The 57164-nt window shown below is 61.6% G+C and carries 57 protein-coding genes and 1 pseudogene (2 of these 58 cut by a window edge); 34 read left to right on the top strand and 24 right to left on the bottom strand.

The window, feature by feature from the left end:
- The 3 genes from NE851_RS04925 to NE851_RS04915 form a co-directional block, all read left to right on the top strand.
- On the top strand, positions 1–729 hold the 3' portion of the coding sequence (locus tag NE851_RS04925; protein WP_097622814.1) for an MFS transporter. 486 nt of this gene lie to the left of the window's left edge; the window shows 729 of its 1215 coding nt (coding positions 487–1215); the start codon falls outside the window, past its left edge; its stop codon occupies positions 727–729.
- A 330-nt stretch (positions 730–1059) separates the two neighbouring features.
- Positions 1060–1581, top strand: coding sequence for a DUF992 domain-containing protein (locus NE851_RS04920; protein ID WP_047613250.1), 522 nt, complete (start codon positions 1060–1062; stop codon positions 1579–1581).
- A 100-nt stretch (positions 1582–1681) separates the two neighbouring features.
- On the top strand, positions 1682–2149 hold the full coding sequence (locus NE851_RS04915) for a GNAT family N-acetyltransferase (protein ID WP_245434846.1): 468 nt from the start codon (positions 1682–1684) through the stop codon (positions 2147–2149).
- Positions 2150–2182: 33 nt separating this feature from the next.
- Here NE851_RS04915 and NE851_RS04910 read toward each other — a convergent pair whose 3' ends face one another.
- Entirely contained in the window at positions 2183–3112 is a 930-nt protein-coding gene (locus tag NE851_RS04910) for a LysR family transcriptional regulator (RefSeq protein ID WP_047613248.1), read from the bottom strand.
- Between the two features lie 73 nt (positions 3113–3185).
- Between NE851_RS04910 and NE851_RS04905 the strand changes: the two genes are divergently transcribed.
- The 10 genes from NE851_RS04905 to glpK all read left to right on the top strand — a co-directional run bounded on the left by NE851_RS04905 (position 3186) and on the right by glpK (position 14458).
- Positions 3186–4103: a DMT family transporter gene (locus NE851_RS04905; RefSeq protein WP_080759871.1), complete on the top strand. Its 918-nt coding sequence runs from the start codon at positions 3186–3188 to the stop codon at positions 4101–4103.
- A gap of 98 nt (positions 4104–4201) precedes the next feature.
- Positions 4202–4975: a DeoR/GlpR family DNA-binding transcription regulator gene (locus NE851_RS04900; RefSeq protein ID WP_254955491.1), complete on the top strand. Its 774-nt coding sequence runs from the start codon at positions 4202–4204 to the stop codon at positions 4973–4975.
- Between the two features lie 234 nt (positions 4976–5209).
- On the top strand, positions 5210–6721 hold the full coding sequence (gene glpD, locus NE851_RS04895) for a glycerol-3-phosphate dehydrogenase (RefSeq protein ID WP_047613502.1): 1512 nt from the start codon (positions 5210–5212) through the stop codon (positions 6719–6721).
- 41 nt (positions 6722–6762) lie between these two features.
- On the top strand, positions 6763–7842 hold the full coding sequence (locus NE851_RS04890) for an ABC transporter ATP-binding protein (protein ID WP_047613245.1): 1080 nt from the start codon (positions 6763–6765) through the stop codon (positions 7840–7842).
- 9 nt (positions 7843–7851) lie between these two features.
- Positions 7852–8922: an ABC transporter ATP-binding protein gene (locus NE851_RS04885; protein ID WP_047613243.1), complete on the top strand. Its 1071-nt coding sequence runs from the start codon at positions 7852–7854 to the stop codon at positions 8920–8922.
- A gap of 2 nt (positions 8923–8924) precedes the next feature.
- Complete coding sequence (locus NE851_RS04880) at positions 8925–9791, top strand: carbohydrate ABC transporter permease (RefSeq protein ID WP_047613241.1); 867 nt, start codon at positions 8925–8927, stop codon at positions 9789–9791.
- A 1-nt stretch (position 9792) separates the two neighbouring features.
- Complete coding sequence (locus NE851_RS04875; protein WP_003552208.1) at positions 9793–10704, top strand: carbohydrate ABC transporter permease; 912 nt, start codon at positions 9793–9795, stop codon at positions 10702–10704.
- Positions 10704–11000 (top strand): DUF2160 domain-containing protein, encoded by a 297-nt coding sequence (locus NE851_RS04870; RefSeq protein ID WP_018246653.1) that lies wholly within the window; start codon positions 10704–10706, stop codon positions 10998–11000. The genes NE851_RS04875 and NE851_RS04870 overlap by 1 nt, the downstream gene beginning before the upstream one ends.
- A gap of 81 nt (positions 11001–11081) precedes the next feature.
- Positions 11082–12806, top strand: a complete 1725-nt coding sequence (locus NE851_RS04865; protein WP_047613501.1) for an ABC transporter substrate-binding protein — start codon at positions 11082–11084, stop codon at positions 12804–12806.
- A gap of 149 nt (positions 12807–12955) precedes the next feature.
- Entirely contained in the window at positions 12956–14458 is a 1503-nt protein-coding gene (gene glpK / locus NE851_RS04860) for a glycerol kinase GlpK (RefSeq protein ID WP_254955490.1), read from the top strand.
- 15 nt (positions 14459–14473) lie between these two features.
- Here glpK and NE851_RS04855 read toward each other — a convergent pair whose 3' ends face one another.
- From NE851_RS04855 to NE851_RS04835, 5 genes are all read right to left on the bottom strand, one after another.
- The gene (locus NE851_RS04855; RefSeq protein WP_254955489.1) at positions 14474–15475 is read right to left on the bottom strand and encodes an ABC transporter permease; all 1002 of its coding nucleotides are present in this window, start codon (positions 15473–15475) and stop codon (positions 14474–14476) included.
- 2 nt (positions 15476–15477) lie between these two features.
- Positions 15478–16497, bottom strand: coding sequence for an ABC transporter permease (locus NE851_RS04850; RefSeq protein ID WP_254955488.1), 1020 nt, complete (start codon positions 16495–16497; stop codon positions 15478–15480).
- Positions 16487–18037, bottom strand: coding sequence for a sugar ABC transporter ATP-binding protein (locus tag NE851_RS04845; protein WP_254955487.1), 1551 nt, complete (start codon positions 18035–18037; stop codon positions 16487–16489). Before NE851_RS04845 ends, NE851_RS04850 begins: the two co-directional genes overlap by 11 nt.
- A 61-nt stretch (positions 18038–18098) precedes the next feature.
- Positions 18099–19109: a sugar ABC transporter substrate-binding protein gene (locus NE851_RS04840; RefSeq protein WP_254955486.1), complete on the bottom strand. Its 1011-nt coding sequence runs from the start codon at positions 19107–19109 to the stop codon at positions 18099–18101.
- A gap of 208 nt (positions 19110–19317) precedes the next feature.
- Positions 19318–19494, bottom strand: a complete 177-nt coding sequence (locus NE851_RS04835; protein WP_155295713.1) for a hypothetical protein — start codon at positions 19492–19494, stop codon at positions 19318–19320.
- A 44-nt stretch (positions 19495–19538) separates the two neighbouring features.
- Between NE851_RS04835 and NE851_RS04830 the strand changes: the two genes are divergently transcribed.
- The 7 genes from NE851_RS04830 (at position 19539) to NE851_RS04800 (ending at position 24684) form a co-directional block, all read left to right on the top strand.
- Complete coding sequence (locus tag NE851_RS04830) at positions 19539–20402, top strand: AraC family transcriptional regulator (protein ID WP_063476184.1); 864 nt, start codon at positions 19539–19541, stop codon at positions 20400–20402.
- Between the two features lie 107 nt (positions 20403–20509).
- The gene (locus NE851_RS04825; protein ID WP_254955485.1) at positions 20510–20947 is read left to right on the top strand and encodes a VOC family protein; all 438 of its coding nucleotides are present in this window, start codon (positions 20510–20512) and stop codon (positions 20945–20947) included.
- Positions 20948–21003: 56 nt separating this feature from the next.
- Positions 21004–22050: an ABC transporter substrate-binding protein gene (locus tag NE851_RS04820; protein WP_254955484.1), complete on the top strand. Its 1047-nt coding sequence runs from the start codon at positions 21004–21006 to the stop codon at positions 22048–22050.
- Positions 22051–22058: 8 nt separating this feature from the next.
- Positions 22059–22847: an ABC transporter ATP-binding protein gene (locus NE851_RS04815; protein WP_063476181.1), complete on the top strand. Its 789-nt coding sequence runs from the start codon at positions 22059–22061 to the stop codon at positions 22845–22847.
- Positions 22844–23614 carry an ABC transporter permease gene (locus tag NE851_RS04810; RefSeq protein WP_047613228.1) on the top strand — a complete coding sequence of 257 codons (771 nt, stop codon included), beginning with the start codon at positions 22844–22846 and terminating at the stop codon, positions 23612–23614. Before NE851_RS04815 ends, NE851_RS04810 begins: the two co-directional genes overlap by 4 nt.
- A gap of 159 nt (positions 23615–23773) precedes the next feature.
- Positions 23774–24205 (top strand): antitoxin Xre-like helix-turn-helix domain-containing protein, encoded by a 432-nt coding sequence (locus NE851_RS04805; RefSeq protein ID WP_047613499.1) that lies wholly within the window; start codon positions 23774–23776, stop codon positions 24203–24205.
- Positions 24202–24684, top strand: a complete 483-nt coding sequence (locus NE851_RS04800) for an RES family NAD+ phosphorylase (RefSeq protein WP_254955483.1) — start codon at positions 24202–24204, stop codon at positions 24682–24684. Before NE851_RS04805 ends, NE851_RS04800 begins: the two co-directional genes overlap by 4 nt.
- Positions 24685–24749: 65 nt before the next feature.
- Here NE851_RS04800 and pdxA read toward each other — a convergent pair whose 3' ends face one another.
- From pdxA to NE851_RS04780, 4 genes are all read right to left on the bottom strand, one after another.
- A complete protein-coding gene (gene pdxA / locus NE851_RS04795) occupies positions 24750–25736 on the bottom strand; it encodes a 4-hydroxythreonine-4-phosphate dehydrogenase PdxA (protein WP_254955482.1) in 987 nt (328 codons plus the stop codon).
- 30 nt (positions 25737–25766) lie between these two features.
- The gene (locus NE851_RS04790) at positions 25767–26900 is read right to left on the bottom strand and encodes an iron-containing alcohol dehydrogenase (RefSeq protein ID WP_254955481.1); all 1134 of its coding nucleotides are present in this window, start codon (positions 26898–26900) and stop codon (positions 25767–25769) included.
- Between the two features lie 344 nt (positions 26901–27244).
- A complete protein-coding gene (locus tag NE851_RS04785; RefSeq protein ID WP_254955480.1) occupies positions 27245–28429 on the bottom strand; it encodes a sialidase family protein in 1185 nt (394 codons plus the stop codon).
- Between the two features lie 11 nt (positions 28430–28440).
- Positions 28441–29346, bottom strand: a complete 906-nt coding sequence (locus NE851_RS04780; RefSeq protein WP_047613498.1) for a dihydrodipicolinate synthase family protein — start codon at positions 29344–29346, stop codon at positions 28441–28443.
- 321 nt (positions 29347–29667) lie between these two features.
- Between NE851_RS04780 and NE851_RS04775 the strand changes: the two genes are divergently transcribed.
- The 7 genes from NE851_RS04775 to NE851_RS04745 all read left to right on the top strand — a co-directional run bounded on the left by NE851_RS04775 (position 29668) and on the right by NE851_RS04745 (position 37260).
- Positions 29668–31305 carry an ABC transporter substrate-binding protein gene (locus NE851_RS04775; RefSeq protein ID WP_254955479.1) on the top strand — a complete coding sequence of 546 codons (1638 nt, stop codon included), beginning with the start codon at positions 29668–29670 and terminating at the stop codon, positions 31303–31305.
- A gap of 129 nt (positions 31306–31434) precedes the next feature.
- A complete protein-coding gene (locus NE851_RS04770) occupies positions 31435–32391 on the top strand; it encodes an ABC transporter permease (protein ID WP_047613496.1) in 957 nt (318 codons plus the stop codon).
- A gap of 2 nt (positions 32392–32393) precedes the next feature.
- Positions 32394–33353, top strand: a complete 960-nt coding sequence (locus NE851_RS04765) for an ABC transporter permease (protein ID WP_047613218.1) — start codon at positions 32394–32396, stop codon at positions 33351–33353.
- Positions 33350–34357, top strand: coding sequence for an ABC transporter ATP-binding protein (locus NE851_RS04760; RefSeq protein ID WP_047613216.1), 1008 nt, complete (start codon positions 33350–33352; stop codon positions 34355–34357). The genes NE851_RS04765 and NE851_RS04760 overlap by 4 nt, the downstream gene beginning before the upstream one ends.
- Positions 34357–35349, top strand: coding sequence for an ABC transporter ATP-binding protein (locus tag NE851_RS04755; RefSeq protein WP_063476174.1), 993 nt, complete (start codon positions 34357–34359; stop codon positions 35347–35349). The genes NE851_RS04760 and NE851_RS04755 overlap by 1 nt, the downstream gene beginning before the upstream one ends.
- Positions 35346–36410 carry a four-carbon acid sugar kinase family protein gene (locus tag NE851_RS04750; RefSeq protein WP_254955478.1) on the top strand — a complete coding sequence of 355 codons (1065 nt, stop codon included), beginning with the start codon at positions 35346–35348 and terminating at the stop codon, positions 36408–36410. The genes NE851_RS04755 and NE851_RS04750 overlap by 4 nt, the downstream gene beginning before the upstream one ends.
- A gap of 85 nt (positions 36411–36495) precedes the next feature.
- Positions 36496–37260 carry a FadR/GntR family transcriptional regulator gene (locus tag NE851_RS04745; RefSeq protein WP_047613211.1) on the top strand — a complete coding sequence of 255 codons (765 nt, stop codon included), beginning with the start codon at positions 36496–36498 and terminating at the stop codon, positions 37258–37260.
- 35 nt (positions 37261–37295) lie between these two features.
- Here the strand turns inward: NE851_RS04745 and NE851_RS35265 are convergent, their stop codons facing one another.
- Both NE851_RS35265 and NE851_RS04740 read right to left on the bottom strand, forming a co-directional pair.
- Positions 37296–37535 carry a YetF domain-containing protein gene (locus tag NE851_RS35265; protein WP_409527200.1) on the bottom strand — a complete coding sequence of 80 codons (240 nt, stop codon included), beginning with the start codon at positions 37533–37535 and terminating at the stop codon, positions 37296–37298.
- Positions 37536–37568: 33 nt separating this feature from the next.
- Positions 37569–38258, bottom strand: a pseudogene (locus NE851_RS04740) (protein-L-isoaspartate(D-aspartate) O-methyltransferase); the annotation flags it as partial.
- 403 nt (positions 38259–38661) lie between these two features.
- Here NE851_RS04740 and NE851_RS04735 point away from each other — a divergent pair.
- Both NE851_RS04735 and NE851_RS04730 read left to right on the top strand, forming a co-directional pair.
- Positions 38662–39279 (top strand): outer membrane protein, encoded by a 618-nt coding sequence (locus NE851_RS04735; protein WP_047613209.1) that lies wholly within the window; start codon positions 38662–38664, stop codon positions 39277–39279.
- Between the two features lie 161 nt (positions 39280–39440).
- Positions 39441–40349, top strand: a complete 909-nt coding sequence (locus NE851_RS04730) for an acetamidase/formamidase family protein (protein WP_254955476.1) — start codon at positions 39441–39443, stop codon at positions 40347–40349.
- A 16-nt stretch (positions 40350–40365) separates the two neighbouring features.
- Here NE851_RS04730 and NE851_RS04725 read toward each other — a convergent pair whose 3' ends face one another.
- The 4 genes from NE851_RS04725 to NE851_RS04710 form a co-directional block, all read right to left on the bottom strand.
- Complete coding sequence (locus tag NE851_RS04725) at positions 40366–41304, bottom strand: NAD(P)H-binding protein (protein ID WP_063476160.1); 939 nt, start codon at positions 41302–41304, stop codon at positions 40366–40368.
- 101 nt (positions 41305–41405) lie between these two features.
- Positions 41406–42263 (bottom strand): helix-turn-helix transcriptional regulator, encoded by an 858-nt coding sequence (locus tag NE851_RS04720; protein ID WP_097544071.1) that lies wholly within the window; start codon positions 42261–42263, stop codon positions 41406–41408.
- Positions 42264–42345: 82 nt separating this feature from the next.
- The gene (locus tag NE851_RS04715) at positions 42346–43248 is read right to left on the bottom strand and encodes a proline iminopeptidase-family hydrolase (protein ID WP_097544072.1); all 903 of its coding nucleotides are present in this window, start codon (positions 43246–43248) and stop codon (positions 42346–42348) included.
- A 64-nt stretch (positions 43249–43312) separates the two neighbouring features.
- Positions 43313–44110: a helix-turn-helix transcriptional regulator gene (locus NE851_RS04710; RefSeq protein ID WP_047613206.1), complete on the bottom strand. Its 798-nt coding sequence runs from the start codon at positions 44108–44110 to the stop codon at positions 43313–43315.
- Between the two features lie 128 nt (positions 44111–44238).
- On the opposite strand from NE851_RS04710, the gene NE851_RS04705 reads away from it, so the two are divergent.
- The 5 genes from NE851_RS04705 to NE851_RS04685 are packed head-to-tail and all read left to right on the top strand — an operon-like array spanning position 44239 to position 50207.
- Complete coding sequence (locus NE851_RS04705) at positions 44239–45129, top strand: proline iminopeptidase-family hydrolase (protein ID WP_097543971.1); 891 nt, start codon at positions 44239–44241, stop codon at positions 45127–45129.
- 51 nt (positions 45130–45180) lie between these two features.
- The gene (locus NE851_RS04700) at positions 45181–46119 is read left to right on the top strand and encodes an ABC transporter permease (RefSeq protein WP_047613202.1); all 939 of its coding nucleotides are present in this window, start codon (positions 45181–45183) and stop codon (positions 46117–46119) included.
- A complete protein-coding gene (locus NE851_RS04695; protein ID WP_047613200.1) occupies positions 46116–46967 on the top strand; it encodes an ABC transporter permease in 852 nt (283 codons plus the stop codon). Before NE851_RS04700 ends, NE851_RS04695 begins: the two co-directional genes overlap by 4 nt.
- The gene (locus tag NE851_RS04690) at positions 46964–48673 is read left to right on the top strand and encodes a dipeptide ABC transporter ATP-binding protein (RefSeq protein ID WP_097543972.1); all 1710 of its coding nucleotides are present in this window, start codon (positions 46964–46966) and stop codon (positions 48671–48673) included. The genes NE851_RS04695 and NE851_RS04690 overlap by 4 nt, the downstream gene beginning before the upstream one ends.
- Before the next feature lie 19 nt (positions 48674–48692).
- Positions 48693–50207: an ABC transporter substrate-binding protein gene (locus tag NE851_RS04685; RefSeq protein ID WP_047613196.1), complete on the top strand. Its 1515-nt coding sequence runs from the start codon at positions 48693–48695 to the stop codon at positions 50205–50207.
- A gap of 83 nt (positions 50208–50290) precedes the next feature.
- On the opposite strand, the gene yghU is transcribed toward NE851_RS04685, so the two are convergent.
- The 8 genes from yghU to NE851_RS04645 form a co-directional block, all read right to left on the bottom strand.
- Positions 50291–51166 carry a glutathione-dependent disulfide-bond oxidoreductase gene (gene yghU, locus NE851_RS04680; protein ID WP_063476155.1) on the bottom strand — a complete coding sequence of 292 codons (876 nt, stop codon included), beginning with the start codon at positions 51164–51166 and terminating at the stop codon, positions 50291–50293.
- 155 nt (positions 51167–51321) lie between these two features.
- Positions 51322–52416, bottom strand: coding sequence for an ABC transporter ATP-binding protein (locus NE851_RS04675; RefSeq protein WP_132573459.1), 1095 nt, complete (start codon positions 52414–52416; stop codon positions 51322–51324).
- Between the two features lie 32 nt (positions 52417–52448).
- Positions 52449–52829 carry a cupin domain-containing protein gene (locus NE851_RS04670; protein ID WP_097543975.1) on the bottom strand — a complete coding sequence of 127 codons (381 nt, stop codon included), beginning with the start codon at positions 52827–52829 and terminating at the stop codon, positions 52449–52451.
- A gap of 16 nt (positions 52830–52845) precedes the next feature.
- Positions 52846–53937 carry a Gfo/Idh/MocA family protein gene (locus tag NE851_RS04665; protein ID WP_097543976.1) on the bottom strand — a complete coding sequence of 364 codons (1092 nt, stop codon included), beginning with the start codon at positions 53935–53937 and terminating at the stop codon, positions 52846–52848.
- Between the two features lie 2 nt (positions 53938–53939).
- Positions 53940–54767 (bottom strand): carbohydrate ABC transporter permease, encoded by an 828-nt coding sequence (locus NE851_RS04660; protein WP_063476153.1) that lies wholly within the window; start codon positions 54765–54767, stop codon positions 53940–53942.
- On the bottom strand, positions 54764–55675 hold the full coding sequence (locus NE851_RS04655; RefSeq protein WP_206114570.1) for a carbohydrate ABC transporter permease: 912 nt from the start codon (positions 55673–55675) through the stop codon (positions 54764–54766). The genes NE851_RS04660 and NE851_RS04655 overlap by 4 nt, the downstream gene beginning before the upstream one ends.
- 92 nt (positions 55676–55767) lie before the next feature.
- Positions 55768–57021 (bottom strand): ABC transporter substrate-binding protein, encoded by a 1254-nt coding sequence (locus NE851_RS04650; RefSeq protein WP_097543977.1) that lies wholly within the window; start codon positions 57019–57021, stop codon positions 55768–55770.
- Between the two features lie 90 nt (positions 57022–57111).
- On the bottom strand, positions 57112–57164 hold the end of the coding sequence (locus NE851_RS04645; protein ID WP_063476151.1) for a GntR family transcriptional regulator. It continues 613 nt past the right edge of the window; only the last 53 of its 666 coding nucleotides appear in the window; its start codon lies beyond the right edge, outside the window; the stop codon is at positions 57112–57114.

Here is a 57164-nt window from a genome sequence, read left to right as displayed (position 1 = left end):
CTGCCGTTTACGACCGGCCGGCTTGTCTCCGGGCTTGGTTGGCGTGGATGTTTCATCGCTTTGGCGGTTGTCATAGCCGCAATCGGTCTGCCGGCGGCAATGCTCGTGCGTAGACGCCAAGACAACAGCATTCCTTCAGAACTGCGATCCAGCGACCGGCCCAGCCCTTTCACCGTATGGCGCGATGGCCGTTTCAGCCTGTTCTACATCATGCTGCTCTTGGTGTCGTTCTGCACATTCATTCCCTATGTGCATATCGTCCCGGCAGCGCATGACATGGGTCTGTCGCTTGAAAGCGGTACAATCCTTATAGCGCTCATCGGCGTCGGAAACATCTTTGGGCGTTTCGTGCTGGCCGGTTTGGGCGACCGCATCGGTTCCTTGCGCCTTTTGACAATTCTTACCTTTGCTGTTGCCGGCTCATTCGTCCTGTGGTCCGCTGCCAACGGCATGGCCATGATGGTGCTTTTCGCCCTGTTGTTCGGGGCGAGTTATGGTGGCTGTGTCGGCCTTTATCCGGCCGTCGCCGCCAATCTCTTCGGCACCCGTCATATCGGAACGATACTGGGCTATCTCTATACGGCCGTGGGTGTGGCTGCTTTGCTGGGGCCAACAATGGCGGGGCTCGTATTCGATAAAACCGGTAGCTATCTGGGCCCCATACTGTTCAGCGCGGCTGCCGCTGTCGTTGCCGGTTTCCTGACACTCTGGCTTCGGCAGAAATGGTAGCGCCGCAAATGAACAGAGGCGGCCAGACCGAGCCTTGTGGTCACCGGCCGCTCAGCCGGATGTCACCGGTCGAGATCGATGTGCCTTTCTGGCAACCATTCCGGATAAGATCATGAAATAATCGAATGCCGCGAAAAGGTGCCTTCGAAATGTCCCAATGGGGCTGAACCGTAGGCTTGTTTGTCGCTTGCGCCTTCCCATGCGCTTTGACATGCGATGCGTAAATGATGCCGGTTCGGGATCGTTTTGCGGTTCCGTCCGTTATCTGTTGCCGAATCTGGTGGCGAGTAGCCGGGTATGCTCCCGTCACGATTTGAGAAGGAGAGACTTATGAACAAAATTCTTGCGACGGCCTTTGCCGCGGTATCGTTGACCTTTGTCGGAGCGGGGGTGGCCAATGCAGCCGACCTCGTCACAAGGACATATGAAGAGCCGGACCTGCGCAATGGCGTGAAGATCGGTTATCTTACCTGCGATATCGGCGGCGGCACGGGTTATGTGCTCGGTTCATCCAAGGAAGCCGATTGCATTTTCCAGTCGACCGTCGGCAACGAGCTTTCGGATCGTTATACCGGCGAAGTGAGAAAACTTGGCATCGACCTTGGTTTCACCACGCGCAGCCGCCTGATCTGGGCCGTGTTTGCGCCGACCGCCGGCTATCACCGCGGCTCGCTCGCCGGCCTCTATGTCGGCGCTAGCGCCGAAGCCACGCTCGGCGCCGGTGTGGGCGCCAATCTCCTGGTCGGCGGTACCTCCGGCTCGATCCATCTGCAGACGGTCAGCCTGACCGGCCAGCTCGGCCTCAACGTTGCGGCAGGCAGCGCCTCGATGACGCTGACGGCAGCGAATTGATGTTCTCTTTTGGCGCCTCCTGCCCATCGCGGTGGGGAGGCGCCAACTCTTCTGAGGAGCGATTTCGCGCCCTCGCATGCCCAAGCCGGATCACGACATGATGGATATTCGAATGGCAACGCCCGACGAGGACGAGGTCCTGGTGGGGCACTATCTGAAGATCTGGGACAGCTACGGCACACCACCGGAACACTACAGCTCCGATGCGGCGGCGCGGATCTTGTCTTTCATCAGAAGCGGTCGCGAAGAGCGCCGCCTGACCTCGTTCCTTGCGATCGTCGACGGTGAAATCGCTGGTTCTGCATCCTGCCAGCTGCACCAATCGCCGTTTCCGGAGGTCATCCGTCCGGAACAGCGGCTGTTCGGTTATATCTGGTCCGTCTATGTCGCCGACGCCTTCCGTCGGCGCGGCATCGCATTGGCGCTGACCAACAAGGCCGTCGATTATCTGAAATCGATCGGCTGCACGACGGTCGTCATCCATGCCTCGGATGCCGGCGAACCCGTTTATAGGGCTGCCGGTTTCGAACTGGCGAAGGAAATGCGCCTGAAGTTCCCGGAGGAATAACGACCCGGATGCGGCCGGTGCCGCATCTTCCGCTTACGTCTTCGGCCGGCCGGGTGCGATAAAGGCGGCGATCGTCGCCGCGTCATGGCCGGCCTCACGCAGGAAGCGGCTGGCAAATTCGATGGCGGGGCTTCGAAGCGCATCGTCCGGGCGGATCAGGTGAAAGGCCACGTGATAATCGAGCGTCCGTTCCGAGACAGTGACGACGCGCCCGGCCGCCAGCGCCGCATCCGACAGCGGCGGTCGCGCCAGCGCGATGCCGAGCCCCTGCGCACAGGCGTCGATCACCAGATTATAGTCTTCGAAGCGCCGGTCATGGCCGCGCGGCGTATAGTCGACACCCTCGCGGGCGAGCCAGCGGCGCCAGCCTTCGATGTTCGAATCGTGCAGGATCGGCAGTTCGAGCAGCGACAAGGCATCGGAGCGCTGTCCGAGCTGCTCCGCCAGCGCCGGGGCAGCGATCGGACACGATTTCTCCTTCCAGAGCGGCAGGGCGCGCACGCCGGCCCACGGCCCCTTGCCGCAGCGGATGGCAAGATCCGTGCCTTCGCCGAAATCCGCCAGCCGGTGTTCGAGCGTCAACTCGACATGCAACTCGTTTCCCTCAAGCTTCGGCAGGCGCTGAAACAGCCATAGCGAGGCGACGGAGGGCGTTACCGAAAGGCGCACTACCGCCTTGTTGCGGCGGGGCAGCCAGCGCTCGCCACTATTGCCGAGTAGCGCCAGCGCTTCCTCCGCCCGCGCGAAAAACCGCATACCTTCCGGCGTCAGGCGCACACCTCGGGCTTCGCGGGCAAACAGCCGCACGCCCATCCAGCGCTCCAGGCGCGAGACCTGCCGCGACACCGCCCCATGCGTGATGCCGCTTTCCTCGGCCGCGGCCGAAAACGATCCGAGCCGGGCGGCGCGGGCAAAGGTCTCGAGCGTGTCGAGGGGCGGAAGCACGGGCGAGCTGTGAACCATACGCACATTTGATCATCGATTGCGATGCTTTTCAAGCACGGATCGAAGGCCTAATCCATTCTCACGGAAACAGATGGAGGCGAAAATGAGCATGGCGGCAAGCGCACCGGTTACGGCGAAACAGCAAGGCGGGTTCGATTTGGTGGCCTTTGCCGCGATCCTCGTTACCATCCTCTTCTGGGCGTCCTCCTTCGTGGTGATCCGCATCTGTCTCGGACCGCTGACGCCGATCGAACTGGCGACGGCGCGTTATGTGGCAGCCGGCGCCATCGCCCTCGTCTACCTCGCCATCTACCGGCCGATGCCGGAAAGGCGCGATTTCCTCCGCCTCTCCATTGCCGCCGTGCTCTTCATCGCCGCCTATGCGGTTTTGTTGAACACCGGCGAGCAGACGGTTGCGGCAGGGCCGGCGAGCTTCATCATCAACACCATGCCCGTCTTCACTGCCCTGATTGCCACATTCGCGCTCGGCGAGCGCTTTGGCCGCTGGGGCTGGGGGGGTACCGCGGTTTCCTTCGGCGGCGTAGCGCTGATTGCAGTCGCCTCCGACGACGGTTTCAATCTCGATCCAAATGCGGTCATGATCCTTGGTGCAGCGCTCTGCTCGGCGATCGCCAGCGTGCTGCAGAAGCCGCTGCTTGGACGGCTGCCGGCGCTTGCCGTCACCGCCTGGATCCTGCTCATCGGTTCCGTGCCGCTGTTTCCGGCCGTCCCGGCGACAATCCAGGCGCTCGCGGCCGCACCGGCCGAAGTGAACTGGGGCGTTGCCTATCTCGTCATCTTCCCCACTGTGATCGGCTATCTCACCTGGGCGATCGCGTTGAAGCGGCTGACGGCCGCCCGCGCTTCGAATTTCCTCTACGGCGTTCCGCCGGTCGCCACGCTAATCGGTTTTGTCTGGCTGGGCGAAACGCCAACGGTGCTCGGTGCGGTCGGTGGCGTCATGGCAATCCTCGGTGTGCTCATCGTCAACGTGATGCGGAAGCGATAGCGTGAGATTCGAGCCGCGAGGGCGAACTGGTAACAGATAGGCATTGCGCTGCCCTTCGCTTTCTTTAAAACGAAAGCAGATACGAAAGGTATGCGCCCATGTTCTTGACCGACCGGCAAACCGAAATCGTGGCGATTGCGAAATCGAGCGGCAGGGTTCTGGTCGAGGAGCTTGCCTCTCGCTTTTCCGTGACGCGGCAGACGATCCGCAAGGATCTGAACGATCTCTGCGACGCACAGGTGCTGACACGTATTCATGGCGGTGCCACATTCCCGAGCGGCACCGAGAACGTCAAATACGAGGCGCGCCGACAGATCGCCGCTTCCGAGAAGCAGGCGATCGGCATTGCCGCGGTCGAGCTGATCCCGAGCGGCGCCTCGCTCTTCATCAATATCGGAACGACGACCGAGGCGGTGGGCGAGGCGCTCGCCAATCACCACGAGTTGATGGTGATCACCAATAATATCAACGTTGCCAATAGGTTGCGTTCCTTTCCGGCGATCGAGGTGGTGATCGCCGGCGGGGTCGTGCGTGGTTCGGACGGCGGGATCGTCGGTGAAGCGGCCGTCGATTTCATCCGTCAGTTCAAGGTCGATTACGCCGTGATCGGCGCGTCGGCGATCGACGTGGACGGCGCGCTTCTCGACTACGATTTTCGCGAGGTGAAGGTGGCTCAAGCGATCATCGCCAATGCCAGGCATGTCATCCTGGTTGCCGATTCGACGAAGTTCGAACGCACTGCACCGGTCAGGATCGGCCAGCTTTCGCAGGTCCATACCTTCATCACCGACCACTGTCCGGTGGCGTCGATCCGCAATCTCTGCCTCGAAAACAATGTGAAGCTGATCGAAACGAACGGCAGATTGCGCTAGCGGATAGGGCTGAAAAGCGTCAGCGCCTTTCGAAAGCGCACGATGCTCTATGCCTTTGATTCAGATGACAATTCTCATTTTATCCTGATCCGGCCTAAAAATCGTCCAGATCAAGGTGGTGATCTGCGAAACATTCGTTTGACATTCGTATTTCTTTCGTTTTAACTGATGTCACTTTCGCAATTGCGCAAGTTTTGTGCGATGCGAAATCTGCAGCGGGGCTCGGAGGGGATATTGGGCCGGGAGATTCACGACATATTCGTCATCGGTGGCGGCATCAACGGCTGCGGCATTGCGCGCGATGCTGTTGGGCGCGGCTATTCGGTGGCGCTGGCGGAGATGAACGATTTCGCCTCGGGCACCTCGTCGGGCGCCACCAAGCTGATCCATGGCGGCCTGCGTTATCTCGAGCATTACGAATTCCGCCTGGTGCGCGAATCGCTGATGGAGCGCGAAATCCTCTGGGCGATGGCGCCGCACATCATCTGGCCGCTGCGCTTCGTGCTGCCCTATCACAAGGGCGGCATCCGTCCGGCCTGGCTGATCCGGCTCGGCCTCTTCCTCTACGACCACCTTGGCGGCCGCAAGCTGCTGCCGCCGACCTCGGTGCTCGACATGCGCCGCGATCCGGCCGGCAAGCCGCTGAAGGCGCTGTTTGCCAAGGCCTTCGAATATTCCGACGGCTGGGTCGACGATGCCCGGATGGTGGTGCTGAACGCCCGCGACGCCGCCGACAAGGGGGCGACCATCATGCCGCGCACCAAAGTCGTGTCGGCAAGGCGCGAGAAGGGCCTGTGGCATATCGAGACCACCGATACGGTCACCGGCCGCAATGACAGCCATCAGGCCCGCATGCTGGTCAATGCCGCCGGTCCCTGGGTCGACCATGTCATTCGTTCCGCCTTCGGCCAGAACGAAGCCCATCATGTCCGCCTCGTCCAGGGCAGCCATATCGTCGTGAAAAAGAAGTTCGACGATGTGAGAGCCTATTTCTTTCAGAACCCCGACAACCGCATCATCTTCGCCATCCCCTACGAGTGCGACTTCACACTGATCGGCACCACCGACCGCGACTATACCGCCGATCCCAAGGATGTCAGGATCTCCGAAGAGGAGACCGTCTATCTCTGCAATGCGGCGTCGGAATATTTCAAAGAGCCGGTCAAGCCGGAAGATATCGTCTGGACCTATTCGGCGGTCAGGCCGCTTTATGACGACGGTGCCTCGAAGGCACAGGAGGCGACGCGCGACTATGTGCTGAAGCTGGAAGGCGAAGGTGCCGCACCGTTGCTCAACGTCTTCGGCGGCAAGCTCACCACCTATCGCCGGCTTTCCGAACATGCGCTGGAGAAGATCGGTGCTGCCATCGGCGTCAAGGGCGCCCCGTGGACGGCCAAAAGCCATCTGCCGGGCGGCGACTTCCCGGTCCGCGGCTATGAGGCACAAGTTGACAAGCTGAAGCGGCGTTATCAGTTCCTCGCCGATCAGCATGCCCGCCGCCTGGTGCGCCGCTATGGCACCAGGGCCGAGGCGCTGCTCGGCGATGCCCGCGGCATCGACGATCTCGGACGGCTGTTCGGCGGCGATCTCTACGAGGCCGAGGTCACCTATCTCGTTAAACAGGAATGGGCCCGGCACGCCGAAGACGTGCTGTGGAGGAGAACAAAAGATGGCCTGCGCCTTTCGAAGGAGCAGGCTCAGTCACTGGAGGAGTACATGGCTGCCATGCCGGCGATGGCCGGATAGGAGCCCTGTGGTCCCCGCTGCGTGGAGGCACGGGAATCGGAATGCTGGAACTGCGGAACGCCGCCAAGATGGTGGGCGCGGACTATCACATTTATCCGACCGATCTGGTCCTCGAGCGAGGCACGCTGAACGTCCTGCTCGGGCCGACGCTGTCGGGCAAGACGTCGCTGATGCGGCTGATGGCCGGCCTCGACCGGCCGACGGGCGGCTCCGTCCATTTCGACGGCGTCGATGTCACCGGCATGCCGGTGCAGAAACGCAACGTTGCCATGGTCTACCAGCAATTCATCAACTATCCGGCGCTGACCGTCTACGAGAACATCGCCTCGCCGATGCGCATATCGGGCAAGGATGCCGCCACGATCGACCGCGACGTGCGCAAGGCGGCCGAGCTTCTGAAGCTCACGCCCTATCTCGACCGCACGCCGCTCAATCTGTCCGGCGGCCAGCAGCAGCGCACGGCACTGGCCCGCGCCCTGGTCAAGAATGCCAGCCTGGTGCTGATGGACGAGCCGCTCGCCAATCTCGATTACAAGCTGCGTGAAGAGTTGAGGCAGGAATTGCCGCGCATCTTCGCCCAGTCCGGCGCGATCTTCGTTTATGCCACGACGGAACCCTCCGAAGCCTTGTTGCTGGGTGGCAATACGGCAGCGCTCAACGAGGGCCGGATCACGCAGTTCGGCCCGACGATCGAGGTCTATCGCAATCCGCTCGATCTGACGACGGCGAAAACCTTTGCCGACCCGCCGCTGAATTTTATTGATCTGGTCAAATCGGAAGGCAATTTCCTGCGCGATGGCGCCGTGATTTTTGCCGTGCCGCCGCATCTTCAGAACGTGCCGGACGGGCCGGCAACGATCGCGTTTCACCCGCATCATCTTGCACCAACCGCCCAGACGGCTGATTCGGCGCAGCTGATAGCACGGACACAGATTTCGGAGATCACGGGATCGGAAAGTTTCGTGCATCTACAATTTGCCGGCACCCGCTGGGTGATGCTTGCGCACGGCATCCACAATATCGATCCGGACACGGACCTTTCCGTTTTCATCGATACGCGCCACCTGATGGCGTTCGGCGCGGACGGCCGGGCGATCACCATCGCCGGGCAGAGGGGCTAGGAGAAGATCATGGCACGTATCACCCTCGATCATATTCGACATGCCTATGGGCCGAACCCGAAGAGCGAGAAGGACTACGCTCTCAAGGAAGTGCACCACGAGTGGAACGACGGCGGTGCCTATGCGCTGCTCGGACCTTCAGGCTGCGGAAAGACCTCGCTGCTCAATATCATTTCCGGCCTCATTCAACCGTCCGAAGGGCGAATTCTCTTCGACGGACAGGATGTTACGAACCTGCCGACGCAGCAGCGAAATATTGCGCAGGTATTCCAGTTTCCGGTGATCTACGACACGATGACCGTCTATGACAATCTGGCTTTCCCCTTGCGCAACCGCGGAGTCGCGGAGCCTGATGTTGATCGTCGTGTCCGCGAAATACTGGAGATGATTGATCTTTCAGACTGGGCCAAGCGGCGCGCGCGCGGTTTGACGGCGGACCAAAAGCAGAAGATTTCGCTCGGCCGCGGCCTTGTGCGCTCGGATGTGAACGCGATTCTCTTCGATGAGCCGCTCACCGTTATCGATCCGCATATGAAATGGGTGCTGCGGTCGCAGCTGAAGCGGCTGCATAAGCAGTTCGGCTTTACGATGGTCTATGTCACGCATGACCAGACGGAGGCGCTGACCTTCGCCGACAAAGTCGTGGTGATGTACGATGGCGAGATCGTGCAGATCGGCACGCCGGCCGAGCTCTTCGAGCGTCCGAGCCATACCTTCGTCGGCTACTTCATCGGTTCTCCAGGCATGAACTTCATGCCAGCCAAGGTGGAAGGCCGCACGGTTCGGGTCGGCGAGCACGCGCTGACACTCGACTATGCGCCAAAGACTGCGGCAGCGGCCAAGGTAGAGCTTGGAATCCGGCCCGAGTTTATCAGGGTCGGCCGCGAGGGCATGCCTGTAACCGTCAGCAAGGTGGAAGATATCGGCCGACAGAAGATCGTCCGCGCGCAGTTTGCCGGCCAGCCGATCGCGATCGTCGTCCCTGAAGACGGGGAAATTCCGGCTGATCCCCGGGTGACCTTCGAACCGTCGGGGATCAGTATCTATGCCGACTCTTGGCGCGCCGGACCGGAGGCTTGATCATGGAAAAAACCTGGAACAACAAAGCGTGGTTTCTGGTCCTGCCGGTCCTCGTGCTGGTGGCATTCTCGGCCGTCATTCCCTTGATGACGGTTGTGAACTATTCCGTTCAGGACACTTTCGGAAACAACCAGTTCTTCTGGAACGGAACGGACTGGTTTACCCAAATCCTGCATTCCGACCGTTTCTGGGCCGCCCTGCAGCGAAATCTGGTTTTTTCGTTGATCATTCTCGCTCTTGAGATCCCGCTCGGTATCTTCATTGCGCTCAACATGCCGAAATCGGGCATCGGCGTGCCGGTGTGCCTGGTTCTGATGGCGCTGCCACTACTGATCCCGTGGAACGTTGTCGGCACGATCTGGCAGGTGTTCGGCCGCAACGACATTGGTTTGTTCGGCTATTCCCTCAATGCCATCGGCATCGATTACAACTATGTGCAGGATCCGCTCGACGCCTGGGTGACGATCATCATCATGGACGTCTGGCACTGGACGAGCCTGGTCGTCTTGCTCTGCTATGCCGGCCTCGTTTCCATTCCGGATGCTTTCTATCAGGCAGCGAAGATCGACGGTGCGTCTCGTTGGGCCGTATTCCGCTATATCCAGCTGCCAAAGATGAAACGCGTTCTTCTGATCGCCGTGCTGCTGCGTTTCATGGATAGTTTCATGATCTACACCGAGCCTTTTGTCGTCACGGGCGGCGGTCCCGGCAACGCGACCACTTTCCTGTCGATCGATCTGGTCAAGACCGCCCTCGGACAGTTTGACCTCGGTCCGGCCGCTGCTATGTCGCTGATCTATTTCCTGATCATCCTGCTGCTTTCGTGGGTGTTCTACACCGTCATGACAAGCCACGACGCGGAGAATTGAAATGAGCGCCTCCAACGAAACGACAGCGAGCCGAAAAATCTCAGGCGTTACCAGTGTCGCAAGCGGTCTCTCCTCCGATGAAGTAAGCCGTCTGATGCGCCGGCGCGGCGAGGAATCGCGCTGGTGGTGGCTGGTTCCGACGATCTATATCATCGTGCTCCTGCTGCCGATCTATTGGCTCGTCAATATGAGCTTCAAGACCAATGCGGAAATCGTCAATTCTCTGACGCTTTATCCTCATAACCCGACGATCGCCAATTACGTGACGATCTTCACGGAGAAGGCGTGGTATTCCGGCTACATCAATTCAATCACCTATGTCGTGATCAACATGGTGATCTCGGTGGCAGCCGCGCTGCCGGCGGCCTATGCCTTTTCCCGTTATCGGTTCCTTGGTGACAAGCATCTTTTCTTCTGGTTGCTGACGAACCGGATGGCGCCGCCGGCGGTTTTTGCCCTGCCGTTCTTCCAGCTCTACTCAGCCTTTGGACTGATCGATACGCACATCGCCGTGGCATTGGCGCATTGCCTCTTCAACGTGCCGCTTGCGGTCTGGATACTTGAAGGCTTCATGTCCGGCGTGCCGAAGGAAATCGACGAAACGGCCTATATTGATGGCTATTCGTTCCCGCGGTTTTTCCTGAAGATCTTCACGCCGCTGATTGCGAGCGGCATAGGTGTCGCCTGCTTCTTCTGCTTCATGTTCTCTTGGGTCGAGTTGCTGATCGCACGAACGTTGACGACTACCGACGCGAAGCCGATCGCTGCCACCATGACCCGTACCGTCTCCGCATCCGGCATGGATTGGGGCTTGCTCGCCGCCGCGGGTGTTCTGACCTTGATCCCAGGGGCGCTGGTGATCTGGTTTGTGCGCAATTACATCGCCAAGGGCTTCGCCCTGGGGAGGGTTTGATGGGCTTTTCGCTTCCCGATTTTTCATGGATGGCATGGACCTGGCCGACGGCCGCGTTCTTCATCGTTATCGCATTGCTGCTGATCGGCATGGGGGTCTGGGAGTATGCCGTGCCGGGCGGCAACCCGCGGATCGGAATCCTGCGCTTCGAGACGACGCGCGGTGACCGGCTTTTCCTTTCGCTGCTCGGCAGCGCCTTTATCCATCTTGCCTGGCTTGGTCTCGCGGGATCAAGCCTCTGGTGGGCTCTCGCTCTCTCCGTTGTCTACGCCGTCGGCGTATTCCGTTACGTGTGAGGCAAACTGATGCAGATGGCCGGGGTTTTTCTGGCCGCCTGAGACGTGAAGACTGCAATCGCAAAACCCTGGGAGGATATCATGCGAAGGCATTTATTGACGACGACAGCAGCGGTACTGCTGGCCATGACCGGGTCGGCCTATGCCGGCATGGACGAGGCAAAGACTTTCCTGGACAAAGAGATCGGCGACGTGTCGACGCTCTCTCGCGGCGACCAGGAAAAGGAAATGCAATGGTTCGTCGATGCGGCGAAGCCTTTCCAGGGTATGGACATCAAGGTTGTTTCGGAAACCTTGACCACTCACAAGTATGAGTCCGAGGTTCTGGCTCCGGCCTTCACTGCGATCACCGGCATCAAGGTCACGCACGACGTCATTCAAGAGGGTGACGTTGTCGAGAAGATCCAGACGCAGATGCAGACCGGGCAGAACCTGTATGATGGCTGGGTCAACGACTCCGACTTGATCGGTACGCACTGGCGCTATCAGCAGGTGCGCAATCTGACCGACTGGATGGCCGGCGAAGGCAAGGACGTTACCAATCCCGGCCTCGATATCGACGACTTCATCGGCACCAAGTTCACGACCGCGCCGGACAAGAAGCTCTACCAGCTTCCCGACCAGCAGTTCGCCAACCTCTATTGGTTCCGCTACGACTGGTTCAACGACGAGAAGAACAAGGCCGATTTCAAGGCGAAATACGGCTACGATCTCGGCGTTCCGGTCAACTGGTCGGCCTATGAAGACATTGCCGAATTCTTTACCGGCCGTGACGTCAACGGCAAGAAGGTCTTCGGCCATATGGACTACGGCAAGAAGGACCCGTCGCTCGGCTGGCGCTTCACCGACGCCTGGCTGTCGATGGCCGGCAACGGCGACAAGGGCCTGCCGAACGGTCTTCCGGTCGACGAATGGGGCATCAAGGTCGACGAGAATTCGCGTCCGGTCGGTTCGTGCGTCGCGCGTGGCGGCGATACCAACGGCCCGGCATCGGTCTATTCGATCCAGAAGTATCTCGATTGGTTGAAGGCGTACGCACCGCCGGAAGCTCAGGGCATGACCTTCTCGGAATCCGGTCCGGTGCCGGCACAGGGTAACGTCGCGCAGCAGATCTTCTGGTACACGGCGTTTACCGCAGACATGGTCAAGCCTGGCCTGCCTGTTATGAATGAGGACGGTACGCCGAAATGGCGCATGGCACCGAGCCCGCATGGCGTTTACTGGAAAGACGGCATGAAGCTTGGTTATCAGGACGTCGGCTCGTGGACGTTGATGAAGTCGACCCCGACGGACCGCGCGAAAGCTGCCTGGCTCTATGCACAGTTCGTGACCTCCAAGACTGTTGACGTGAAGAAGAGCCAGCTCGGTCTCACCTTCATCCGCGAATCCACCATTCGCGACAAGAGCTTTACGGAGCGCGCTCCGAAGCTCGGCGGTCTGATTGAGTTCTATCGTTCGCCGGCCCGTGTTCAATGGTCGCCAACCGGCACCAACGTTCCCGACTATCCGAAGCTGGCTCAGCTTTGGTGGCAGGCTATCGGTGACGCCGCTGCCGGCGCCAAGACGCCGCAGGAAGCCATGGACTCTCTTTGCGGCGAGCAGGAGAAGGTCATGGGTCGCATCGAGAAATCGGGCGTCCAGGGCGATATCGGCCCGAAACTCGCCGAGGAGCATGATCTCGCTTATTGGAACGCGGATGCGGTGAAGAAGGGCAACCTTGCACCGCAGCTGAAGATCGAGAATGAGAAGGAAAAGCCGGTCACTGTCAACTACGACGAACTCGTCAAGAGCTGGCAGTCGAAGTAAGGCGGACCTCGGCCGGAGGCAACGAGGCTTCCGGCCATCACTTCCCGCCACCGGCTACGGCCGGTGGCACCCACAATCTTTCTCTCATGAAACCTCCGCGTCTGCCCTCCTTGCCGGGCGGAGCGGTTTCGTGCGAGCCGGAGACGGATATGAGCGGCTATATTCTTTCAATCGACCAGGGCACGACGTCTTCGCGCGCGATCATCTTCGACGGCGACATGAAAATGGCCGGCTCCGCGCAGGCCGAGATCACCCAATATTATCCGCAGCCCGGATGGGTGGAACATGACGCCACGGAGATCTGGCTGTCCGTGATCGACACGGTGCGCAAGGCGATTGCAGATGCCGGCATACAGACCGGCGACATTACCGCGATCGGCATCACCAACCAACGCGAGACGGCGGTCGTTTGGGATCGCAATTCCGGAACACCGCTTCATCGCGCGATCGTCTGGCAGGACAGGCGCACGGCTGAAATGTGCGAGAGCCTGAAGGCCGACGGCTACGAGAAGCTGTTCAGCGCCAAGACCGGGCTGTTGCTCGACCCTTATTTTTCCGGAACGAAGCTGCGCTGGCTCCTCGACAATGTCGACGGTCTGCGTGAGAAGGCGGAGGCAGGCGATGTCTGCTTCGGCACGATCGACAGCTGGCTGATCTACAATCTGACGGGCGGCCGTGTGCATGCCACCGATGCGACCAATGCATCGAGAACGCTGCTCTACAATATCGATGACGGTGCCTGGGACGAGGAGCTTCTCGGCATTCTCGGTATTCCCCCTGCGGTGCTTCCCGAGGTCAGGGAATGCGCCGATGATTTCGGCCGCGTCGACAAGGCGTTGTTCGGTGCGGAGCTTCCGATCCTCGGCGTTGCCGGCGACCAGCAGGCGGCGGCGATGGGCAATGCCTGCTTCGAGCCCGGCATGATGAAATCCACCTACGGCACCGGCTGCTTTGCCCTGCTGAACACCGGCCGGGACCGTGTTTCCTCCTCCAACCGGATGCTGACCACGATCGCCTACCGGCTCGACGGCGAGACGACCTATGCCCTCGAAGGTTCGATCTTCATCGCGGGTGCGGCCGTGCAATGGCTGCGCGATGGCCTCGGCATCATCGGCCAGGCGTCGGAGGCGGGGGTGCTTGCGGCCAAGGCCGATCCCGGACAGCAGGTCTATATCGTTCCGGCCTTCACCGGCCTCGGCGCCCCCTATTGGGATCCGGCCGCGCGCGGCGCGATCTTCGGCCTGACGCGCAACAGCGGGCCGGCGGAATTTGCCCGCGCCGTGCTCGAATCCGTCGCCTACCAGACGCTCGATCTGCTGGTGGCGATGAAGAAGGACTGGGGCGTCAACCAGCTGGAAACGGTGCTGCGTGTCGATGGCGGCATGGCGGCTTCGGATTGGACCATGCAGTGCCTCGCCGACATGACGGGCAACCCCGTCGACCGCTCGGCGATCCGCGAGACGACGGCGCTGGGTGCTGCCTGGCTTGCCGGCTCGAAAGGCGGCATCTGGCCCGGCAGGCGGGAGTTTGCGCAGGCCTGGGCCTGCGACCGCCGCTTCAGCCCTTCGATGGAGGAGACCGAGCGGCAGACCAAGATCATCGGCTGGAAGAATGCCGTCTCCAGAATGATTTCGGACGCCTCGGCGGGATAGAACCGCTCCCGGCTCTTACGCGCCGCCCGCAGCCTTTCTGTTGATGAAGCTCAGGGCGAGCACGGCGAAGATCAGCGTTCCCGTGCCGACCTGCTGCCAATAGAAGTTCAGGTCGGTCAGCAGCAGCCCGTTGGCGACGATGCTGAGCAGCAGCGCGCCGAGGACGCTCCCGCCGACATTCGGGCGCCCGAGCGGGCTGAGCGTCGTGCCGATGAAGGTGGCGCCGATGGCATTGAGCAGGAAGGCATTGCCGGAGGATGGAATGTAGGTGGTGACGGTTGCCGTCAGGATCAGGCCGGCGATGGCCGCGATCAACCCGACCAGGATGAAGGTCACCGCGACATGAGCCGGCGCTGCGATACCGGAATAGCGCACGACACCCGGCTGGATGCCGATCGACAGAATGACACGGCCGAAACGCGTGCGGGCAAAAACCACCGCTGCGGCTGCGATGACGACGATGGCCGCGGCCAGCGGCACCGGAAAGCCGGCGACCGTGCCGTGGCCGAGGAAGCGGAAGGCCTCCGGCACGCCGTTCGGCGGCAGATAGACCGGATTGCCGCCATTGGTCAGCAGTTGCTGAACGCTGCGGCCGATGAACAGCGTGCCGAGCGTGGCGAGGAACGGCGACACGCCGATTCCGGAGATCAAGAGCGCGTTGAAGGCGCCGACGACCGCCCCGGCCGCCAGTCCTGCGAGCGCGGCGAGTGCCACCGGCTGCCCGGCGAGGACGAGCGAGACGAAGGCGAAGCTGGCGAAATCCATTGCCGTTCCCACCGAAAGATCGATGCCGCCCGACGCGACGGCAAAGGTCATGGCGATGGAGACGATGGCAAGCAGCGTGAAATTGTTGACCAGGATGCTCTGCAGGTTCGCCAGCGTTGTGAATGTCGGCGTTGTCAGGGAAAAGGCGGCGAATACCGCAACCAGGGCGAGGATCAACCCATAACGCACCAGGCCGCCGGCGATCAGACGCGGCAAGCCTATCGTGGCGGGGGTAGGGGTATGGAGCGACATGATCAGACCTCCTGCCGGCGCAGCAGCGTCGTTGCGGAAACGACGATGAGAATGAGCACGCCCTGGACGCCGCTGACCAGGGTGCTCGAAATATTCAGCAGCTGGAAACCGTTGACCAGGAAGCCGACCAAAAGGGCCGAAAGCAGCGTCCCGGTGACTGTCGGAACCAGCCGGCGCGAAAAGACCGAGCCGAGCAGGGCGGTGACGACGACGGGCAGCAGCATCTCGCCGGCGCCGGTCGTGCTGCCGCTCAGATAGGAAACGGACAGGATGCCGGCGATGCCGCCGGAAACGCCGCTGGCGACGAAGGCACCTGATAGTAGCCGGCGAAGCGGCAGACCGGCGGCACGCGCCGCATCCGGAAACTCACCGACAGCGTAGAGACGCAGGCCGAGCGGGGTATATTGCACGGCCGCCGTCGCGATCGCCGTAAAGCCGAGGAGCACATAGGCGAGAACCGGTATGCCGAAAGGATCCGAGGCCGAAAGCGCCGAGAGGAAAGGTGTCGAGGCCGGCAGGACGGTATTGCCGGTCAGCACCAATTCCAGGCCGGCGACGACGTTCATGACGGCAAGCGTGGCGAGCAGCGGCACGATGCCGGCATAGACGACGGCAATGGCATTGACCGTGCCGATCAGCGCCCCGGTGAGGATCGCCGCCGCGATCGCCGTCGCGTCGCCGTAGCCGAGCTGCGTCAGGCTCGCATAGACGGCGGCGCTGAGGCCCATATTGGCAGCAAGCGACAGGTCGATGCCGCCGGTGACGACATTGGAGCCGCCGGCGATCAGCACGATCGTCAATCCGATGGCAAGCACGCCTGAGATGGCCGATTGGCCAAGCACGTTGCCGATATTGCCGATGCTGAGGAAATAGGGGGCGGTCAGAGAGAAGACGATCAGGATGGCGGCGAAGGCGATCAACGATCCGAAGCGTAGCGCGGCCGCTGCAATATTGCCGGCCGGCCGGGGAGTCGGTTCCGCAGCAGAAAAACCGGAAGGCGCGAATTCCACTTCAGCCGACATGACGCTGTCCCTCGGATGATCCCGTCGATTGCGCCAGCACGGCATCCGCCGTGGTCTCCGACGATATAAATTCCCGCACCACGCGGCCGCGGAAAAGCACAAGGATGCGATCGGTGATGCCAACGAGTTCGGGCAGATCCGAAGACAGCACGACGACGCCGGCGCCGCGCGCCGCGAGTTCGCCGATCAACGTATAGATCTCGACCTTGGAACCGATATCGACGCCAACCGTCGGCTCGTCGAGGAGATAGACCTCGGAGCGGCGGCTCAGAAACTTGGCAATGGCGATCTTCTGCTGGTTGCCGCCTGACAGCGTGCGCAGCAGGGCATCGCGTCCATTGGTTTTCACCTGCAGCCGACTAATCAGGGCATCGACTTCATCCCGTTCGCGCCTGCGATCGACAAAGCCGAAGCGCGTGAAGCGGCCAAGGCTCGAAAGGCTGATATTTTCCGCGACGCTGAGGTCGAGCGCGACGCCGTGGCGACGCCGATCTTCCGGCACCAGCGCGATTTCGCGGCCGGCCGCCTGGGTGGGATTGGTGAAACGGGCAGCCTCGCCGCTGATCTCGATACGGCCGGACGCCGCTGTCTCCAGACCGAAGAGCGTGCGGACCAGCTCCTTGGCGCCGGAGCCGAGCAGGCCGGTGAGGCCGAGCACCTCGCCGCGGCGAAGCGTGAAACTGACGTCGCTATATTTCGCCGGCGCCGACAGTTGCTCGACCTTGAGGATTTCCTCGCCCGGCGTCACCTGCGGCTTCGGAAACATCTCCTGGATGTCTCGCTCGACCATCAGCCGCGCAATCGCACCAGCCGAGGTGTCGCCGATCGGCAGGGAGGCGACATCAAGCCCATTGCGCAGCACGGTGACGTGGTCGCAGAGTTCTTCGATTTCGTTCAGGTAATGCGAGATATAGATGATGGTGACGCCCTCGTCGCGCAGACGACGGATCAGCCGGAAGAGGATATCGGCCTCGCGGCGCACCAAGGCGGCGGTCGGCTCGTCGAAGACGAGCACTTTCGGCTGATTGAGGAGGGCGCGGGTGATCTGCACGATCTGCTTTTCGGCGGTCGACAATTCGCCGATCAGCGCGCTGTTCGGCAAGCGGATACCGAAATAGTCGTTGAGAATGTCGGATGCGCGCCGCTGCATCAGTCGCCGGTCGAGGAAGGGCGTACCTGATATGCGCGGCTCCCGGCCGAGGAACAAGGCTTCGCCGACAGTGAAAGTCGGCACCAGCAGCCGGTCCTGGTGAATGAAGTGGATGCCGAGCTCTTCGGCAAGATGCGGCGTCAGCCTGTCGAAAGTTTGCCCTTCGATCTCGATCCGGCCGCCATCCGGCTGGTGAAGACCGGCCAGCAGCTTGATCAATGTCGACTTGCCGGCGCCGTTCTGGCCGACGAGACCGTGGATGGTACCGCGCCTGACGATCAGCGACGCGCCGGCAAGCGCCTGTGCCCCGCCGAAGTGCTTGACGATGCCTTCGAAGCGGAGGATGTCGTTGCGTGCCGTCACCGGCTGCTTCAACGAAATGGCCGTCATGTCGATCTCTCCGGGCAAATTCCGAGCGATCCGGTCATGGCCGGCTCGCTCGTGTTCAGTGTCAGCCAATGCCGAGCTTCTTGGTGACTTCGCCGACATTGGTCTTGTTGGCGAGCAGCGCCGGAACATAAGTCTCGCGCGGCAGGGTCTGGCCGGCGAGCAGCTTGGCGACGTTGCGGATGGCGGTGCGGCCGATTTCCGCCGGCTGCTGGGCGACATCGGCGCCGGCCGGCGAATTCGGATCGGCGATGAGCTGCAAGACTTCCGGGCTGCCGTCGACGCCGTAGGTGCGGATCTCGGTCCGCCCTGCGGCCGTCAGAGCCTGGGTCGCGCCCAGCTGCGGAATGTCCCAGGCCGACCAGATCGCCTTGATCGAACCCTTTTCCGGATATTTGTTGAGGATGGCCGTGATCTGCGTGAAGGCGTCCTGCACGGTGTTCGGGATGACGTCGCGCAGTTCCGGCTGCAGGATTTTCACCTTCGGGAAATATTTGACGACATTGACCAACTGGTCGTAGCGGATCGCACAGGGGGTCACGCCGTAGAAGCCGTTGAAGACAACGATATTGCCTTCGCCACCGATATCGGAGACGAGCTGCAGCGCCAGGTCCTTGCCGATGCCCCAATTGTCGGAGGTGGTGTTGTTGATGGAATTGGTCGAGCCGACGTCGACGGTCAGGACCGGGATCCCGGCATCGCGCGCCTTCTTCAGCCAGGGATCGATGACGCTGAGCGTACCGAGGATCTGCACGATCGCATCCGGCTTTTGGGCGATCAGCGTCTGCAATTGCGAAACCAGCTTGCCGTCATTGCGCCCGGCATCGACGGCGATCGGCTCGCCGCCGAGGCGCTTTACCTCTTCGATCTGGGCATTATAGGCCTGCAGGTCGAAGAAGTGATCGGTGCCGGTGGCGCTGATGGCGATGCGCTTGCCTTTCAGCGACGGCTCTTCGGCTGCAAAAACCGGCTTCTGCCCGATGAGTGAAGCACCGGCGACGACAACCCCGGCCGCGGCGGACAGTTTCAACAGGTCTCGTCTTCCGAGACCGCTTCCGGATTTTTCGATGCTCATTGCCATTCTCTCCATTTAATTATGTCTATAGATTAAATGGATTAATATGAATGGGGAGGAAGGAATTTCCAAAAGAACGATCTCCGGGGAAAAGAGTGGAGGGAACGAAAGCTGATCCCTGGCTGCGGTTTCCCATGACCGGGAATGATTTCGGATGTCTCGGCGGTTTTGAGAGCGATCAGATGAGTCGACAGTCCACAGCCACCGATCAGGAAGAAACACGCACTGCATAATTCTTGCGCATGCGACCAGATTTGCCGAGGGTGAACGCCTGCCAGGCCGTGGTGCCGTGTGGCGCGACAGCAGTCATAAAATCACGATTTACATGGGCGCGGTCGGGTTTTATCCCACGACGTTGATATCCAGCGCGAAGCTTGGCTTCCATTTGGCGCGCAACTTGCCTCTCTCCCTGTCAGGGAGAATGAAACAATGCCCGATATCGATCCGCAGATTTTCTCAATAAGCCGGCCATCCCTCGGAGGCTACAAGGCCTTCGTTCAACGCGACATGATCGTCGAGACCTATCGCAGTGCCGCGGGGCAAATGGTTTCAAGGGGCTCGCTTCATAGAATTTCGATCAACCGTACGGCGCACGGCAAATATGCCTATCGGTTTGGAAGCGGGGCATTCTGCAAAGTTGAGAGGCCGCCCTTCACTCTGGGATTTCAACCGGCTGCCACGGTCCTTGAGGTCGAGGGCGATGCGGCGGACTATATCTCGATCTTCCAGTCACCGGCGCTCTACAGCGGCATCGGGGGTTCTCGCTTCGATCCCGAGCATTGGGATAGTGATGCGCTGAGCGCGACGACGGATCCGACAACGCTGCAGGTTGCGCTTTCTCTTGCATTTGCCGCCGAGAAGACCGGGCGCGACGACCCGCTTTTGATGCAGCATCTGGGAATGGCGCTCGCCTGTTGTGTTGTAAAACTGCTGGGCGCCAAACCTGAAGCCGGCGATCGTCCGCTGACATCGGAGAATCTCCGGCGCGTGATCGATTACATCGAGGACCTGCTTGGCAAATCCGATTTGAGTGTTGAGGAGCTGGCCGGTGTGGCCCATATGAGCCCCTTTCACTTCAGTCGGGAATTCAAACGGGCGGCGGGCATGGCGCCGCATCGCTTCGTCCTCGAACGCAGGATCGAGCGGGCGCGACTTTACCTTGCCGATGGCAAGGAGACGCTTGCAAACATCGCTTATACCACAGGCTTTTCCAGCCAGGCGCATTTCTCCAACGTCTTTCGCCGTCTGATGGGGGCGACACCGAAGGAATACCAGCGTTCGGTCCGTCTTTGAGCCGGCGCCCGCCGATGGCAAATCAGCAATTTTGCGAAAGATAACCGCACGAATTTGAAATCTCTTGAGGCTGCTGTCTGCGAGGCTTTTCCCATCAGGAGGCCCGTATGACCGCTTTTGCCCAAACCAATCCGATTACCGACATCTGTTTTTTGGTCGAGGATATCGAAAGAGCGTCTGCCTTCTATATCGAGCGGCTTGGCTTCAAGCCGCGCCGCCGCGCTCCCGGCTTTGCCGATTTCAAAGGCGCGGGCGTGACGCTGGCGCTCTGGGAGATCGCGCATATCGCCGAGAATACCGGTGTCTCAAGCCGCCGGGCTCCCCCGGGCGTGCACAAGGCCTGCGCGGCCATCGAGCTCGCATCGCCACAGCAGGTCGATGCTGCCTATGTGGAGCTGAAGGCCGCGGGCGTGCTCTTCCACGCGCCGCCGCAGAATTACGTCTGGAATGCGCGATGCTGCTATTTCGCCGATCCCGACGACAATCTCTGGGAGATCTATGCGTGGTCTGAAGGCGGCCCGATCGGCGACATCGACCCGCAGTAACGAGCATAAGCGGCCCAGCCAGCCGTCCGACAAACCAACAAGGGGAAGGCAAGCAAATGAACGGGGATGACAAACAAATCGTGGTCGGCAGGCGTACCGTCCTGAAGGGCGGAGCCTTTGCTCTCGCCGCGGCGACGGCGGGGATCAGCGTATTCGTACCGCGTCATTCGAACGCCGCCGCATCCAAAGTCGTCATCAAATATGATTGGCTGATGAGCAACGGACAGATCGGCGATATCGTTGCCGTCAAGCAAGGCCTGTTTGAGGCCGAGGGTCTCGACGTCGAGTTTTCCCCTGGCGGTCCCAATTCGGCAACGGTGCCGCCTGTGATCACCGGTGATGCGCAGCTCGGTCAATTCTCGGATTCGGCGCAGCTTCTTCTTGCCCGGTCATCCGGCGTGCCGATCAAGATCTTCGCCTGCGGTTTCCGCATGGCGCCTTTCGCCTTCTATTCGCTGCCCAAGGCGCCGATCCGCACCGTCGAGGATATGGTTGGCAAGCGCATCGGCATCCAGCCGACGGCCCGTTATGTGCTCGATGCCATCCTGCTGAAGAACAATATGGATCCCTCGAGCCTGACCATCACCAATATCGGCTTCGACATGACGCCGCTGATGACCGGTCAGGTCGATGCGGTCACCGGATGGATCACCAACACGCAGGCCCTTTCCGTCATCGGCCCCGACCGCATCGATCTGATGATGAAGGACACGGGCCTGCCATCCTATGCCAATGTCTATTTCGCCACCGACGATGCCGTGAGCGGCCATGCCGAGACACTGGCAAAGGTGCTGCGTGCCGTCGCCAAGGGCTGGGCCTGGACGCATGAACATCCCGAAGAGGCGGTGAAGTTGACAGTCGAGGCCTATCCGCAGCTCGATCTTGCCGTAGAGCTGAAGACGGTGCCGCGTATATTGTCGCTGAGCTTCGACTCTGCGACCGGCAAGGATGGCTGGGGCAGCTTCGATCCGGCCGCGCTTGCCGAGCAGATTTCCGTCTATGACAAGATCGGTCAGTTCAAGAGCGGCGCTCCGAAGCTGGAGGATTGCTATACGACGGAGATACTGGACATGACGGCGGGCGACCGCCCGAAGATTGCGTGAGAGCGGATTTGCCTGAAGCAGCGGCCATCGAAACCAAGGATCTGGCTATCGGCTATGCCGGCGCTGTCGAGACGACCCGCATTCTGTCCGGCGTCGACCTCAGCGTCGGCAGGGGTGAGTTTCTGACCATTCTCGGCCCTTCCGGTTGTGGCAAGTCGACCTTCCTGCGTGCGGTGGCGGATCTTCTTCCGCCGCTTGACGGGCGGCTGTCGGTGCTCGGCAGGACAGCTTCGGAGGCGCGCCGGCGGCGCGAGGTCGCCTTCGTCTTTCAGGACGCAACGCTGTTACCCTGGCGGACCGTGAGGGAGAATGTCGCGCTGCCGCTCCAGGTGGGGAAGAAGAGCGTCTCGCGCTTGGTCGATCCGCGGCCCAACCATTGGATCGAGCTGGTCGGCCTGTCGCATCTGGCCGACCGCTATCCGCATCAATTGTCCGGCGGACAGCGCCAGCGCGTCGCCATAGCGCGTGCGCTTCAATGCGAGCCGGATATCCTGCTCATGGACGAGCCCTTCGGTGCGCTCGACGAGATCACCCGCGAACGACTGAACGACGAGCTTCTGGACGTCTGGCGCCGGACCGGCACGACCATCCTGTTCGTCACTCACAGCGTCATCGAGGCGATCTATCTCGGCGGACGCGTGCTGGTCCTGGCCGCCAATCCGGGCCGCGTCCAGGCGCTGATCGACCTTGCGCCGCTGAAAGACGAGCGCGGCCTCTGTCGGCGTGAGAGCCTCGATGTCCAGGAGACCGCCGCCCGTCTGCGCCAATTGCTGCAGGAGGGGAGTTCGGCTGCATGACGCACCGTCCGTTATCCATCATCGAGGCGATCGGCCTTCCTGTTATCGGTGCCCTCTCATTGCTTCTCGCCTGGCAATGGCTGGTGCCGGCTCTCGGTATTCCCAGTTATATCGTTCCCACGCCGCTGGCGATCCTGCGCACGCTTGGCATCGAATGGCGCTTCCTGCTGTCGAATGCCGTTCCGACATGGGGGGAGGCGGGTCTCGGCTTCCTCCTGGGCAACGGTCTCGCCGTGATCATGGCGATTGCCTTTGTCTATAATCCGCGGTTCCAGGCCGCCTATTTTCCCGTCGTCCTGCTCTTCAACACCATCCCGGTGCTGGCGCTCGCGCCGATCATCATCCTCATCTTCGGCCTCGGCATGCTTCCGAAGATCATCATCGCCGCTCTCATCTGCTTCTTCCCAACCCTGGTGAATACCGCCCGGGGCCTCAATCTGGCGACTGCGAGCGAGCTTGACCTGATGCATGTGCTTTCGGCGAGCGGATGGGAAACGTTCTGGCGCCTGCGCGCACCACGGTCCGCCCCCTTGCTCTTTGCGTCATTGCGCATTTCGGCAACCACCTGTGTGATCGGCGCGATCGTCGGGGAGTGGATCGGCTCGAACCAGGGGCTGGGTGCTGTCATCATCCAGTCGACATTCAACTATCAGGCGGAAAGGCTCTTTGCCGCCGTCGTGCTCGCTTCTCTCTCCGGCATCGTCTTTTTCGCCGTCGTTGCCCAGATCGAGCGGATTTTCCGTCGGCTGCATCAGGGGCAAAGCTGAAGCCCCGGTACGAACGAACCACCAGTCCGAACTCATGTCCAGATGCCGATCACGCAGACGCAGATATTTGGCAGCTATCGAAGATAAGCCGGATCGGCGCTATTGAACATTGTATCACTTGAGACTAAATATAACCTCAAGTGAAAAGGATCCATGATCATGATGGGATTTGCGCTCATCGCCGATGTTCTCGGATTGCCTGCCAGGGAACCGGCATCGCGTTCGGCCTTCGGCCTGCTCTCCAGCATCGAAGAAGGCTTGCCGGTCAAGGCGCTCGATCGCATGGCGCTGCTTCTGGCGCCCGATGATGTCCAGTTCAAATACCGCCTCGTTCCGAAGGCCACCTATGAGCGGCGCAAGTCCAAGCATCGGCTCTCTTCCGACGAGGGCATAAAGCTCGCCCGTCTTGCCCGTGTCTGGGGCCTGGCACTCGATGTCTGGCAGAGCGAGGCTGAGGCGCGCGACTTCCTGTTTCGCCCGCATGCAATGTTGGAGGACAGGCGGCCGATCGACGTGGTCATCCAGAGCGAGATCGGCGGCGAGCTGGTACTCGATATCCTCGGAAGCCTGAAATACGGCAGCGCTGCGTGAGCGCACAGCATCTCGACCGGACGTTGACATCCGTCCGCATCGGCGATCCCGCCGGAACCTATCCGATCTTCGACGCCACCGGCTCGACCATCGCGCCGGGACGGTGGAACACATCGGGCAGCCCGATCATCTACACCAGCGAGCATTATTCGACGGCGCTGCTCGAAAAGCTCGTCCACGGCAGCGGGCGGCTGCCGCCCAACCAGCACTATGTGACGATCACAATACCGCGTGGGTTAAGCTACGAGGTCTTCTCCGAGCCCGCGCTGCCCGGCTGGGACAGCATGCCGGCTGTTGTCAGCAAGGCTTTCGGCGAAAAATGGTGCAAGGAAAAACGCAGCGCCATCCTGCTGGTGCCAAGTGTCGTCGCCCGCGTCGACCGCAACATATTGATCAACCCGGTCCACCCGGAATTCCCCTCGATCACCGCGAGCCTCCACCAGCCCGTCTTCTGGGATCGCCGTTTGTTCGGCATGTGATGGGTTGGGGGCGCAATCAACGTTTCGGTGACGACCGGCGCCGCATTTCTCCCGGATTGCCGCAATCACGCCTCCCGCCGCGGCGAGCGGGCCATCAGTCTGGCATAGGCGATGGCCGACAGCATGTTGACGTGGTTGGCCTTGCCGGTGCCGGCAATGTCGAAGGCGGTGCCGTGGTCGACGGAGACGCGGTCGATCGGCAGGCCGAGGGAGACGTTGACCGCAGTCTCGAAGGCGACGAGCTTGATCGGGATATGGCCCTGGTCGTGATACTGGGCGATGACCAGATCGAAAGCCCCGTTATAGGCGCGGGCAAACACCGTATCGGCCGAGATCGGCCCGACGACGTCGATGCCTTTTGCCTGCGCCTGCTCGACGGCGGGCGCCAGGAATTCCATGTCCTCGGTGCCGAACAGACCATTTTCGCCGCAATGCGGGTTGAGGCCGGCAACGGCGATCCGCGCCTTGCGGCCGAGCCGCAGGAAGTGCCTGTGTCCGGCTTCGATGGTGGCGAGCACCCGATCGGTCTTGGCGCGCTCGATCGCCCCCTTCAGCGAGATATGGGTGGAGACGTGGATGGTGTTCAGCCGTTCGGAGGCAAGCAGCATGAAGGAACTTTTCGAGCCGGTGAGATGCGCGAGAAGCCCGGTGTGGCCGTCATGGTGATGGCCGGCAAGGTTCATCGCTTCCTTGTTGATCGGCGCGGTGACGATGACATCGGCTTGGCCCGACATGGCGAGCTCGACGGCGCGGGTGATATAACGCACCGAGGCATCGCCGGCGACGGGGCTGACCTTGCCGATTTCGGGGAGGGCCGCGCCGAGCGGGACTTCGTCGACGGCGATCCTGTCGTTGCCGGCGGCATCTGCAGGGCCGAATTTCAGCCCGGCGCCGGTGGCGCGGTCGGCGCGCTCCAACGCTTCGACATTGCCGACGATGACGAAATCGCGGCGCTCTTCGATCGGAAGAGCTGCCAAGGCCTTGACGATCACCTCGGGGCCGACGCCGGCCGGATCGCCCAGCGTCACGGCGACTTTCGCATTCCTGTCCATCGAGCGGGTCCCTTCTGCAAACTTTGCCGCCTAAAAAGCGGCGGCGTAAATCGAGCGAATGTCGGCGCGCGAGAGGTCGCGCGGATTGTTATCGAGCAGGCGGCGAATGGCAAAGGCGTCGTCGGCCATGGCGTCGAGATCGCTCTCCGGCACGCCAAGGCCGGAGAGCTTCATCTCGATGCCGAGCTCGGCGCAGAAAGCGTAAGCCGCATCGAAGACGGATGCTATATTCTCCGAGGTCTCGTAACCGAGCGCTTCCATCACCGCCTTCGTTTTTTCCGGGGCAGCCGGCGTGTTGAAGGCGAGCACATGCGGGAAGATCAGCGCATTGGCCGCGCCATGGGCCACGTGCCAGCGGGTGCCGAGGGGATAGGCGAGCGCATGGCCGCCGGCGGTGTTGACCGGGCCCAGGCAGAAGCCGCCGTAAAGCGAGGCGAGCGACAGGCCGGCGCGCGCCTCGGCGTCGTTGCCGTCCTTGACGGCGCGGGCGAGATATTTGCCGACGAGGCGCGCTCCCTCGATCGCATAGATATCGACCATCGGATGGGCTTTGCGGTTGGTGAAGGCCTCGACGCAATGGGCCATCGCGTCGACGCCGGTGGCGGCCGTCGTGCGGGCGGGTACGCTGAAGGTCAAGGCCGGATCGATGACGGCGATATCGGCCAGCATGTGCAGGCTTTCCACCGCAAGCTTTGCCATCGTCGCGGGATCGGTGACCAGCGCGCGGATGCCGGCCTCGCTGCCGGTGCCCGATGTCGTTGGCACCTGGGCGAGGGCCACCTTGCGCGGCCCATGCACCTTGTTCGGCCCGACGACCTCGTGCAGCGTCTGCGTGGAACCGGCAAGCACGGCCGCTAGTTTTGCCAGATCCATGGCGCTGCCGCCGCCGAAGCCGACGACCAGCTCGGCATCGGCGCCATTCGCTGCCGCCAGGACTTTTTCGAGATTGGCCGTGTCCGGTTCAGGCATCACATCGGAGAAGACTGCCACCTCGCCCTTCAGCTCCAGCACGTCGATGCGCGAGGCGTTGAAGGCATCGGAGATGACAAGTGTGCGCCGATAACCCTTATCGGCGGCCCATTTGCCGAGCTTTCCCGCCGTGCCGACGCCGAATTCGATCAGATGCGGCCGAACGATCGTGATTGGCGAACCCAAGCTGGCCATGAACCAGTCCTCCCTGCAATATCGTCGCTCTCTTTAATGTAAAGTTGTAAGATCAATGTCAAGCCGGCATTCCAAAGGGTGGAGATTTTTATCGGCAGATATGGGCTTGCTGCGCCTTGAGACGGGGGCTCCGTGTCAGTATCAATAAATATATCAGTGGGTTATTGAGTCTATATCGATGGCGACTGCAGTTCGGCGCAAAGGGCCGGCCGCCACGCCGACGGCGGCGAATAATCCGATCCTGTTGTCAACTACCATCCCGCTGCCGGTCGACGGCCGTTGTATCCTGCATTTTTTCGCATGCGATTGGATGCAGGTTTACAATTTTCCGGCTGCCGCTTTGCTCACGGCAGGGATTGCGGGACGAGGCTGACATATTTGATGGCGCGCCGGTAGTAGGTGTAGGCGATATGGAGCGTGCCGTTGCGACCCTGGAGGACCGAGGGATAGGAGAATTCGCGGTTCAGCGAATCCTTCGAATTGTTGCTAAGGCAGAAGCCGTCGCCGGTATCGAGATCGATGTGGTGTGGAAAGCTCTTGCCGCCATCCCGCGATATCGCCAGGCTCAGCGGCGCCCGCGGAACACCCCAAATGGCTTTGCGGCCGCCATCGGCTGCAACGACGGTCTCGCCGGCAGCGCCATCCTCGATTTCATCATAGAGCGACTGGCGCCGCGCATCCGACATGCCGGCATTCGAATGGTTGTAAACCATTGCGATTGCGCCATCATTCAGGATCGTGGCCTGGATCGAGGAATTGTTGTTCGGCAGGTCGGTGGCTTCGGGCGCACTCCAGGTCTCGCCACCATCGGAAGATCGGCTCGACAGGATGTTTATGGCGAAACGGTTGCGATAAAAGGCGATCATCTCGTCGCCGCCGAGCGGCAGGATGTTCATATGTACAGCGCCGACACTGTCCGGAATGTCCCGCATCTGCCAACTCGCGCCGCCATCGCGCGACATCAGCACGGCAGCCGTGTCGGCATCGCCGCTCCAGCGCTGGCCGTTCAGGCCGACGCAGCGGAATACCGGAAGCAGCCAGTCGCCCCTGCCGTTGACGACGATCTGCTGGCGAACGAAGGTGCCGGGGCTGTCGCAGAGGATTCGGACAGCGCCGAAGCTCCGGCCGCCATCACTTGAAATCCGGCATTTGACAATCGAACCGTCCTGATTGCCCGAGGTCTGCGAGGTATAGAGCAGCCAGATCTTTCCGTCCGGAGCATTGAAAATCAACGGATTTTGCTCGGATTTCTGCGGATCGTCGCTCATCTTTTCCGGTGCGGACCAGCACTCGGAGTCGGGCGCCAGCCGCGACATGTAAATCGAGATGTCACCCATGCCCTCCATGGTGCCGCCGAACCAGACGCAGGTCAGCGTGCCGTCGGGCAGAAAGGCAAGATTGGCCGCATGGTTCTGGATGCAAGGGGAGGGCAGGTAGGCCTCGGCGCGGCCCTCGATCGTGGGGTGAGGGGCGATGGTCCCGGTCATCAGGGCAGGAACGGCTTCCGGAGGCAGGCCGGTAAAACGCATGACGGATCTCCTCAAGGCAGCTTGGCGTAGCTATCGGCGAGTGCGGCATAGTCGGCATCGCCGAGCGGCATCAGCGGCGCGCGCGTGCGCCTCCACGCGGGATTGCCGGTTTTCAGCCCCACCATCGCCTTGATGGTCGGGATCTGGACGTAGGAATTGGACAGCGTGCGATAGGCGTTGATGCGGGCCTGCGCCGCCGCGACATCGCCAGCACGCGTCTCGTCATGGACATGGTCGTAGACGGTGCGCAGCGAATTCGCCACGAGATTGGAGGTGGCGGTGATGCAGCCGGCCCCGCCCGCCTTCAAGAGTGGCAGCAGCAGCGGATCGGCGCCCGCCAACACCGAAAAACTGGGATGGGCGGCGATGATTGCCTGCATGTTATTGAAATCACCGGCAGATTCTTTGATGCCGACGACCGTTTCCGGGAAGGCGGCAATCAGCCGGCCGATCAGCGGAAGGGAGAGCGGCACGCCGGAGACCTGCGGGATATGATAGAGGATGACCTGCAGGCGGGTATCGGCGACCTTTTCCAGCACCTGCGAATAGGCGGCGAAGAGCCCATCGTCGGTGACGCCCTTGTAGTAGAAGGGCGGCAGCATCACCACCTTGGTCACGCCAAGCGACAGCGCGTGCCGGGTCAGCTCCACGGTCTCGGGGATGGCGACGACACCGGTGCCCGGCAACAGCCTGTCGGCCGGAATGCCGGCCTTCAATGCCGCTTCCAGAATCGTGCGGCGCTCGGCTGCGGAGAAGGAATTGGCCTCGCCCGTCGTGCCGAGCAGCGCCACGCCATGACATCCCTCGGCCAGCAACTGCCGGCAATGATCGGTGAAAAGGGCGAGATCAGGTGTATTGTCTGCCGTCAGCGGCGTTGCCGATGCGCTGAAAACGCCTGTAATCCTGTGATGGCTCATTTCGCCCTCCTCGGCGCGTCCTGTCTGGGGGCGATGAACCGCCCGATGGCGCATGGAAATGTCATTCATCTGTCGTGATGGAGTGCAAAGAACTTTTCCATTGCGGCTCTTTTGTCAAGAAGACAAAGTGCTGCGGTGCAGATTAGAAAACTTATCTATCTGTTATTGTTTATATATTTTTACAACGAAATTTTGTTCGGATCAAAATAACGATTTTTTGTTGACATATTTACAATAACGAGAGAACGATACGGGACGGATTGTGCTGCGCCTGGCAGGTGCAGGGAGAGCGCTGCCGAATTCACCGTGGGAGGGAATGCCATGTCTTTTGACCAAACGGATAAAACCAATCTATCGCGTCGCAACGCGCTGAAGCTCGGCCTTGCGGCCGGCGTCGGCCTGACCGTGTTCGGGATGAATGCCCGCATCGTGATGGCCGATGAAGGCCAGGTGTTGAAGGTCGCGCATCCGGCCTTCGACCAGGACTGGTCGCCATTGCGCGGCGGCGGCAGGACATTCCGCTGGAATTCGATCTGGTGGGCCTCGCCGATGTATTTCGACAGCCAAGGCAATATCAAGCCTTACGTCTTCACCAGCTGGGAATCGGCCGACAACACCGTCTGGACCTTCAAGATCGACCCCAAGGCCGTCTTCTCCGACGGCAGCAGGATCACCGCGGCCGACGTCAAGGGATCGTGGGAAGTCGCCTCGATGCCGAACACCAAGAACCAGCGCGCCGACCAGGTGCTGAGCAAGGTCAAGGGTTATGCCGAAATCGCCGCCGGTTCCGGCAACGAGTTGACGGGTGTCGCAACGCCCGACGAGGGAACGGTCGTCGTGACGCTGGCGGCCGCCGATCCGATCTTCTTCATGCGGCTCGCAAACCACATCGCGCCGATCACCAAGGCATCGCAGTCGCGCGGCAGCGACGGCGAGGAGATCATCGACTGGTACAAGCCGGATAGTAAACCGGTCTTCTCCGGCCCCTTCAAGCTCACGAGCCTCGATATCGACGCCGGCAAGCTTTCTTTCGAGCCGAACGAGAATTTCTTCGGGCCGAAGCCGAAGCTTGCACGCATCGACATCACCTCGATCGAAGACAATGTCAGCGCGACGTCGCTGATCAAGTCGGGAGAGTTCAACGCCCATACCGAACTCATCACCTCGACCATCATCCAGGATCTCGGCCCGGAATTCTCGGCAGGACCACTGATTCCGACGAGCCAGCACTTCTGGTTCAACATCTCCCGTGCGCCGATGGACGATCCGAAGGTCCGCCAGGCGCTGATCATGGCGGTCGATCGCGACGGGCTGTTCAAGGCGTCCTATCCCGATGGGCCGCACAAGAAGGCCGACCAGATCCTCAATTCGGTTCCGGGCGCTGACAATTCCGGCTTCGAGCCCTATCCCTATGATCCGGAAGGCGCAAAAAAGCTGCTTGCGGAATCGACCTATGGCGGGCCGGAGCGCCTGCCGAAGATCCTGTTCGTCGGCATCTCGGGGCCGGCCATTCAAGCGGCCGCCCAGTTCATTGCCGAGCAGTGGCGCCAGAATCTCGGCATCACGGCCGTCGACATGAAGCCGCAGCAGGACTCCTATGCTGGTCCGGACCAGAACTCGGTCCAGATCTTCCGCGACGACGTCGGCACCCGGGTGCCCGATGCGGTCTCTTATCTCGCGGGCTCCATCGCCTCGACCTCGTCGAACGCACAGAACAAGCTCGGCGGATACAAGAACGACAAGGTCGACAGCGCCCTTGCCGAAGCGACGACCAAGGCTGCGGATGATCCGCAGCGCATCGCTCTCGCCCAGCAAGCCCAGAAGGCGTTCCGCGACGATTGGGCCTTCATCCCGTGGTATTCTCAGGCGATGTCGCGCTGGGCTACCAAGGACGTCAAGGGCCTGGAAAAGAACCTCGACTGGCAGGTGGTCGAACCCTGGAACATTTCCATCGGTTGATCGGCGGAAACCGTCCCTGTCGGCACTAACCCGCGCGAAGGCTGCAAGGCCTTCGCGCAAGTTTCAAGAAGAAGAGATGCGATCGCAGCCAAAAGCGGGAACGCATCGAACAACAGGTGGGAGGTGGCCTTGCTGCGCTACGTGCTAACCCGGTTTGCCATCTGGATTCCGTCGGTTCTGGTGGTAATGCTGGCCGTCTATGCGCTGGCCTTCTATGGCGCCGGCGATCCGATCAAGCTGATCTTCCTGCGCGCGCCCGGTGATGTCGCCTATAATCCGCAGCGCATCGAAGCCATTCGCGAAAGTGCCGGCCTCAACAAGCCCTTCATCGAACAGTTCGGCCTTTACATCTGGAACCTGCTGCACGGCCAGTTCGGCAATTCGCTGACCTCGGGCCGCTCCGTCTGGGCAATGGTTTCGGCGGCTGCACCCGTCTCCTTCCAGCTGGCCCTCTGTTCGATCATCCTGACGGCCGTCGTTGCGATTCCGCTCGGCATGATCGCGGCGCTGAACCAGAATTCGCGCATCGACTATGCCATTCTGGGCTCGGCGCTCTTCCTCTGGGCGATCCCGGCCTATGTCGCCGGTCCGCTGCTGATGGTCGGCCTCATCGTGCTGCTGCCGGGTGCAAGCGTGCCCTACGGCTGGGGCGGCATATTCGATGTCCGGATACTGCTGCCGCTGCTCGTCCTGTCCTTCCAGCCGATCGCGTTGATCGTGCGCCAGACGCGCGCCGCCGTCATCGAGGTGCTGTCTGAGGATTTCGTCCGGACCGCCCGCGCCAAGGGCGTACCCGAGATCGTCGTGGCGCTGCGCCATATCCTGCGGCCGGTGCTCACACCCGTCGTCACCCAGCTCGGCCTGATCATGATCACCATCGTCAACGGCGCGATCTTCGTCGAACTCGTTTTCGGCCTGCCGGGCCTTGGCCGCTTGACCGTGCAGGCGCTGATCAATTCCGATTATCCGGTCATTCTGGCCATCACGCTGATCGGATCGTTCCTGGTGATGGTGTCGAACCTGCTGGTGGATGTGCTCTACCCGCTGCTCGATCCACGCGCCAATGATTCAAGAAGGAGCCGCTGACCATGTCCGCCGTCCCTCTTTCCACCGCTGAAACCATCGAGGAGCCGCCGGTCAGCCTCTGGCGCGACGCTTGGTACCGGCTGAAGCGCAACAAGCTTGCCATCTTCGGCCTCGTCGTCGTCCTGATCCTCGCCTTCACGGCGATCTTTGGGCCCTATCTCACGCCCTATGACTATCTGAGCCAGGACCTCAACGCCCGCAACGCACTGCCGTCGATGAGTCATCTCTTCGGCACCGACGATCTCGGCCGCGACGTCTTCAGCCGTGTGGTCTTCGGCACGCGCACCGCTTTCCTCGTCGCCGTCATCGTCACCTTTTTCGCGGTGGTGATCGGCCTCACGCTCGGCGCGGTGGCCGGTTTCTTCGGCAATCCGTTCGATCGCGCCATCATGTGGCTGACCGATGTGACGATGTCGGTTCCCAACCTGCTGCTCGTCGTCGTCATCAACGCCTCGCTGAAATCGCCGATCAGCAAATGGATGGAGGCGCGCTACCTCGAGACCCTCAATCCCTTCTACCGCCAGACGATATGGGTGGATTTCATCCTCGTCTTCGGGTCGATGGCGTTGATCTCCTGGCCGCCCTATGCCCGTCTCGTCCGCGCCCAGGTGCTGTCGATCCGCAGCCGGCCCTATATCACCGCGGCCCAGGCGCTCGGCCTGTCGAACTGGATCATCATCAAGCGTTATGTCATTCCGAATGCGCTGGGGCCGTTGATCGTCTCGGTCAGCGCCGGTCTCGGCACGGCGATGGTGCTGGAAAGCGCCTTCAGCTTCCTCGGCGTGGGTGTCAATCCGCCGACGCCCAGCTGGGGCAACATGATCTCGGACGGGCTTCGCGTCTGGCAGCATTATCCGCATCTTCTCGCCGCTCCGGCGGCCGTGCTCGGCCTTGCCTCGGTTGCCTTCAGCTTCCTCGGCGACGGCCTCAACGACGCGCTCAATCCGCGGGGCAGCAAATAATGGACACCAAAAGCACCGACCGCCTGCTCGATGTCAGAGGCCTTACAGTCGAAATCGACGGCCGCAACGGCCCGGCCGTCGTCGTCGACGGCATCGATCTCCATGTCGACAAGGGCGAGACCCTCGGCGTCGTCGGCGAATCCGGCTGCGGCAAGAGCCTGACCATGTTGAGCCTAATGCGGTTGCTGCCGAACAAAATCAAGGTCACCAGGGGATCGGCGACGTTCGACGGGCGCGACCTGCAGACGATGTCCAATCGCGAGCTGCGCAAGGTGCGCGGCGGCGATATCGGCTTCGTTTTTCAGGATCCGATGACCTCGCTCAATCCCGTCATGCGCGTCGGCGACCAGATCTGCGAGCCGCTGATCTACCACCGCGGCATGAAAAAGGCCGAAGCCCGCACGCGCGCTGTCGAGCTTCTGCGCCTGGTCGGCATTCCCGGCCCAGAGGAGCGCCTGCAGGCCTATCCGCACGAACTTTCCGGCGGCATGCGCCAGCGGGTGATGATCGCGATCGGCCTTGCCTGCAACCCGAAACTTCTGATCGCCGATGAGCCGACGACGGCGCTTGACGTCACCATCCAGGCCCAGATCGTTGATCTGGTGAAGGATCTGCGCGCCAAGCTCGGCATGTCGGTGGTCTGGATCACCCATGACCTGGCGCTGATCGCCGGCCTCGTCGATCGCGTCGCCGTGCTCTATGCCGGCACCGTGGTCGAGGACGCGCCGGTCGACGAACTCTATGCCCGCCCGAGCCATCCCTATACGCGCGGTCTGCTGTCCTCGATCCCGAAACTGTCAGACCCGCCGGCAAGCCGGTTGAGCTCGATCGGCGGCACGCCGCCGGAGCCTGGCCGCCGGCCGAAGGGCTGCCCGTTTGCGCCGCGTTGTCCGCTTGTGGAGAACATCTGTCACGAGAAGGTGCCGCAACTCGAACCGCTGAGCGGCAGCAGCAATCATCGCGCCGCCTGTTTCGTCGTCCAGAGAATGCAGGAGGCCGCATGATGGGTGCCGAACCGCTGCTCAAGGTCGAAAACCTGGTCAAGCATTTCCACGTCAAGCTCGGCGCCTTCGGGGAGCGTTCGGCGACCGTTTATGCGCTCGACAATGTCAACCTCGACATCATGGAAGGCGAGACGCTGAGCCTTGTCGGTGAATCCGGCTGCGGCAAGTCCACGACCGGTTTCACCATCCTCAACCTCTACAAGGCGACCAGCGGCAAGGTCGTCTACAAGGGTCAGGATCTCGCGACGCTCGACGAAAAGCAGATGCGGCCCTTCCGCCGCGACCTGCAGATCGTCTTCCAGGATCCGTATTCGACGCTCAATCCGCGGATGACGGTGGGCGAAGCGATCGGCGAGCCGATCCTCTTCCACAAGCTCTGCACCAAGGCGGAGCTGAAGGAGAGGGTGGCGACGCTGCTCACCGATGTCGGCCTGCCCAAGCGATTTGCCCAACGTTACCCGCACGAGCTTTCCGGCGGCCAGCGCCAGCGTGTCGTCATCGCCCGCGCGCTCGCCTGCCAGCCGAAATTCATCGTCTGCGACGAGGCGATCTCGGCGCTCGACGTGTCGATCCAGGCACAGATCATCAATCTGCTGCTGGATCTGCAGGAGAAATATGGGCTGACCTATCTCTTCATCGCCCATGACCTCGCCGTGGTGCGCCACATCAGCACCCGCGTCGGCGTCATGTATCTTGGGCGGCTGGCCGAACTTGCCACCCGCGAGGAACTCTTCGACAATCCGCTGCACCCCTATACCAAAGCGCTGCTGTCGGCCGTTCCGGAGACCGATCCGGAGCATGAGCGCACGCGTCAGCGCCAGATCCTGCAGGGCGACGTGCCGAGCCCGCTGAACCCGCCGTCGGGCTGCCGTTTCCACACGCGCTGCCCGATCGCCATGGATGTCTGCAGCAAAATCATTCCCGCGTGGAAGGAGGCGAAACCCGGCCATCTCGTCGCCTGCCACGCCGTCAACACCGGACAGACCGCATGACGCTGAAGGCCGTTATCATCGCCGATGATCTGACGGGTGCGCTCGATACCGGCACGCCCTTCGTCGAAGCCGGCCTCTCGGTTTCGGTCGCCGTCGATGTCGAGGCTGTTCAGGATGCGGTCGCCACCGGTTGTGATGTCGTCGTCGTCAATACCGCATCGCGCGCCATTGGCGAGCGCGAAGCTGCCGAGAGGGTGCGCCACGCGACTGGGGCGCTTCGCGGCGCAAAGCCTGATATCGTCATGAAGAAGATCGACTCCCGGTTGAAGGGTAATGTCGCGGCGGAAAGCCTGGCGCTGGCGGCGGTGCTCGGCCTGGAGACCATCCTCGTGGCGCCCGCCATTCCCGATCAGGAGCGCATGACCTATCGGGGCTGCGTCGTCGGCCGCGGCGTCGACAGGCCGCTGCCGATCGCCGATCTGTTCAAGGGCCGCGCGGGCAATGTTGCCGTTGCCGATGCGGAGGACGATATGGATCTCGACCAGATCGTTGCCGATCATGACTGGCGGCTGACACTTGCGGTGGGCGCCCGGGGTCTCGGCGCCGCACTTGCCCGCCGGCTTGGCGAAGAGGAGCGACAGCCAATGCCGGAATTTGCGGCGACCCCACGTACGCTATTTGCCTTCGGCTCGCGCGACCCGATTACCATAGCCCAGATGGACCGGCTCGAAGCTTCGGGCGTTCTGCGCATGGTGGTGGACGCGCCGATGGGGGGGATCGAAGGCGGGGAGGGCATGGCGCTGCCGGCGCTGCTGCGCTGCTCCGGCGATATGGCAGCCGATGCAACACTGGTCGCCCACCGTTTTGCGGCAGGCGTCAAAACAGTTATCGACGATACTGGGCCTGACATGCTGATGCTCGGTGGTGGCGACACGGCGCTTGCCGTTTTCCATGCGCTCGGGGTCAGGGTGCTCGCCCCGAAGGGCGAGATCGAAGCCGGCGTGCCATGGTTCGATGTCACGGCCACCGATGGTCGGCATTTTCGGTGCGCCGTGAAGTCCGGGGGCTTCGGCAAGCCCGATAGTTTGCTAAGACTGGTTCGTTGGAATCGGGCGGCATAGAACAGGATGAGAGCATGATGTCGTCCGAAAACGGCTCACGCTTTTCGGCATCATGCTCTAGTAAGATACCGCCGGGGAGAATGACGTGGCTGAAGTGAATGGCGAATCTTTGAACGCGGAAGCCGGCCCGCCGGGCAAGCCGGAACGCGGCAAGGCCGTCAAGTTGGTCGATCGCGTCTTCGACCAGTTGCTCGAGCGTATCCGCGGCGGAAACTATCCGCCGGATTCACGCCTTCCCGGCGAGCATGAGCTTGCCTCGATGCTGGGTGTGTCGCGGCCGATCGTCCGCGATGCGCTGGCGCGCCTGCGTGATCAGGGCATGGTCTATGCCCGGCAGGGCGCCGGCACTTTCGTCAGCGCGCATGGATCGCCGACGACGCAGCTTGCCTATTCGCCAGTCAAGACGATCGCCGATATTCAGCGCTGTTACGAATTCCGCCTGACGATCGAGCCGGCGGCCGCCTATTTCGCTGCCAAGCGCCGCAATGAGCAGGCGATCCAGAAGATCGCCAGCGCGCTTGCGGATCTGCGTGAAGCGACCAGCCATCAGCTTCACCGCACCGACGCCGATTTCATGTTCCATCGTGCCGTCACCGAAGCCGCCAACAATCATTATTACACGGCCTCGATCGATGCGCTGAAGGCCCATATCGCCGTCGGCATGCATCTCCACGGCCTCTCCCTGCTCGGCCCGCGCCAGGGGCTGGAACAGGTCTATGAAGAGCACAACGCCATCTACAAGGCGATCGCCGATGGCCGGCCTGACGATGCGCAGAGGCTGATGAAGGCGCATCTCGAAGGCTCCCGGGACCGCCTGTTCGAGGGCAGGGTGCTTGACCTGTCCTTCTGAAGCGCATTCCCAGGCGGCTATCCGCTCGAAATGAGTCAGCCGGATTTCTGCTTCTTGATGATGCTGATGTTGCCGCTCACTTCGAGGATGGCAGATTTTATCTCCGTCACGCTCTCGATACCTTCCTGGCTTCGCGCTGCCTGCATGACATCTTCCTTCTGCAGCCGGGCTCCTTTGAGCGCGCGTTCGTCGTAGACGCCATCCGTCACCAGAACGGTCGGAACGCCATCGATGATATGAGCTGCGCGAGGCCACCACCTCTTGACGTAGGACAGGCCGATGTCGGTCGTAAAGAGTGTCAGCGCGGACGCAAAAGTTCCCGGTGATGACGCCGTTGCTGTGTACATCGGATGGGTCGCAGTCCAGGCGCCTTCGCCGATCAAGGGAACGAAGCGCACCCCGCCGAGATCCTCTTCCTCGAAGGCGTTGGCCCCGGTACGGGTGAGGCGTTTCAGGCGCTGCGCTTCACTACGTCCGACCGGAATGATCAGCCGCCCTCCGAGGGTCAACTGTTCTTTCAAGGCGCTTGGCACCTCGGGTGCGCTCGCAGAAACGATAATGGCATCGAACGGAGCGGCTTCCGCCCAGCCCTTGCTGCCATCGCCGACGCGAACGTCAATGTTGTCGTATTCCAGCTTCTCGAACCGTTCCTTGGCCTGAAGCGCCAGGCTTTCATGGCGCTCGATGGAATAGACGTGGCCTGCTATCCGGCTGATGAGGGCTGAAGCGTATCCGGAGCCCGTTCCGACCTCGAGCACTTTGTCGCCGGCATCCAGATCGGCCTTTTCGAGCATGAGAGCCACGATGAACGGCTGCGAAATTGTCTGGCCCTCGCCAATCGACAGCGGCGCATCCTCATAGGCGAATTCCTCGAAGCCTGGAGCGACGAATTTTTCGCGCGGCACCAGGCGCATTGCCCTGGTGACGTTTTGATCGCGAATACCACGACCTGACACCTGGTGCTCCACCATGCGTTCTCGGATGCGCGTCATGTCCACGGATCAGCTCCACTGTCGCCGATTGCACCTTGGGCAAACGTCCGGGTGGTGCAGACTGTAAAACAAATGGGCGACGAGGGAGTTCCTGCGCGGAGCAGATTTTGGCAAGCGGCGAGGGCGCGGGTGAAGCGACACCCGATGGGTCGCACTTCATCCTTGAACCCACCCCGCTACATGAAAAAGTTGCATAATGCATGTTATGGAACTAAAATATATTTTAAATTACAATAGCTTGTATTAAATCGCGCGCGACCGCCCCGCGTTCCAAGACGCTCCCCGTCACAACATATCGCAACAATAAAGCGCAAACCGCAACACCGAACCGCAGCATAATGCATCGCTCCCAGCCGACTTGCCGGTTTGCTGACGCCCTTTCCAATCATCGAAATGACGAGGCACTTTAATGTACACAAAGATAATCACGCTGGCCGCCGTGGCTTTCTCGGCCGTGCCGGCTTTTGCCGCCGATGCCGTGGTTCAAGATCCCGCTTACATCCAGCAGGCACAGACCCAGTCGGCCTTCGACTGGTCGGGATTTTATCTCGGGCTTCAAGGCGGATACACCTCGACACATGCGAGCTATCTCAACGGTTCCGAGCAGGATCTGGATGGAGGTTCGACGGGTATCTATGGTGGATATAATTTCCAGCACGGTCCCTTCGTCTTCGGTATCGAGAATGACTTCAACTACAACTGGAAGGACGGGAGCGACGTTTCCCTCAAATGGGACGGCTCGGCGCGCGGGCGCGTGGGATATGCCTTGGACCGTACGCTGATCTACGGAACCGGAGGTTTGGCCGCGGCCGGTGGAGAAGTCGACGTGCCCGGCGTTGGCAAGAAGGACGACATTCTGATCGGCTGGACAGCCGGCGGCGGCGTGGAACATGCCCTGACCGACAATATAGTGATGCGCGCCGAATATCGTTATGACGACTTCGGACGCAAGGATTTCGGCTCGGCGCTTGGCGATTTCGAGGTCAATCAGCAAAAGGTCACGGTCGGCACCAGCTTCAAATTCTGAACGTCGATCCGATTACGCCTCGACATCGGTTGAGGCGTGATCATCTCCTGGTGTGCGAATATTGGCATTGCAGGCAATCTCTGATCTAGTCTCGAACTCTCTCCGCCGGGCAGTCCAGCCGCAGGCTCCTGATATTCGAAACGAGCGAGAGCTGTATTCTCATGACCACGCACCGCTTCATTCCGACAAGCTTTCACAATGTCATCGGCTCTCTTCAGCCGGCCCTGCATATCGCCGACGGCGATACCGTCATTACCGAGACGCTTGATGCCGCCGGGCATGACAAGGCTGGCATCAAGCAGGCATCTGGCGGCAATCCGATGAACGGCCCGATCTTCGTCGAAGGGGCTGAGCCCGGAGATGCGTTGCGAGTCGAGATCATCAGCATGACCCCGACCAGGGATACGGGTTTTACCGGCAGCGTCGTCGCGGCCAATGTCGTCGATCCCGAGGCGGTTCGCGACCTGCCGCCGCGCGATGTCGCCATCTGGGCCATCGACCGCGAGGCCTTGACCGTCCGGCTTTCCGAGCCCGTCTCCGGCCTCGAAAATTTCGTTCTGCCTCTCGCCCCGATGATCGGCTGTTTCGGCGTGGCGCCCAGCCTCGGCCAGGCGATATCGACTGCGACCAGCGGCGAATATGGCGGCAACATGGATTATCGGCTGTTCGGCCCGGGCACCACGGTCCGCTTCCCGGTAGCGGCGCCCGGCGCCTTGTTCTTTTTGGGCGACTGCCATGCCGTACAGGGGGATGGCGAGATCGTCGGAACCGGCGTCGAGACGACGTTCGAAGTCACGGTGCGGCTGACGGTGGAGAAGAAAGCCGGCCTGGTCTGGCCGCGCGGGGAAACCGCCGACGACATCTTCACCATCGGCAACGCCCGGCCCCTCGATCAGGCGCTCCAGCATGCGACCAGCGAAATGCTGGCCTGGCTGGCATCGGACTATGGCCTGGACAGGACGGCGGCCAGCCATCTGCTCGGCCAGGTGGTGCGTTACGATGTCGGCAATGTCTTCGATCCGGCCTATACGATGGCCTGCCGTGTCGCCAAGAAATGGCTGGTCGGCTGATAGAGATCATCGGAACCTACCATCCCTGGTTGGACTCCTCTCCACGCCTGACATGATCGACTACCTCAGCCCGCGGAGCATTGGGAAGAAACAGTTCAAAAGCAGCGGAAAGGTCCGTGCGGCCGCGGCGGATTTCGCCGACGCCGGCTTCCACTCCGATCAGGCCTCTATTGTGCACATCGGCGAGCCTGACGATCAGATCGGCGTAATTGTGCGAAAGTCCTGCGCGCGTCAGCGTTGCCGGCCAATCGGCACGCGGCAGTTCGCGTGCGACGACGCTCCGGGTCATTAACCGCCCCAAGGCCGCAGCGATCTCGAGCGCCGTGTATTCGCGCGGCCCCTCGCCATGGACGATACGCGGCGAATGTCCATGTTCCTCGCCGGCCAGCAGAAGGTCGGCTGCCATACCGCCAATATCGGCGGCGGAGACTGTCGGGAAAGGCCGCGATAGCGGCTGGTGCATGCTCGGCATTATGCCGGTCTCGCCAGCGATCTTCAGGTAGCGTGCCCAGTTTTCCATATGTTCGGCCGAGCGCAGAAAGACCATCTCGGTAGCGCATTGCCGGAACCGTTCCTCCATCGCACGGAACAGGCTGGTAATGCCGGTATCGATCGTCAGATGTGCGCCGTAATCCGAGATCGCCAGGACGCGCGGCGGCCTGGCGGCGTCGATCGCGTCCGCCATCCGCTCGATTGATCGCAGCATCTGGCGTCTGGCATCGGCAGCATGCGGATTGATTGGGCAGATGAGCTGGACGGCCGTCGCATTCCTCATCGCGCCGGCCATGGCATCGGCATCGCCAATCTCGGCAATGGCGATCTCGCATCCGAGTGCTGCAAATGGTGCAGCCTTGCCGGGATCACGGAGCACCGCCCTGACGGGTGCGCCCTCGGCCGAAAGCTTTGTTATCGTTGCCTTGCCGACCTTGCCGGTGGCGCCGAAGATGACAAACATGGTTCTCTCCTTCGCTTGTTCGCTATCGAAAGAGGATGCCTTGATGTCGTGGATCTGGCCTGCGCATTCGGCCGATCCGTTGCAGGATCGGCCATTTTTCGTCAATTGACCAAGCGGGCGATGGTGCCTGGGCTGATGCCGAGCAGCCGCTTCATGCTGTTTGCCATATGGCTTTGATGCGCAAAGCCTGCCGCCAGCGCGATCTGGCTCAGCGGCAGGCCGGAGGTCCGAATCAATGCCTCGGCGCGCGAGACCCGGCGTTGCATCACATATTGATGCGGCGGTATGCCGAAACTATTTCGAAATTGCGTCTTCAGGTGCGAGAGGCTGAGTCCGGCAAGACCGGCAAGTTCGGCAAGCGAAAGCAGCGCGTCGAGATTGTCCTCGATGTAGTCGGTAAGTATCCGCTTCTGCCGGGGCGAGAGCGCTCTACCGGCATCCGCCGGGCGAGAACTGCCGCTGCCGGCCTCGACCAGACGGAGCGCCAAGGCTGTTGCCAGCGTATCGGCATAGAGATGGTCGGACGGCTCGTCCGCTTCGAGCTCCGCTTTCAAGGCCCAGGCGATTGCCTCGAGCCGCTGATCGCGGAGCTGAAATTTCGGCGCCATCGCTTCCGCGGGATCGCGTCCGAGGTCGATGGCAGCCTGATTGAAGAGATCCTTGTTGATCTTCAGCCGCAGGATCATGCATTCGCCGTCGTCCTCCCAGAAGCCATCCAGGCCGGCTGGCACCACATCGATATCGCCATGCTTCTGCAGCCGGCGATGCTCCCGCCCGTCACAGCGGCATTGCGCTCGCACAGGTCGGCCGACGTGGATTCCGAGGCGATGATAGGGTGTCCCTGCAATATGGGTGCGGCCGGGCGGAATGCGCAGCAGCTCGGCCTCCAAGCCGCGCCAGCCACGCCCCCTGCTCGTTGCAAGGATGGTCGCGCTTCCTGCTTGCGGATGATCGTTCATTGGTCCGTCCCATTCGCTTTCGAATGGGACGGAGACTATCCCAAGCGTCATTTCCGCGGCAAGAAGCGGATTGGGTGAGTTCTCAATCGTGCCGTGACAGGAAAGTGGAAACGGTCGTCAGGCAAAGCTGCTTTTCCTCGACATGCGGCATATGGCTGGAATTTTCGAAGAGCACCCATTCGCAGCCGGGAACGTGTTCGAGATAGGGCCTTACCACCAGGGGTGTCGCCTCGTCGTATTTTCCCGAGATCAGCAGCGTCGGGGCCTCGATGCGGTCGAGCCTGGTTTCGATCGTCCAGTCCTTCATCGTGCCGATGACGTGAAACTCGGTCGGGCCGTTCATGTTGCGGTAGACGGTATTGTCCTCGTCCATGATCGCGAAGGTGCGCGCCACTTCAGGCGGCCACGGCACCACGCGGCAGACATGGCGGTCATAGAAGACGCGCGAGGCGGCGATATAGTCCGGATCGGCGAGGCTTCCCGCCAGCTCATGCTTCAGCAGCGTGTCCTGCACCTCCTGTGGCAGTTCCTGCCTTAGCCGGTTCGCCTCCGAAACCCAGGTGTGCATGTTGGCCGGCGAATTGGCGATAACAAGCGCCTTCAGGCCTTCAGGCCGGCGCACCGCATGTTCGGCGCCGAGCATGCCGCCCCAGGACTGGCCGAGAAAGGCATAACGATCCTGAATGCCGAGATGGGAAAGCAGCGCATCCAGTTCTTCGAGGAACAGGCCGACCGTCCAGAAATCCGGACCCTTTTCCGGAAGGCGGGTGGAATTGCCATTGCCGAGCTGGTCGTAATGGATGACCGGGCGGCCGTCGAGAGCGGCGATATCCTTGAAGGAATCGACATAATCATGGGTGCAGCCGGGTCCGCCATGGGCGACGACGAGCGGCAGCTTGCCACTGACAAGCGAACCGGTGACGCGATACCAGGTGCGATAGTCGCGAAAGGGCAAATAGGCTTCTTTGGTCGTGACTTCGCCCACGGGCGTCTCCATCTCTTGGCCGTATGAAAAAAGCATAACGCGGCGGCAACGGTGAAGGCAGCTATCACAAGTTATAGGGTGGCCAATGATGAGTCGGCCGGTCTTCGAGCAGGCGGTAATGGGTGGCGCGCACCACGGCCTGGGTGCGGTTGCGGGCGCCGAGTTTCTTGGCCGCGGCGTTCAGATGCATGACGACGGTCGGCACGGAACGATCGATGATGCGGGAAATTTCCTTGGCGGAATAACCTTCCGCCGAATGGCGCAGGCATTCGCGTTCCCGCTCGGTCAGCCGGATCGTGCCGACGCTTTTCGCCCGCGTGTCGAAAAGCGTATAGGCGCTCTCATGGAAGACGTGGGCCAGCAGGTTGAAGTCGGCGATATAACGCAGGGCGTGCCGTTCGAACTCGTCGTTACCGCCGAAGCGGATGCCGGTGACCGTCGCATAGTCGCCGCGTGGCATATGGACCGGGACGGTGACGCCGGTCGACATGTCGCGTTCGCTCAAATAGCGCGTCACCGGCGCCGTGTCCTCGTTGATGAAACCCCTGATCAGCGTGTCGGCGTCCGGGTCGTAGTTCCAGAAGAAGGGTGCGGAGGTGCGCAGCGCCACCTGTTGCACCGGATCGATACGGAAATAGCCCTGATTGAACCAGTAGTCGTGCATGTCGTCGGAAATGTTCCTGAGCTTCAGCAGCGACGGTATCATGATCGCGCCGTCGAGATCGTAGGGCACCGGCGTGTAGTCGTAGATCAGCGCCTCGAAGCCGATCTGCTTCATCGCCTCGAAGGCCTGATCGATCCGGCCGTCCAGCGTTTCATGCGCTGTGAACTGCGCTCTGATCGTTCCGATATCGTCAAGCACGGGCTGCTCCAGTTTCGACGTGGCGCCCTACCCTATCACTTCTTATAGCTGGCACGGAACGCGATTTACGATAAAAAAATAACCACGCCCAAATATTGAGCAAGTGAAACCTTCTGCCGGAGCGATCAATGTGGCGTGAAATACAGCCGGACGAGCGATTCGAGATCGATGTCGATGGTTATCGCATCGTTGCTTACAGTTTCGGAGCCGGCAGTGAGACGGTTTTCTGCCTGAACGGCGGGCCGGGTCTGCCCTGCGATTACCTGCGCGAGGCGCATTCCTGTCTCGTCGACAAGGGCTATCGTGTCGTCGCTTTCGATCAGCTCGGCACCGGCGCTTCCGACCGGCCGGACGATCTCTCGCTCTGGACAATCGGCCGTTATGTCGAGGAGACGGAAACGGTGCGCAAGGCGCTGGGGCTCGGTAAGGTCCACATGCTCGGCCATTCCTGGGGCGGGTGGCTGGCGATCGAATATGCGCTGACTTACGCTCAGAACCTGAAGACGCTGATTCTCGAGGATACCGTCGCCGACATGCCGCATCTGATCTCGGAGCTGGAACGGCTGCGTGCAGCACTCGGTCCCGAAACCGTATCGATGATGCAGAAACACGAGGCGCAGGGCACCTACAATCATCCGGAATATCTCGCCGCCGTCACCATCCTCAACTACCGCCACGTCTGCCGTCTGCCGGAATGGCCAGCGCCGGTGCGCCGCTCGCTCGACGATTGGAACATGGCGCCCTACGAGACGATGCAGGGACCGAACGAGTTTCTCTATATCGGCAACCTCAAGGACTGGAACCGCATCCCCGATCTGCCGCGGCTGACGCTGCCGGTGCTCATCACGACGGGAGAGCATGACGAGTTGACGCCGGCCTGTGCGCTCAGGATGAAGCTTGCGCTGCCGAATGCCGAGCTGAAGGTATTTGCCAATGCCAGCCATATGCCGTTCTATGAGAACCCGCAGGATTATTATCCGGCGCTTCTCGATTTTCTCGCCCGGCACGAGGCACACTGATGCAGCACAAAGCGGAGCGAAGCCGACGAAAACAGAGAGGCGATCGCCGTCATGCATCGCTATAAATTCGTTCTGACGCGACCGCTGCAGTTCCTGCCCGTCATTTTCGGCATCAGCATCATCACTTTCATTCTGGTCCGGCTGATCCCCGGAGACCCGGCGCGCAACATCCTCGGCACGCGCGCCACGCCGGCGGCCCTTGCCAGCATCCGCGCCCAATACGGCCTCGATCAGCCGATGTGGCTGCAATATGTCTATTTCCTCAAGAACCTCGCCAATGGCGAGATGGGCAAGTCGATCCTCTACAAGATCGACGTGCTGAAGCTGATCGTTACCCGCATCGAGCCGACGCTTGCGCTCGTCGCCGCGAGCGTCGTGCTGTCGGTGCTGATCGCGGTGCCGATGGCGGCGATCGCTGCGCGCAATGCCGGCCGGGCGCCGGACCATGCGGTGCGCATCGTCTCGACCTTCGGCATCGGCTTTCCGCCCTTCTGGCTGGGACTGATGCTGATCATCCTCTTCAGCGTCGAACTCGGCGTGCTGCCGGTTTCGGGCTACGGCGCGACGATTGGCGAAAAGCTGTCGCATCTCGTGCTGCCGAGCCTGACGGTGGCGCTGTCGCTTTCGACCGTGCTGACGCGCAGCCTGCGGGCGGCGATGATCGAGCAGCTGAAATCGGATGTCGCGACGGCGGCGCGCGCCCGTGGCATGCCCGAAGGCATCGTCTTCTGGCGACATGTGCTGCCGAATTCGTTGGTACCGACGATCAACCTGCTTGCCGTCAACATCGGCTGGCTGATCGGCGGCACGGTGGTGGTCGAGAGCGTCTTTGCGCTGCCCGGCATGGGACAGCTGCTCGTCAGGGCGATCTTCTCGCGCGACTATATGGTGGTCCAGGGTGTCGCCATGGTCTTTGCCTGCGCCACCGTGCTCATCAACTTCATCGCCGACATCGTCACCGTCGCCGTCGATCCGAGGGTGAAGCTATGAGCATCGAGGCGATTGCTCCCGCATCTCTCGGCTGGCGCCGGTTCTTCGGCCGGCGGCTGATGCTTGCCGTCGGTGCCGGCCTGCTGTTGTTCTTCGTCCTGCTGGCGATCGGCGCGCCCATTGTCGCACCCTACGATCCGATCATGCAGAATGCCGATGTGCGGCTGCAGGCGCCCTCGCTGTTGCATCCCTTCGGCACCGACAATTTCGGCCGCGATATCCTCTCTCGCGTTATCTGGGGCGCGCGCCTCGACCTGCAGATGGCGCTGATCGGCGTCATTTTTCCCTTCCTGATCGGCACGACGGTCGGCACGATTGCCGGCTTCTTCGGTGGGATCGTCGATGCGCTGTTCATGCGTCTTGTCGATATCATTCTTGCCTTCCCCTTCCTGGTGCTGATGCTGTCGATCATCGCAATTCTCGGCCCTGGCCTCGGCAGCTTCTATATCGCCATGGCGCTGGTCGGCTGGGTCTCCTATGCGCGGCTGATCCGGGCGCAGATGCTGGTGCTGAAAAGCAGCGACTATGCCGTCGCCGCCGTCAGCCTCGGCTTCAGCCGCACGCGCATCATGTTTCGCCATCTGCTGCCGAACGCGATCGCCGGCTCGATCGTCTTTTCGATGTCGGATGCGACGCTGGTGCTGCTTAGCGGCGCCGCCGTCAGCTATCTCGGCCTCGGCGTCCAGCCGCCGATCGCCGAATGGGGCGTCATGGTCGCGGAAGGACAGAGTTTCATCACCACGGCCTGGTGGATCACGCTGTTTCCCGGCCTTTCCATCGTCTGTCTCGCCTTCGGCTTCAGCATGCTGGGCGATGCGCTCGGCGAGCTGTTGGGGGTGCACGAATGAGCGGCTCCGTACTCTCCGTCCGTGATCTTACCGTCAGGGCGCATGTCGATTCCGGCCCGCGCACGCTGCTCGATGCCGTCTCGCTCGATCTCGGCAAAGGCGAGATCCTCGGTCTCGTCGGCGAAAGCGGCTCGGGCAAGAGCCTGTTCTGCCGCTCCCTGGTGCGCCTGCTGCCCTCTTCGCTGCTGAAGATCGAGAGCGGCAGCGTGCTGCTCGAAGGGCGCGACCTCATGCGGGTCGATGATGGCGAGATGCTGAAAGTGCGCGGCGGCGAGATCGGCATGATCTTCCAGAACCCGACCAGCCATCTCGACCCGGTGATGCGGATCGGCGATCAGATCGCCGAAGGCATCCGCTATCATCAGGGCCTCGGCGCCCGCGAGGCCCGCGCCGCAGCGACGGACATCCTGGCGCAGGTCGGCTTCCCCGATCCCGCGCGCCAGTACGACAGCTATCCGCATGAATTTTCCGGCGGCATGCGGCAGCGGGCGATGATCGGCGTGGCGCTGTCCTGCAATCCGAAGATACTGATCGCCGACGAGCCGACGACGGCGCTCGACGTGACCATCCAGGCGCAGATCCTGCGGTTGTTGATCGACATTCGCGACCGGCGCGGCCTGTCGATTATTCTGATCACCCACGATCTCGGCATCGTCGCCCAGACCTGCGACCGCATCGCCGTGCTGCGCGGCGGCAAACTGCTCGAAGAGGGGCCGAAGCGGACGATCCTGGCGCGGCCGCAGCATCCCTATACGATCAACCTGATCAACAGCCACCCTTCCCTGCCGGGCGAGACAGCGGCGCCGCTGCCCGAAATTGCCGAGGCCGGCCAGCCGGCGAGGCCCTTGCTCGAAATCGATGATCTCCACGTACGTTTCAGAGCCGGTGGCGCCCTGCTTAAGGGCGGCGCCAAGACGGTGAGCGCCGTTGCCGGCGTCAGCCTGCAGATCATGCCGGGCGAGACGGTCGGCATCGTCGGCGAATCCGGCAGCGGCAAGAGCACGCTTGCCCGCGCCGTGCTCGGCCTCACACCGCTTTCCTCAGGCCACGTCACTTTCGACGGCGTCGATCTGGCGCTGCAGAAGAGCGCGGGCCTCGCAAAGCTGAGACGCGAGACGGCGATGGTCTTCCAGGACCCCTATAACGCGCTCAATCCGCGCCTGACCATCGGGCAGATGCTGGCCGAGGTCCTGAAGGTGCAGGGCAAGGTCGCCAAAGCCGATATCCCGGCGCGGATCAATGCTCTGCTCGACCTCGTCGGCCTCGAACGCGAATTTGCCGGCCGCAAGCCGCGCAGCATGAGCGGTGGCCAGTGCCAACGCGCCGGCATCGCCCGCGCGCTGGCCGTCGACCCGAAACTGATCATCGCCGACGAGTGCGTCGCCGCCCTCGACGTTACCATCCAGGCGCAGATCATCGAGCTCTTTCGCGAGCTCACGGCGAAGATGAACCTCACGCTGATGTTTATCGCCCACGATCTCGCGATCGTCCGCAATCTCTGCGAACGCGTGGTTGTGATGTATCGCGGCGAGATCGTTGAGGAAGGCCGTTCCGAAGAGGTGTTCGCGCGGCCGAAGCATCCTTATACGGCGGCGCTGATCGCCGCCATTCCCGACATCGATCCTGACAAACCGCTGCTGCAAGGCGCCGGTGGCAAGGACGATCCGCAATCGATACCGATCCAGCCCATCAAACGCATGCCATAACAACGAAGGGAACGAATTCATGACAAACAGGTGGAAATCAATCGGGCTTGCAGCCTTGCTCGCCGGCCTGACGCTCAGTGCAAGTTATGCCGAAGCCGCCGGTGTGCTGACCATCGGCCGCCGCGAGGATTCGACGACATTCGATCCGATCAAAACCGCGCAGAACATCGACAACTGGGTATTCTCCAACGTCTACGACGTGCTGATCCGCGTCGACAAGACAGGCACGAAACTGGAGCCGGGCCTTGCCGAAAGCTGGACCGCTTCGGATGACGGGTTGACCTACACGTTCAAGATCCGCGACGCGAAATTCTCCGACGGTTCGCCGCTGACCGCGGAAGATGCCGCCTACAGCCTGCTGCGCATCCGCGACGACCCCGCCTCGCTCTGGAGCGATTCCTACAAGGTGATCGATACGGCGGTCGCGACCGACGCGCACACGCTGACGATCAAGCTCAAGAACCCGTCTGCGCCGTTCCTTTCGACGCTGGCGCTGCCGAATGCCTCCGTCATCTCCAAGAAGGGCATGGAAACGCTGGGTGCCGATGCCTACGGCGAGAAGCCGATCGCATCCGGCGCCTTCGTGGTCGAGGAATGGCGGCGCGGCGACCGCGTCATTCTGAAGAAGAACCCGAACTTCTGGCAGGCCGACCGCGTCAAGCTCGACGGCGTCGAGTGGATCTCGGTGCCCGACGACAACACCCGCATGCTGAACGTTCAGGCCGGCGAGCTGGACACGGCGATCTTCGTTCCCTTCTCCCGCGTCGAGGAGCTGAAGAAGGACCCGAACCTCAACGTCGATATCGATGCCTCGACCCGCGAGGATCATCTTCTGATCAACCATGCGCATGGCGCGCTCGGCAAGAAGGAAGTCCGCCAGGCGCTGGATCTTGCGATCGACAAGAAGGCGATCGTCGATACCGTCACCTTCGGCCAGGGCACGGTCGCCAATTCCTACGTTCCGAAGGGCGCGCTCTATTACTATGCCGACAATCTGCAGCGGCCTTATGATCCCGAAAAGGCAAAGGAGATGCTGGCTGCTGCCGGCGCCTCCGACCTGACGCTGAACTATCTGGTGCGCGCCGGCGACGAAGTCGACGAACAGACGGCCGTGCTCGTCCAGCAGCAGCTGCAGAAGGCCGGCATCACCGCCAATCTGCAGAAGGTCGACCCGAGCCAGGAATGGGACATGATCGTTGCCGGCGACTACGACGTCTCTGTCAACTACTGGACCAACGACATTCTCGATCCGGACCAGAAGACCACCTTCGTCCTCGGCCACGATTCCAACAACAACTACTCGACCAATTACAAGAACGAGGCGGTGAAAGAACTGGTGGCCAAGGCTCGTCTCGAGCTCGACCCGAAGAAGCGCGAACAGATGTATGTCGAATTGCAGAAGATGGCGAAGGACGACGTCAACTGGATCGACCTCTATTACAGCCCCTATATCAACGTCTCGCGCAAGAATATCGAGAACTTCTACCAGAACCCGCTCGGCCGTTTTTTCCTGGAAGATACGGTCAAGAACTGAGTTCGGGCAGCATGCAAATGCTCCGCCGCCGTAAAGGCGGCGGAGCCTCATTTATTGCTGCGACACGTGGATGAGGCCGCTTGCTACTCGGCGGCCGCGAGCTTGTCCTGCGTCCTGGTGTCGAAGTCGCTGGCGTCGTGGCGCTCGTGCAACTGGCTTGCGGGCTCGCCGGAGAGGCGGTTGACCATCCGGCCGCGTTGCACGGCCGGCCTGCTATGAATGGCGTCGGCCCAGCGCAGCACGTTCTTATAGTCCTCGACCTGCAGAAACTCGGCCGCGCCGTAGGTCCAGCCCTTCACCAAGCCGCCATACCAGGGCCAGACGGCAATATCGGCGATCGTATATTGGCTGCCCGCCAGATACTCGCTTTCGGCAAGGCGACGATCGAGCACGTCGAGCTGCCGCTTCACCTCCATGGCGAAGCGGTCGATCGCATATTCGATCTTGACAGGCGCATAGGCGTAGAAATGGCCGAAGCCGCCGCCGAGATAGGGGGCGCTTCCCATCTGCCAGAACAGCCAGGACAGGCATTCGGCGCGGTCGGCTGGCTCGGTCGGCAGGAAGGCGCCGAACTTCTCGGCGAGATAGGTCAGGATGGCGCCGGATTCGAAGACACGGATCGGCTTCGGACCACTGCGGTCCATCAGCGCCGGGATCTTGGAATTGGGGTTGACCGCGACGAAGCCGCTGCCGAACTGGTCGCCATCGCCGATCTTGATCAGCCAGGCGTCATATTCGGCGCCGCTGTGGCCGAGCGCCAGCAGTTCCTCGAGCATGATGGTGACCTTCTGGCCGTTCGGGGTGCCGAGCGAATAGAGCTGCAGCGGATGACGGCCGATCGGCAGTTCCTTGTCATGCGTCGCTCCCGCGATCGGGCGGTTGATGCTGGCGAACTGGCCGCCATTCGCCTTGTTCCAGGTCCAGACCTTCGGGGGTGTATAATCGGAAGAACCGCTCATCTTTCAAACTCCTGGGATTGGTCAGACAGAGTGCGGCGCAGGTTGGGTTGCCGCATTTTTCCTGACATAGCAGAGGCGATGAGGTTTTGTCACAGGTGTCGGCGCGGTTTCACGCAATCGTCAGAGTCTTGGCAAAGCTGAAGAAAACCGCTGCTTCAGGCATCCGCGTCGGGAAGACGCCTGCCTGTTGCCGCTGAAAACAGATGTTCGCTGGCAGACCGCAAGGCGAAGCGGATCGCGTCGCCCGGCCTTACGGCGATGCGCTCGCGAAACAACATATTGACGTTTTCTTCCCCGATCCTGGCCCCCTCGATCCGGGCAACGACCTGCGTTTCCGCGCCTGTGGGCTCGACGACCACGACCTTCGCCGGTGTTCCATCATCGGCGATGACGAACTGTTCCGGCCTGATGCCATAGATGAGTTCTTCGCCGGGATCGGCCGTCCCGGGACGCAGCGACAGCGGCATGGCGACGCCGCTTTCGGTGCGAAAGATCGAAGGCGCGTCGGCCTGGATGCGGCCCTTGAGCAGGTTCATCGCCGGCATGCCGATGAAGCCGGCGACGAAGGTGGTTGCGGGGCGATCATAGATTTCCAGCGGGGTTCCGATCTGTTCGACAATGCCGTCGCGCATCACGACGATGCGGTCGGCCATGGTCATCGCCTCGGTCTGGTCATGGGTGACATAGACGGTGGTGATCTTCAGCCGCTGGTGAAGCTCCTTGATCTCGGCGCGCATCGCCACGCGCAGCTTGGCGTCGAGATTGGAAAGCGGTTCGTCGAAGAGGAACACTTTCGGATCGCGCACGATCGCGCGGCCCATGGCGACGCGCTGGCGCTGGCCGCCCGAGAGATGACGCGGAAGGCGGTCGAGATAGGGTTCCAGCGCCAGGATCTTTGCGGCGGACTGCACTCGGTGGCCGATCTCGTCCTTGGCCGTGCCGCGCAGCTTCAGGGAAAAGCCCATATTCTCGGCCACCGTCAGATGCGGATAGAGCGCATAGCTTTGGAACACCATGGCAATGTCGCGCTCCTTCGACGGCAGGTCGTTGACCATGCGGTTGCCGATTGAAAGCCGGCCGCCCGAGATCGTTTCCAGGCCGGCGATCATGCGCAGCAGCGTGGACTTGCCGCAGCCGGACGGTCCGACGAGCACGATGAATTCACCATCCTCGATATCGACGTCGACGCCGTGAATGACCGGCAGGTTGCCGTAGGACTTGCGGATGTTGTGAAGCGCAATCGACGCCATGATATTCCCTCCCCCACGAGAACAGGATGATTTCAGGCCGCGCCCTCGCCCTCATGATTGACCGCCGTGCGAGTGCCGGAGGAGAACATGATCAAGGCGAAGAGCGGTTCGGTACCGAGCGCGCGCGCCCAGTGCCTGATATTGCGGGGAATCCGGATGGCGTCGCCGGCTTCGAGCCGGTAGAGCGCATCGCCGAGCTTGTGCTCGCAATGGCCGGAAACGACGTAGAGGATTTCCTCGCAATCGGGATGCGAGTGCAGCTGGTTGCGCTCGCCGGGATTGATCCGGCAGGTGCCGAAGGTCATCTCGGCGCCGGGCGTGCCGTCACCAGTGATCTTCCAGTTGAGTTCGCCCCAGCTGGTCGGCATGAATTCGCCGCCGGCTTTCCTGAATATGACATCGGTATCGGTCAAGGCTGTCGCTCCCCTGTCAGAGATTGGTGGTGACGCCGGCATCCGCGCATCTGTAGAATTCGAAGAGCCTCATGATCTCGCGGGCGATTTCGAGCGTGCCCCTTGTTATCGGCGTGCCGGAGAGGATCGCATCCGTCAGATGCAGGATTTCGGGCACATAACCGAGATAAAACAGGTTGTTGTTGTAGAGCTGGCCGAGCGAATGCTCCGGCTCGTAGAACAGCGCCGCATTCTCGTCCGGCTGGATGAAGCTCGCGGCACGGCCATAGGACGGCAAGTCGGCCTTGCGGAAGTAGGTCAGCCGGCTGCCGTTTTCGACGATGGCGTTGGCGCCTTCGCCGATGATTTCGACCCGCTCGAAGATGCTGCCGCCCGACTGGCCGGCGGCAAGATGCAACGTGCCGATTGCCCCGGAGCGGAAGCGCAGGCTGGTGACGGTCGCGCCCGTCGACGCTTCCCATTCATAACCAGCCCGTTCGATCTCGCCGCCGAGGAAGTTGAGGATCGCGCCCGGATGGTAGATATGGTCGAGAAAGCTCTGCATCTTGACGAGATCGGCGCGGTCTTCCTGGCTCGGCAGGCTCTGGGGATAGCGGACATTGATCGAGGTCAGCCGGCCGAAACCCGGCGAGCCGATCAGATCCTTGAGCTTTTCGATTGTGGGGAAAAAGGTCTTCTTCAGGCCGGTCATCACCATGCGGCCGGCCGCGCTACTTGCCGCCTGCAGCCTTTCGATGTCCGCAAGGCTTGCCGCCGTCGGCTTTTCCATCCAGACGTGAGCGCCTGATGCAAGCCCGTCGAACGCCAGGTCGGTCGCCTGCACCCGGCCGTCGGGATGATAGGCGGTGACGAGAAAGACCAGCTCCGGGTTTTCCCGTTCGAGCATCTCGCGATGGTCGGTATAGGCTTTTCCGGCGCCGAAGAGTTTTGCGAATTTCTCGGCGCGGCCGAGATCGAGATCGCAGATGCCGGCAAGCTCGACCGGCGCGTAACGCAGCGCCGGATAGACATTGCGATAGGCATGACCGCCGGCGCCGATGAAGCAAGCCTTGATGCGGTGATCGAATTCGAAATTGTAGCGGATTTCCCGCTGGACATGATGCGACATGGTCAGCCCTTGATTGCCCCCTGCGTTAGCCCCTCGGTGAAGCGGCGCTGCATCAGGATGTAGAGAAGAATGATCGGCAGGAATGAAATGACGGTCCCGGAAAAAACCAGGCGGTAATCGGAAGCATAGGTGCTGGCGAAGCGGACGAGCCCGAGCGGCAGCGTCTGCACCTCGGGACTGATCAGCACGATCAGCGGCAGGAAGAAATCGTTCCAGGTGGAGAGCGCGCTGATGATGACGAGCGCCTGCACCGCCGGCGTCGAGATCGGCAGAAAGACCTTGGTGAGGATCTGCAGATGCGAGGCGCCGTCGATCTTGGCGGCCTCGATCAGATCATCAGGCACGCCGATGAAGAAGCTCCGCATCAGGAATATGCCGAAGGGAATGCCGTTGCTGACCTGCACCAGCACGATACCAGCAAGCGTGTTGACGAGGTTCAGCCCGAAAAGCACCTGATAGAGCGGGATGACGATCGCCTGGACGGGCACGGTCAAGCCGAGGATGAAGGCGTAGAACAGCCATTCCCGGCCGGGAAAACGGATCTTGGCAAGCGCATAGCCGGCCGGCGCACAGGTGATCAGCGACAGGGCGACGACGCCGATGAGATTGATGAGGCTGTTGCCGACGAGTTCGCCGAACCCGCCGATCTGCCATGCATCCAGATAGTTCCGCCACATCAGGTCGGCGGGCCAGGTGAAGGGGTCGGCCTGGCCGATCTCGGCCTCGGTCTTGAAACTCGAGACCACCAGCCAGACGAAGGGGGCTAGGATCAGGATCAGTGCCGGGGTCAGGGCCAGCGCCACCGGCCATTCGCGATGACGGACGCTCATTGCGAAAGCCTCGCACGCCAGCGGTTGAAGACGATGGTGATGGTGATCGCAAGCAGGCTGAGCAGGATGCAGAGTACCGCCGCAAGCCCGTGATCCTGGGACTGGAAGGCAAGCCGGTAGATATAGGTGGTGATCAGCTCGCTCTGGTAGAACGGCCCGCCATTGGTCATGACGAAGACCGTGGCGAAGCCCTTCAGCCCGTTGATCATTGCCAGCGAGACGACGAAGGTCGTCACCTCACGAAGCCCCGGCAGCGTCACGTAGATCAGTTTCTGGAAGGCGTTGGCGCCGTCCACTTCGGCCGCGTCGTAGAGCGAGCGGTCGATGTTCTGCAGGCCGGCGATGAAGAGCAGCATGTAGAGGCCGAAGCCCTGCCACGAGCTTGCGATATTGACGGAAAAGAGCACCAAAGCGGGATCGGACAGCCAGCCTTGGGTGAAGGCGCCGAGCCCGATCCGCGTCAGCGCGGTATTCAGCAGGCCGAAGAACGGATCGTAGATATTGGCCCAGATGACGCCGACCACCGCCAGCGACACCAGATGCGGCAGGAAGAAGGCGGTGCGGAAGAAGACCTGGGTGATCCGCAGCCTGCTGACGGCAAGCGCCAGCAGAAGACCGAGCCCGCCTGCCATCACCACATGATAGGCCAGCCAGAGGAAGGTATGGACGAGGCTCTTCCAGACGATCGGATCGTGTGCGGCCTTGGCGTAATTGTCGAAGCCGACGAAACTGGCGGAGGTATTGAAGCCGGCTGAACTGTTGAAGCTCAGCCAGAAGGTGGCGGCGATCGGCAGCAGGGTGAAGACGGCATAAAGGCCGAGCGCCGGCGCCATCAGCCACAATGCGGTGCGGGCATCGCCAGCGGATGAGTCAGATGTGGCAGCCCCCGTCGTCCGGCGTTTGGACATACGGACGGACAGGCCGCCCGTATGTCCCGCCACGGCAGGCGCATCCCTGAGAGGAGCCACGACCTTGCTTCCGGGCGTTTCTGGAATGACCACTATTTCGCCTCTGCCATCTTTGCCTGGATCTGCTTCATGCCGTCCTCGCCGCCGATCTGGCCGGAGATCAGGCCCTGGATGACCTGGAAGTAGGTGTCGAGTACCGGTCCGGGCAGATAGACGCTCGGATTGTAGCCGACGCCGCCGGCGGCAGCCGCGAAGATGTCCTTCAGCACGGGCGTCGGCGGCTCGACGCCCGGGATTTCGCGCGGATAGATCATCGTGCTTGCCGGATCCTGCGCGCGCTTCTTCATCACCGCATCGGACAGCATGAAGTCGATCCATTTCATCGCGAGTTCCGGCTGTCTGGAGTTGACCGGCACCAGCCAGCTCCAGCCGACGCCGCCGGTCGGTATCGCCGCACCCTTGATGTCGGAAGGCATGGGCGCGTAACCGGCATTGGCGAGGTCATAGCCGGCCTTGCGGGCATTGGCGGTGAACCACGGGCCGGCAACGAACATCGCCGCGCGCTTGTTGAACCAGAGGCGGGAGGCGCCATCGAGATCGAGGCCGGCCATTTCCTTCCTGATGTCGCCCGCCTCGACCAGCTTCTGTAGCCGGACGGCGCCGGCGGCGACCGAAGGATCGTCCCAGGCGATTTCGCGGCGTAGCGCCTTGCCGATCACCTCTTTACCGCTCGCCGATTGTAGCAGATTGCCGAAGAGGTGGCCGGCACTGCCGGTGGTGCGCGGGCCGATGGCGATCGGCTGCAGACCGGTCTCACCGATCGATTTCAACAGTGCTTCGAACTCGGTCCAGGTCGCCGGAATCTTCCAGCCGGCCTGCTCAAAAATATCCTTGTGATACCAGATGCCAAGCGCATCGAGGCCATCGGGAACCTCATAGATTTCGCCGCCGAACTGGCCCTTCAGCTCGGTGTAGAGCCAGGGATAGATCTGGTCCTTCCAGCCGCGTTTTTCATATTGCTCGGTGAGCGGCATGACCTGCTTGGCGTTCTTGACGACGCTGATGCGGCCGATGCCGGAGTTGGTGAGGATCACGTCGGGGCCGGCGTCCGACTGGATGGCCGCCTGCACCGCGCCGTTGCTGATCGTCCCGGTCGGCGGCATGAATTCGACGGTCACGCCGAGATTGGCCTTTTCGAAATCGGCCTTGATGCCGTTCCATAGCTGGGCCACCAGCGGTTCGGTGATCTGTTCCGGACCCCACATTTTCAGGGTTTCGGCATGCGCCAGCGAACTTGCGGCGATCATCGCCGCCAGTGCCGTGCTGCGGGCAAGAAATTTCAGCATTGCTCCCTCCTCCGGCCGCTCCACGGCCACGTTTTTCACTTGTCGAAAAGGAGACCTCCCTCTCCTTCGCTCCACTGGCATTTCATCCGGCTAACGCGCTGGATTTTCCCTCTGAAACCGAGCCATGACGGCCTGCTGGACGT

The sequence above is a fragment of the Rhizobium anhuiense bv. trifolii genome (assembly GCF_024346605.1).
Lineage (GTDB): Bacteria > Pseudomonadota > Alphaproteobacteria > Rhizobiales > Rhizobiaceae > Rhizobium > Rhizobium anhuiense.
This window is presented reverse-complemented; position numbering and strand designations above follow the sequence as displayed.

Bases quoted from the DNA above. Each gene is read 5' to 3' on its own strand.
- NE851_RS04845 (WP_254955487.1), bottom strand. From the start codon at position 18,037: ATGACGGCCATTTCGTTGAAGCAGCCGGTGACGGCACGCAACGACATC.
- NE851_RS04705 (WP_097543971.1), top strand. From the start codon at position 44,239: ATGTGGCGTGAAATACAGCCGGACGAGCGATTCGAGATCGATGTCGAT.
- NE851_RS04840 (WP_254955486.1), bottom strand. From the start codon at position 19,109: ATGAGCATCGAAAAATCCGGAAGCGGTCTCGGAAGACGAGACCTGTTG.
- NE851_RS04785 (WP_254955480.1), bottom strand. From the start codon at position 28,429: ATGCGTTTTACCGGCCTGCCTCCGGAAGCCGTTCCTGCCCTGATGACC.
- NE851_RS04825 (WP_254955485.1), top strand. From the start codon at position 20,510: ATGACCGCTTTTGCCCAAACCAATCCGATTACCGACATCTGTTTTTTG.
- NE851_RS04880 (WP_047613241.1), top strand. From the start codon at position 8,925: ATGGAAAAAACCTGGAACAACAAAGCGTGGTTTCTGGTCCTGCCGGTC.
- NE851_RS04835 (WP_155295713.1), bottom strand. From the start codon at position 19,494: ATGGAAGCCAAGCTTCGCGCTGGATATCAACGTCGTGGGATAAAACCC.
- NE851_RS04730 (WP_254955476.1), top strand. From the start codon at position 39,441: ATGACCACGCACCGCTTCATTCCGACAAGCTTTCACAATGTCATCGGC.
- NE851_RS04735 (WP_047613209.1), top strand. From the start codon at position 38,662: ATGTACACAAAGATAATCACGCTGGCCGCCGTGGCTTTCTCGGCCGTG.
- NE851_RS04695 (WP_047613200.1), top strand. From the start codon at position 46,116: ATGAGCATCGAGGCGATTGCTCCCGCATCTCTCGGCTGGCGCCGGTTC.
- NE851_RS04820 (WP_254955484.1), top strand. From the start codon at position 21,004: ATGAACGGGGATGACAAACAAATCGTGGTCGGCAGGCGTACCGTCCTG.
- NE851_RS04875 (WP_003552208.1), top strand. From the start codon at position 9,793: ATGAGCGCCTCCAACGAAACGACAGCGAGCCGAAAAATCTCAGGCGTT.
- NE851_RS04650 (WP_097543977.1), bottom strand. From the start codon at position 57,021: ATGCTGAAATTTCTTGCCCGCAGCACGGCACTGGCGGCGATGATCGCC.
- NE851_RS04790 (WP_254955481.1), bottom strand. From the start codon at position 26,900: ATGGCCAGCTTGGGTTCGCCAATCACGATCGTTCGGCCGCATCTGATC.
- NE851_RS04655 (WP_206114570.1), bottom strand. From the start codon at position 55,675: ATGTCCAAACGCCGGACGACGGGGGCTGCCACATCTGACTCATCCGCT.
- NE851_RS04850 (WP_254955488.1), bottom strand. From the start codon at position 16,497: ATGTCGGCTGAAGTGGAATTCGCGCCTTCCGGTTTTTCTGCTGCGGAA.
- NE851_RS04830 (WP_063476184.1), top strand. From the start codon at position 19,539: ATGCCCGATATCGATCCGCAGATTTTCTCAATAAGCCGGCCATCCCTC.
- NE851_RS04810 (WP_047613228.1), top strand. From the start codon at position 22,844: ATGACGCACCGTCCGTTATCCATCATCGAGGCGATCGGCCTTCCTGTT.
- NE851_RS04755 (WP_063476174.1), top strand. From the start codon at position 34,357: ATGGGTGCCGAACCGCTGCTCAAGGTCGAAAACCTGGTCAAGCATTTC.
- glpK (WP_254955490.1), top strand. From the start codon at position 12,956: ATGAGCGGCTATATTCTTTCAATCGACCAGGGCACGACGTCTTCGCGC.
- NE851_RS04675 (WP_132573459.1), bottom strand. From the start codon at position 52,416: ATGGCGTCGATTGCGCTTCACAACATCCGCAAGTCCTACGGCAACCTG.
- NE851_RS04890 (WP_047613245.1), top strand. From the start codon at position 6,763: ATGCTGGAACTGCGGAACGCCGCCAAGATGGTGGGCGCGGACTATCAC.
- NE851_RS04910 (WP_047613248.1), bottom strand. From the start codon at position 3,112: ATGGTTCACAGCTCGCCCGTGCTTCCGCCCCTCGACACGCTCGAGACC.
- NE851_RS04690 (WP_097543972.1), top strand. From the start codon at position 46,964: ATGAGCGGCTCCGTACTCTCCGTCCGTGATCTTACCGTCAGGGCGCAT.
- NE851_RS04900 (WP_254955491.1), top strand. From the start codon at position 4,202: ATGTTCTTGACCGACCGGCAAACCGAAATCGTGGCGATTGCGAAATCG.
- NE851_RS04725 (WP_063476160.1), bottom strand. From the start codon at position 41,304: ATGTTTGTCATCTTCGGCGCCACCGGCAAGGTCGGCAAGGCAACGATA.
- NE851_RS04660 (WP_063476153.1), bottom strand. From the start codon at position 54,767: ATGAGCGTCCGTCATCGCGAATGGCCGGTGGCGCTGGCCCTGACCCCG.
- NE851_RS04700 (WP_047613202.1), top strand. From the start codon at position 45,181: ATGCATCGCTATAAATTCGTTCTGACGCGACCGCTGCAGTTCCTGCCC.
- NE851_RS04805 (WP_047613499.1), top strand. From the start codon at position 23,774: ATGATGGGATTTGCGCTCATCGCCGATGTTCTCGGATTGCCTGCCAGG.
- NE851_RS04885 (WP_047613243.1), top strand. From the start codon at position 7,852: ATGGCACGTATCACCCTCGATCATATTCGACATGCCTATGGGCCGAAC.
- NE851_RS04765 (WP_047613218.1), top strand. From the start codon at position 32,394: ATGTCCGCCGTCCCTCTTTCCACCGCTGAAACCATCGAGGAGCCGCCG.
- yghU (WP_063476155.1), bottom strand. From the start codon at position 51,166: ATGAGCGGTTCTTCCGATTATACACCCCCGAAGGTCTGGACCTGGAAC.
- NE851_RS04920 (WP_047613250.1), top strand. From the start codon at position 1,060: ATGAACAAAATTCTTGCGACGGCCTTTGCCGCGGTATCGTTGACCTTT.
- NE851_RS04870 (WP_018246653.1), top strand. From the start codon at position 10,704: ATGGGCTTTTCGCTTCCCGATTTTTCATGGATGGCATGGACCTGGCCG.
- NE851_RS04685 (WP_047613196.1), top strand. From the start codon at position 48,693: ATGACAAACAGGTGGAAATCAATCGGGCTTGCAGCCTTGCTCGCCGGC.
- NE851_RS04855 (WP_254955489.1), bottom strand. From the start codon at position 15,475: ATGTCGCTCCATACCCCTACCCCCGCCACGATAGGCTTGCCGCGTCTG.
- NE851_RS04865 (WP_047613501.1), top strand. From the start codon at position 11,082: ATGCGAAGGCATTTATTGACGACGACAGCAGCGGTACTGCTGGCCATG.
- NE851_RS04720 (WP_097544071.1), bottom strand. From the start codon at position 42,263: ATGAACGATCATCCGCAAGCAGGAAGCGCGACCATCCTTGCAACGAGC.
- pdxA (WP_254955482.1), bottom strand. From the start codon at position 25,736: ATGGACAGGAATGCGAAAGTCGCCGTGACGCTGGGCGATCCGGCCGGC.
- NE851_RS04775 (WP_254955479.1), top strand. From the start codon at position 29,668: ATGTCTTTTGACCAAACGGATAAAACCAATCTATCGCGTCGCAACGCG.
- NE851_RS04915 (WP_245434846.1), top strand. From the start codon at position 1,682: ATGGATATTCGAATGGCAACGCCCGACGAGGACGAGGTCCTGGTGGGG.
- NE851_RS04750 (WP_254955478.1), top strand. From the start codon at position 35,346: ATGACGCTGAAGGCCGTTATCATCGCCGATGATCTGACGGGTGCGCTC.
- NE851_RS04780 (WP_047613498.1), bottom strand. From the start codon at position 29,346: ATGAGCCATCACAGGATTACAGGCGTTTTCAGCGCATCGGCAACGCCG.
- NE851_RS04665 (WP_097543976.1), bottom strand. From the start codon at position 53,937: ATGTCGCATCATGTCCAGCGGGAAATCCGCTACAATTTCGAATTCGAT.
- NE851_RS04905 (WP_080759871.1), top strand. From the start codon at position 3,186: ATGGAGGCGAAAATGAGCATGGCGGCAAGCGCACCGGTTACGGCGAAA.